General features: G+C 43.0%; 45 protein-coding genes and 4 pseudogenes. 11 read left to right on the top strand and 38 right to left on the bottom strand.

Annotation, left to right across the window (positions count from 1 at the left end):
• Nucleotides 1-126 precede the first annotated feature (126 nt).
• From brxC to MMY95_RS09525, 18 genes are all read right to left on the bottom strand, one after another.
• Nucleotides 127-3777, bottom strand: coding sequence for a BREX system P-loop protein BrxC (gene brxC, locus MMY95_RS09610; RefSeq protein ID WP_097558087.1), 3651 nt, complete (start codon nt 3775-3777; stop codon nt 127-129).
• Nucleotides 3778-3811: 34 nt separating this feature from the next.
• Nucleotides 3812-4393: a DUF1788 domain-containing protein gene (locus MMY95_RS09605; protein WP_021357610.1), complete on the bottom strand. Its 582-nt coding sequence runs from the start codon at nt 4391-4393 to the stop codon at nt 3812-3814.
• Nucleotides 4394-4395: 2 nt separating this feature from the next.
• The gene (locus tag MMY95_RS09600; protein ID WP_027822945.1) at nt 4396-4989 is read right to left on the bottom strand and encodes a DUF1819 family protein; all 594 of its coding nucleotides are present in this window, start codon (nt 4987-4989) and stop codon (nt 4396-4398) included.
• A 202-nt stretch (nt 4990-5191) separates the two neighbouring features.
• Nucleotides 5192-6781, bottom strand: a complete 1590-nt coding sequence (locus MMY95_RS09595; RefSeq protein ID WP_158099649.1) for an alpha-rhamnosidase — start codon at nt 6779-6781, stop codon at nt 5192-5194.
• 105 nt (nt 6782-6886) lie between these two features.
• The gene (locus tag MMY95_RS09590; protein WP_015825253.1) at nt 6887-7219 is read right to left on the bottom strand and encodes a PTS lactose/cellobiose transporter subunit IIA; all 333 of its coding nucleotides are present in this window, start codon (nt 7217-7219) and stop codon (nt 6887-6889) included.
• A 361-nt stretch (nt 7220-7580) separates the two neighbouring features.
• Nucleotides 7581-8591, bottom strand: coding sequence for a DUF4767 domain-containing protein (locus MMY95_RS09585; protein ID WP_053267338.1), 1011 nt, complete (start codon nt 8589-8591; stop codon nt 7581-7583).
• A 131-nt stretch (nt 8592-8722) separates the two neighbouring features.
• Complete coding sequence (locus tag MMY95_RS09580) at nt 8723-9523, bottom strand: fumarylacetoacetate hydrolase family protein (RefSeq protein ID WP_053267339.1); 801 nt, start codon at nt 9521-9523, stop codon at nt 8723-8725.
• A gap of 203 nt (nt 9524-9726) precedes the next feature.
• Nucleotides 9727-10167, bottom strand: a complete 441-nt coding sequence (locus tag MMY95_RS09575; RefSeq protein ID WP_003641176.1) for an Asp23/Gls24 family envelope stress response protein — start codon at nt 10165-10167, stop codon at nt 9727-9729.
• 60 nt (nt 10168-10227) lie between these two features.
• On the bottom strand, nt 10228-10650 hold the full coding sequence (locus tag MMY95_RS09570) for an Asp23/Gls24 family envelope stress response protein (protein ID WP_003644046.1): 423 nt from the start codon (nt 10648-10650) through the stop codon (nt 10228-10230).
• Between the two features lie 14 nt (nt 10651-10664).
• Nucleotides 10665-10847, bottom strand: a complete 183-nt coding sequence (locus MMY95_RS09565) for a hypothetical protein (protein WP_003641174.1) — start codon at nt 10845-10847, stop codon at nt 10665-10667.
• 12 nt (nt 10848-10859) lie between these two features.
• The gene (amaP, locus tag MMY95_RS09560) at nt 10860-11405 is read right to left on the bottom strand and encodes an alkaline shock response membrane anchor protein AmaP (protein WP_003641173.1); all 546 of its coding nucleotides are present in this window, start codon (nt 11403-11405) and stop codon (nt 10860-10862) included.
• 11 nt (nt 11406-11416) lie between these two features.
• Nucleotides 11417-11671, bottom strand: a complete 255-nt coding sequence (locus MMY95_RS09555; protein WP_003641172.1) for a GlsB/YeaQ/YmgE family stress response membrane protein — start codon at nt 11669-11671, stop codon at nt 11417-11419.
• A gap of 240 nt (nt 11672-11911) precedes the next feature.
• Nucleotides 11912-13759, bottom strand: a complete 1848-nt coding sequence (locus tag MMY95_RS09550; protein WP_003641171.1) for an acyltransferase family protein — start codon at nt 13757-13759, stop codon at nt 11912-11914.
• Complete coding sequence (locus MMY95_RS09545; RefSeq protein WP_097558256.1) at nt 13749-14132, bottom strand: hypothetical protein; 384 nt, start codon at nt 14130-14132, stop codon at nt 13749-13751. Before MMY95_RS09545 ends, MMY95_RS09550 begins: the two co-directional genes overlap by 11 nt.
• 594 nt (nt 14133-14726) lie before the next feature.
• Entirely contained in the window at nt 14727-15083 is a 357-nt protein-coding gene (locus tag MMY95_RS09540) for a hypothetical protein (protein ID WP_013355305.1), read from the bottom strand.
• A gap of 66 nt (nt 15084-15149) precedes the next feature.
• Nucleotides 15150-16214: a DUF4767 domain-containing protein gene (locus MMY95_RS09535; protein ID WP_225914147.1), complete on the bottom strand. Its 1065-nt coding sequence runs from the start codon at nt 16212-16214 to the stop codon at nt 15150-15152.
• A gap of 2 nt (nt 16215-16216) precedes the next feature.
• On the bottom strand, nt 16217-16807 hold the full coding sequence (locus tag MMY95_RS09530; protein WP_033098993.1) for a hypothetical protein: 591 nt from the start codon (nt 16805-16807) through the stop codon (nt 16217-16219).
• 34 nt (nt 16808-16841) lie between these two features.
• Nucleotides 16842-19553: an SEC10/PgrA surface exclusion domain-containing protein gene (locus MMY95_RS09525; RefSeq protein ID WP_054519334.1), complete on the bottom strand. Its 2712-nt coding sequence runs from the start codon at nt 19551-19553 to the stop codon at nt 16842-16844.
• Nucleotides 19554-19715: 162 nt separating this feature from the next.
• Between MMY95_RS09525 and MMY95_RS09520 the strand changes: the two genes are divergently transcribed.
• Nucleotides 19716-20030, top strand: a complete 315-nt coding sequence (locus tag MMY95_RS09520; protein ID WP_021355861.1) for a helix-turn-helix transcriptional regulator — start codon at nt 19716-19718, stop codon at nt 20028-20030.
• 131 nt (nt 20031-20161) lie between these two features.
• Here the strand turns inward: MMY95_RS09520 and MMY95_RS09515 are convergent, their stop codons facing one another.
• Nucleotides 20162-22666 carry a CAP domain-containing protein gene (locus MMY95_RS09515; RefSeq protein ID WP_053267342.1) on the bottom strand — a complete coding sequence of 835 codons (2505 nt, stop codon included), beginning with the start codon at nt 22664-22666 and terminating at the stop codon, nt 20162-20164.
• A gap of 496 nt (nt 22667-23162) precedes the next feature.
• Nucleotides 23163-23846, bottom strand: coding sequence for a CPBP family intramembrane glutamic endopeptidase (locus MMY95_RS09510; protein WP_053267343.1), 684 nt, complete (start codon nt 23844-23846; stop codon nt 23163-23165).
• Nucleotides 23847-24393: 547 nt separating this feature from the next.
• On the opposite strand from MMY95_RS09510, the gene MMY95_RS09505 reads away from it, so the two are divergent.
• Both MMY95_RS09505 and MMY95_RS09500 read left to right on the top strand, forming a co-directional pair.
• The gene (locus tag MMY95_RS09505; RefSeq protein ID WP_021357386.1) at nt 24394-24762 is read left to right on the top strand and encodes a helix-turn-helix transcriptional regulator; all 369 of its coding nucleotides are present in this window, start codon (nt 24394-24396) and stop codon (nt 24760-24762) included.
• 232 nt (nt 24763-24994) lie between these two features.
• Complete coding sequence (locus MMY95_RS09500) at nt 24995-25363, top strand: hypothetical protein (protein WP_021730181.1); 369 nt, start codon at nt 24995-24997, stop codon at nt 25361-25363.
• 567 nt (nt 25364-25930) lie between these two features.
• Here MMY95_RS09500 and MMY95_RS09495 read toward each other — a convergent pair.
• The 5 genes and pseudogenes from MMY95_RS09495 to MMY95_RS09475 form a co-directional block, all read right to left on the bottom strand.
• A complete protein-coding gene (locus tag MMY95_RS09495) occupies nt 25931-26200 on the bottom strand; it encodes a helix-turn-helix transcriptional regulator (RefSeq protein WP_054519314.1) in 270 nt (89 codons plus the stop codon).
• 6 nt (nt 26201-26206) lie between these two features.
• Nucleotides 26207-26371, bottom strand: a pseudogene (locus tag MMY95_RS09490) (type II toxin-antitoxin system RelE/ParE family toxin); the annotation flags it as partial.
• 104 nt (nt 26372-26475) lie between these two features.
• Entirely contained in the window at nt 26476-27342 is an 867-nt protein-coding gene (locus MMY95_RS09485) for a nucleotidyl transferase AbiEii/AbiGii toxin family protein (protein ID WP_053267346.1), read from the bottom strand.
• Complete coding sequence (locus tag MMY95_RS09480; protein WP_053267347.1) at nt 27339-27932, bottom strand: type IV toxin-antitoxin system AbiEi family antitoxin domain-containing protein; 594 nt, start codon at nt 27930-27932, stop codon at nt 27339-27341. The genes MMY95_RS09485 and MMY95_RS09480 overlap by 4 nt, the downstream gene beginning before the upstream one ends.
• Nucleotides 27933-28187: 255 nt before the next feature.
• The gene (locus MMY95_RS09475; RefSeq protein ID WP_128485069.1) at nt 28188-30848 is read right to left on the bottom strand and encodes an AAA family ATPase; all 2661 of its coding nucleotides are present in this window, start codon (nt 30846-30848) and stop codon (nt 28188-28190) included.
• A 175-nt stretch (nt 30849-31023) separates the two neighbouring features.
• Between MMY95_RS09475 and MMY95_RS09470 the strand changes: the two are divergent.
• Nucleotides 31024-31886, top strand: a pseudogene (locus MMY95_RS09470) (transposase); the annotation flags it as partial.
• Between the two features lie 107 nt (nt 31887-31993).
• On the opposite strand, the gene MMY95_RS09465 reads toward MMY95_RS09470, so the two are convergent.
• From MMY95_RS09465 to helD, 8 genes and pseudogenes are all read right to left on the bottom strand, one after another.
• Nucleotides 31994-32170, bottom strand: coding sequence for a hypothetical protein (locus MMY95_RS09465; protein WP_154566824.1), 177 nt, complete (start codon nt 32168-32170; stop codon nt 31994-31996).
• A 280-nt stretch (nt 32171-32450) separates the two neighbouring features.
• On the bottom strand, nt 32451-33659 hold the full coding sequence (locus MMY95_RS09460; protein ID WP_053267351.1) for a GIY-YIG nuclease family protein: 1209 nt from the start codon (nt 33657-33659) through the stop codon (nt 32451-32453).
• Entirely contained in the window at nt 33646-35607 is a 1962-nt protein-coding gene (locus MMY95_RS09455; RefSeq protein WP_053267352.1) for a DEAD/DEAH box helicase, read from the bottom strand. The genes MMY95_RS09460 and MMY95_RS09455 overlap by 14 nt, the downstream gene beginning before the upstream one ends.
• Nucleotides 35597-38303: pseudogene (locus MMY95_RS09450) on the bottom strand (DNA methyltransferase). Before MMY95_RS09450 ends, MMY95_RS09455 begins: the two are co-directional and overlap by 11 nt.
• 251 nt (nt 38304-38554) lie before the next feature.
• Nucleotides 38555-40111 carry a glutamine-hydrolyzing GMP synthase gene (guaA, locus tag MMY95_RS09445; protein WP_003645774.1) on the bottom strand — a complete coding sequence of 519 codons (1557 nt, stop codon included), beginning with the start codon at nt 40109-40111 and terminating at the stop codon, nt 38555-38557.
• A gap of 93 nt (nt 40112-40204) precedes the next feature.
• Nucleotides 40205-41134 (bottom strand): type I pantothenate kinase, encoded by a 930-nt coding sequence (coaA, locus tag MMY95_RS09440; protein WP_003641152.1) that lies wholly within the window; start codon nt 41132-41134, stop codon nt 40205-40207.
• 168 nt (nt 41135-41302) lie between these two features.
• Nucleotides 41303-42232: a nitronate monooxygenase gene (locus MMY95_RS09435; RefSeq protein WP_021357168.1), complete on the bottom strand. Its 930-nt coding sequence runs from the start codon at nt 42230-42232 to the stop codon at nt 41303-41305.
• A 294-nt stretch (nt 42233-42526) separates the two neighbouring features.
• On the bottom strand, nt 42527-44833 hold the full coding sequence (gene helD / locus MMY95_RS09430) for an RNA polymerase recycling motor HelD (RefSeq protein ID WP_003641150.1): 2307 nt from the start codon (nt 44831-44833) through the stop codon (nt 42527-42529).
• 204 nt (nt 44834-45037) lie between these two features.
• Here helD and MMY95_RS09425 point away from each other — a divergent pair, with 204 nt between their 5' ends.
• The 5 genes from MMY95_RS09425 to MMY95_RS09405 all read left to right on the top strand — a co-directional run bounded on the left by MMY95_RS09425 (nt 45038) and on the right by MMY95_RS09405 (nt 50095).
• A complete protein-coding gene (locus MMY95_RS09425) occupies nt 45038-45712 on the top strand; it encodes a VTT domain-containing protein (RefSeq protein ID WP_015379927.1) in 675 nt (224 codons plus the stop codon).
• A gap of 132 nt (nt 45713-45844) precedes the next feature.
• Nucleotides 45845-46798, top strand: a complete 954-nt coding sequence (locus MMY95_RS09420; protein ID WP_003645777.1) for a GrpB family protein — start codon at nt 45845-45847, stop codon at nt 46796-46798.
• A gap of 21 nt (nt 46799-46819) precedes the next feature.
• Nucleotides 46820-48676, top strand: a complete 1857-nt coding sequence (locus MMY95_RS09415; RefSeq protein ID WP_054518995.1) for a cation:proton antiporter family protein — start codon at nt 46820-46822, stop codon at nt 48674-48676.
• A 70-nt stretch (nt 48677-48746) separates the two neighbouring features.
• The gene (locus MMY95_RS09410; protein WP_003641146.1) at nt 48747-49403 is read left to right on the top strand and encodes a histidine phosphatase family protein; all 657 of its coding nucleotides are present in this window, start codon (nt 48747-48749) and stop codon (nt 49401-49403) included.
• A 14-nt stretch (nt 49404-49417) separates the two neighbouring features.
• On the top strand, nt 49418-50095 hold the full coding sequence (locus MMY95_RS09405; RefSeq protein ID WP_003644030.1) for a histidine phosphatase family protein: 678 nt from the start codon (nt 49418-49420) through the stop codon (nt 50093-50095).
• A gap of 316 nt (nt 50096-50411) precedes the next feature.
• Here the strand turns inward: MMY95_RS09405 and MMY95_RS09400 are convergent, their stop codons facing one another.
• The 3 genes from MMY95_RS09400 to MMY95_RS09390 all read right to left on the bottom strand — a co-directional run bounded on the left by MMY95_RS09400 (nt 50412) and on the right by MMY95_RS09390 (nt 51811).
• Nucleotides 50412-50612, bottom strand: coding sequence for a hypothetical protein (locus MMY95_RS09400; protein ID WP_003641144.1), 201 nt, complete (start codon nt 50610-50612; stop codon nt 50412-50414).
• Between the two features lie 305 nt (nt 50613-50917).
• Nucleotides 50918-51232, bottom strand: coding sequence for a multidrug efflux SMR transporter (locus MMY95_RS09395; RefSeq protein ID WP_053267353.1), 315 nt, complete (start codon nt 51230-51232; stop codon nt 50918-50920).
• 141 nt (nt 51233-51373) lie between these two features.
• A complete protein-coding gene (locus MMY95_RS09390) occupies nt 51374-51811 on the bottom strand; it encodes an NUDIX domain-containing protein (RefSeq protein ID WP_003644029.1) in 438 nt (145 codons plus the stop codon).
• An 88-nt stretch (nt 51812-51899) separates the two neighbouring features.
• On the opposite strand from MMY95_RS09390, the gene hflX reads away from it, so the two are divergent.
• On the top strand, nt 51900-53195 hold the full coding sequence (hflX, locus tag MMY95_RS09385) for a GTPase HflX (RefSeq protein ID WP_054518994.1): 1296 nt from the start codon (nt 51900-51902) through the stop codon (nt 53193-53195).
• A 111-nt stretch (nt 53196-53306) separates the two neighbouring features.
• On the opposite strand, the gene MMY95_RS09380 is transcribed toward hflX, so the two are convergent.
• A complete protein-coding gene (locus MMY95_RS09380; protein WP_241277619.1) occupies nt 53307-53867 on the bottom strand; it encodes a TetR/AcrR family transcriptional regulator in 561 nt (186 codons plus the stop codon).
• 81 nt (nt 53868-53948) lie between these two features.
• Between MMY95_RS09380 and MMY95_RS09375 the strand changes: the two genes are divergently transcribed.
• Entirely contained in the window at nt 53949-54713 is a 765-nt protein-coding gene (locus MMY95_RS09375; RefSeq protein WP_306236835.1) for a sulfite exporter TauE/SafE family protein, read from the top strand.
• Nucleotides 54714-54832: 119 nt separating this feature from the next.
• Here the strand turns inward: MMY95_RS09375 and MMY95_RS15960 are convergent.
• Nucleotides 54833-54973, bottom strand: a pseudogene (locus MMY95_RS15960) (MFS transporter); the annotation flags it as partial.
• Nucleotides 54974-54991: the final 18 nt, after the last annotated feature.

Below are 54991 nucleotides of genomic sequence, written 5' to 3'. Positions count from 1 at the left end.
GATTCGTTTTTCCTCAGATTATACCTGAATTTTTAGTTTTCAGACAGTCCCTAGTTTCCGTCGCGATTCAATTGCAAAATTTTTAATGGCTGTTTTGTCCATTTGTAATTCCTTTCAACTTGACTATTAAAGATCAATCTTCAATTCATCAACATTATCCAACTGAGCAATTAATACTTTTCGTAATTGTGCCAATTGCTCGTCAACATCTTTGGCACTAGTTACCTGCCATGAACGGTTAACTGGCAAATTTTTAAGACTAACATGCTTCGTTGTCGGTACTAGAGGCGTTACCGTTGTTGAAGTGACCGTTGGAGTTTGATCCTCATTTGTATTTGTTTCATCTTTATCCACTTGTTTCTGTGCACGTTGTAATGCAGCTTGTTTTCTCTCAATTTCAACGATTTCTTCATCAATGCGCGTCTGTAAATTATCCTTCTTAACGGAAGCCTTAGATTTAATTACGACCAATTCATCCAAATTACGAGCTGCTTGTGCTTCTTGAATAAATTGTTCGAAAGCTTGATTGATGGTCGTTTCAAACTGACCAATTAAGCCATTATTCTTTGCGTAATTCAAAGCTGCTTGCCATTCAATATTGACATTCGCTTTAATATCCGCTTCAGTTTTATCAAACTCTTCACTATACGCGCTATTAAATTCTTCATTAAGACTGTTCAATTCATTTAACCGATCAGCCTTGTTTGCATCAATTCGGGCTTTAATTTGCTTATAGATCTTACCAACCTCAGCCCCACTAATAAATGAACTAGACTTCTCATAGATATCAATCTTAGAAAGTGCATCTTTCCAGATCTTCTCTTGAGTCGGATTATTGTAAAAATCGATCAACCCATAGTCATACATATCATCGGACCAATCTAAGAAGTCATCTTGATGCTTAAATAATTTATCGTAAAATTGGTCCGTATCAGTCTGGCTAATTAAGCTATTCATCAGTTGTAAACCATTCTCTAAAACGTTTCTTCCCGGATAACGCGTAGATAGCCGCACGAACTCATTGAGTGCATCTCGCTCTTTAATCATACTTTGACGTAAATTGTTAACTAACGTATCATCTTCATCGTCATCAAAGCTCTGCCGGTTGAAGACGTCCTTAGCCACCGCTTTTAACGCTTGGCGTTTTTCTTCCGAAACGGCGACACGTGGAACAAATTGCATCTTATCAACATACTGTTTCTTCACAAAATAGTTTGCTAGTTCAACTGGCTTAGTGGTATCTTCCATGTTGATTAGTGCATTGTTAACATATACCTTAATCCGATTATCAGCAAAAAGTTTGGCCACCATCCACTTAATGTCGATATCACGGTATCCATATGGCTCTACTCCAAAACGATCCAGAATCGACTTATAAGCCACTTTACCGTGAGAACCGTTATCAGCATCCTGAACAATTCGATTCATGACAGCTTCCACCGCTTGTTTATTTTCATCAGGAGTAATTAACTCTTGATTGAATAGTGCAACAATATCTTTCTCCGACTTAACCGCCGTGATATAGCTTAAGTTACGGTAAATTTCGTCAACTAGATGTTCCTGTGCCGTATTTAAACGTTGTCCAAAACTCTTGCTTCCTGCTTCTAGCAGTTCACCGCCGACATAAATATCAGCATCTTCCAGTGCATCTTCCAAATCCACATGAACTTTTTCAATCAGGCTTACTCGCTCAGCACGCTTAACATCAATAATATTGTTAGATCGAGCATCCTTTGCGTAAGCACCTGGATCCATTACAAATTTTTGAATTTTCAATGCTTGTGATAAATTATGGGTGTAATCATCACGTCTAGGCATATCAATAATAATTTGTGGTTCACTAGGGGATAACGCGATTCGTCTTAATTCAGTTTCATCACGATTAGTATTACTTTCAGGAGTGTTCAGTTTTAGGCTTAACGTATTGTTGGCCAACCCCAATGGCTGATCATCAACGAACTGATTGAAATTAAACGTATACTGCTTGTTTAGCTTGGGATAAGTAAATTTCCGCTCAATTTTTTTCGCACCGAATAGGTAATTCCCGATTTCACGAGAGACTTCTCCTGGCTCCACATCCTGTTTTGAAATTGATCGACTAATCTCCTGCTCAGCGTTAGTTAAAAACTCAAACCCTTTAGTCGTCTCTTCAATGAAGTTTTGATTCGTTAACTCAGTCAAGGCTTCTTTAACCCGTTTTTCCAATTCAACCCGGTCGGTATCAATTGAATCAATCATCAACGTGACAACGTTATTCAGAGTAGCATTAAAATTATCTACATACTTCACCATGAACAGTGTTTCCAAAACCTGCACGGCAAATGGGTGTTCAACACCATCTGGATTAACACGTTCATTCTTAATCGCACGTTGAATCACAATCATGTGCGTGTGGTCCAAGAATTGATCTAGGCCCTGGAAGAAAATACTAAACGGAACTAACGCCCGCACGTCTTCATTTTCAATCCGTTGTGCTGATTCTTGAAAAACTGCTAGCATTGAACGTTCACCGTTTGCTAAGTGCTTACCGTCAGAACCGTTTTCCCGAATGGCAGTCAACGTATCTTGTAATAAATTATACTGATACGGTACAAATGGATAAACATCCGCAAAGTTTTCTGCACTTTGGTAATGGTCTCGCGTAATATCCGACTCAAATGTCATCAAGTTGTTGATGGCATGTTGATCATCTGAATACGTCCGCATCAGGGCCCGTTCACTTTCCGGCGTCTTGACTAATAATCGCTTATTAATTACTTCATCAACGTTCGCTGACGACATTGCGATTCGAGTATTAAAACGACCCTGAATTTTCGAGAAATCTTGTCCATTAATATGGTCCGTTACTTGATCAATTGCTTGTTGACTAGTCACAATTACCCAGGCTTTCCCATGGGTATATGTTCCCAAATCTTCAACAACACTTTGTAAATTCAACATTCGTTGCTGACTGTCACCAATATATTGACCAATCTCATCGACTAAAAACACAAGATGATAATCTGGATCTGCTTGTTTCTCAATATATTCATTAACCCGTTGGGCAAAATCCTCTACACTGAGTGGGTATTCCGTTTTAAGCTGCTCGATAAAGCCATCAGCATTTTCTTCAGTCATTTCGCCGACAGCTACGAGTGCTTCTTTGATTGTATTTTTAAAAAATGCGAACCCATTTCGAGCCTTTTGCCAAGTTCTACCTTTATCATCTAATTCTTGGAACTTAGCTTGAAACGCCTCATACTTGTCATCATTAATCAAATTGCGTTCCATGTCGGCAATCCAAAAGTCAACGCCTATCAAACCAATTTTTTCATTAAAAACTTGCCAGAAAACATTTAAAATGGCATCTTTTTGTGATTTACTACCATTCTTAGCTTTTGAATCAATATTAAATAGTATCGTTTCATTATGTACTGAAGTTGCCAATTGAATCGCATCAACAGTCTCTTGGCTTCTGATCTTATTATCATCTAAAAAATAGTCAATTGCTGGCTTGCCGGCAACATTCCGGTTTTCCAACATATAAGCTAAAATCTTTAAAAAGTGAGATTTCCCTGAACCAAAGAAACCTGAAATCCAGACTCCCATCTCCGAAGTATCATGATTAATACTGGCAACGTATGCTTTAAAAAAATCATGGAAATGCTTTTGTAATTCGTGTGTGACAACATATTCTTCTAGTTCCTGTTTTACATTAGCATCTTGTTCATCACCAATGGTAATAACACCTTTAATATTACGATCAATTGGCTTAGCGAATATATCTTTAATCTTCATTATTTTGCCCCCTCAAGGCCTTGAAAAAGTAATTCTAATTTATTTGAAAAGCACGATAATAGTTATCTTCCTTAGTTTCCCCGAACATACTAAGACTTAAACTATTATATTCACCTGGGTAGAATAAAATAACGGGTACCGATGATATGATTTGGTGCATCGTATTCAGTATTTTATGTGCCCGAATTAATGGAAAAATTTCACCAATTCCGGTTAAAAAAATCACCGAGTTTTGGCTTTCTAAATGTTTTTCCATATACTTAACAAAAAGATTTTCTGAATCTGTCATCTTGAGTACATTATTTAACTGCTCAGTCAGGTACTCAATGCCTTCATTTTCCTCCATGTCAAAAACATTCTGTCTAATACCAATTTCATCCAGTAATTTCCACATAATTTGATATACATTGAACTCAACAATATCAACACCAACTGAGGCTTGATTAAATCTACGTTCCATTTTATCAATAGCCTCCCGAACGATTGGCTTGTCCTGTGGTGCATAGCCTAGAATATAATACGAAACTTCGTTAGACAGTCCCCGACTTTCTTGAAAATCCTGATTCATAATTTTTTTCTGTAAATGCGCTAACTTCGTACTTGTGCTAACGATCATACTCACCTCCCTAAAAGCACGGCTAAATTGCGATGAGCGTGCTTAGCTTGTAACAAATCTTCTAATCTCAAATCTAGCATCGGCCGATTAACTTCGTCATAATCGCCACGATCCTTGAGCAACTCTGCTTCGCGACAAAATGTTTTAAAAATTCCCGCTAATCGTTCCACGGTCTCCTCTGTCCAGTCTGCAATTTGCGCATTTTCAACCCGTTTCCGGTTAAAAAAATCCTCAATCTCATAATCATGTAAACGCGCATCGCCTAATAGCAATTCACCACGATAAACCTCATACATAAATTCGTTAAAAAGGCGATTCATGTTCATAATTGAAATAAGATTAACCAATTTTTGATTACCGATATCTAAACTTGGAAATAAAACAAAATAATCCTGGTCTAAAGTAACCAAACGTTTCTTTAGTACCTTCAAGAGATCTTGAGTTCGCGCAGCCGTCTTCTGTTTAAAATAATTATCTTCTTCTGCTTTAGCTCTAATATCATCTTCACTGTAGCCAGCATTAAGTAATTCAATATATGCTTGAAATTCAGCAAACCAAAAAGAATGTGAAACCATTGTTGCACTATATTTTGGCATTCAATTCCACTCCCAATTATCAACCATTGATTTGTCAACAATATTCCCAACTATATAAAAGTATATCATATGCATAGCTAATAAAAATTAGGAGTTCGACGATTCCCAAAAGGATTCATCAAGCTCCTAATCTTTAATGTAATTGACTTTTATGGTCTAGAGATACTACTCAACTTAAACAACTCGGCTCAAGATATTTCCACTACGTATCTGATAAATATGTTCGTAGCAAGTATGCGGGATAACAGCTCCAGCCAAAACAATAACTATTTAGTAATATCGATCCATATGGTGAATAATTGGCATCAGTTTGATCAAAGACTTCCCAAAAAGTATCCGCACCGTTAGCCACCATTGCACCCCAATACTGCCGAATTATATCAATTGCCACTTTAGTCTGACCATTTTGCAACAACACTTCAGCCAACAACGCTTCCGTACTTGGTGTAACTGCGGTATTGGTGAAGTCAAAATCATGCAATAGCTGTTGCAACGCACGTTGTTGCTCATTCGATGGTAATACATTGGCTAGTAGCAGCTGAATCTGAGCCAGTAAATTTACTTCCTGGTTCGGCCCACTAATAAATACATCTTTATCACTATCATAGAATTCTTTAATTGTCGCAATTTTCAAATCTTCTATCCAAGCTTGTATTTCATTAACGTCCGGGTCCTTCCACTGTAATGCGAGTTTCAAAAAAGCTTTCATCGCCTGGACCAAAATACCTTGAACTGCGGCCTCCTTGTTACAATTGGTTGACCAATCAACAAAAACATCGGCACGTTGTCCCACCGTTAATCCTGTGGTTAATTGCACTTTAATAAATTCGAATGACCGCTTAACTACCGGATATAAATCATTTAATACTACTCGATCCCTGGTAGCGTCAATATATTCTGCTACGGCCATAATGAACTGCAGTTGATAATCAAACCAATACAAGTCATCCGCAACTGGTATTTTAGTTCGTGTTAGGATGTCTGCTGGCAAACGGCCCTCTTGATCTGAGAACGCCCCAAATAAATACAAACATCTTCTTGCCAGGTTCATGTGCTTAAAAGTAACGTAATCAACTTTGGCCTGCATTCGAAAATCTAACAACCACAAACGACGATCTCTTTTTGTGCCATCCTCAAAAACTGTCTGCATAGTATTTCGCAAAGTCTCTAAACAAACCTGGTCAATTTTATACAGTTCCGGCGGGTCATTGCTGAATGGCTGTACAGCTTGTTTCAATACTGCACTAGCCGCTCGAAACTCCGCATCCGCCAACACCGGCTGCCACTTTAGCGACTGACCCACCGGTTCCAACATGATGTAGCGACAGCTATAGCGGCGTTCGAACTGGACCGTGGTCGGCAATAATTCAACGTGGCGCGTGTCGTCTTGAATCCAGGCTGTGGGCAACCAACTGGTCACGCGACTAGCATCGACACTTAACTCTTGCAACTGTTCGGCAAACCTTGTCCGCATCAGTAACGGCGCGTCCATTGGCGAACCGGCCACGTCAATGGCAACTTGAAAATGGCCGACGTATAGCGCTCCCAAATCATAAATCAAACGTTCATGCTTATGTAGCGCAATTGCACCGGTGACTGGTTGCCACGTAGCTGTCGCTAAGGTAGCCTGATTGATCTTGGTGACCACCAAATAACGGCGTGGCTGAATGGTACGGGTAGTTAGTGGTACTGATATACTTGCCTTTGTCAGTAATTTAGGATTGGCAGTAAAACATTGGTCAGTAAGCTTATGAAACTTGTGATCATCTTCATTACTAAAAGTAACTGTCATTTTTTAACCCCATCTCTATCCGTCTAAGTTGCTACCGAATACCATCTTCCAAAATCTAATCATGAACCAGTACGCGACCTTTCACTCGTCAGCTTAACGTTCGTATTAAGCCGCTTCTGGCTCCCAGCGTTCAAAAGCGCCAATCAGATTCTCAGTCATCTGTAACTCGCCCATCACGTTGACTAGTGCCGACTGGGCATTCATAAAGAGTGTCGAGTGCACAAACCGTTGAGCCTTGGCATTCTCGATCAGTCGGCGTACCTGTAACCGCTGGGCCGTTAGCAATTCAGTTTCGGCCTGACGTAATTTTTCACGCGCCGCCTCGTAGCGATAGGCCGCAATCTCGGCTAAGGCAGCCGCAATCATTGACCGGGCGCTGCCGATTTTCAAAATCATCGTCATCGTAAGGTTGAGCGTGTGTTCCATATTTTTCTGCATGTCTACACCTTTTTTCTTTAGATTTCCTACTCTTTGACCAATCGTACACACTTGTGTTGACGGTAATCTTCATCGTCGCGCCATTCCCCCAAATGACAGCAATCATGATCGACAATCAGCTTTAAAATGTCGTGCCGTTCACATGAATGCGCCGGCCGTTAGATGTCTTGACACCGTTAACTTATGTCATAGTATAGCATTATTTTCAGAAAACAATTCCGACTTTTTCAATATATACATAAACTTTACAAAATGAAAACCGGGGCAATTTACGTGCATTTGTCCCGGCTTTTATATTAATATTATATTTTCACAGTGATTAATTTATCCCTGCCCGCACTACCGATCATGACACCCTTAATTAATCTAATGAGTCAGCGGCCGGACTGGTCTTTGATTCATCCCCATATTGCCAGTCACGCATTTGATTTGCCGCGGCTGCTGAAGGATAGGCGTTATTATCGAACCAGGCCCCCGCACCACTAGCATTCATTAAGACTGGAATTTGGCGGCCATCAAAATAATGATAACGCACGTATTCAAAGTTACCGGCCCCAGCAGTCTGCTCGGCCCCCATAATATGAATCCATTTTTGTCCCTCAGCTGCCACATAAGATAGCTTCAACCCGTCGGTATCATTTTGCGTCATCGAATTAATCTTGTGATCGTACTTATTATAGTAATACCAAGTCCCCTGATAACCTTGAGGCCATTGATTAGCCTTCGCATCACGACTCATGTTCACGTTCAGTGAACTATCTGTCAGCGTCGTCGGTCGACTGCCCGTAATGATCTTAGCAAAGCCGGCTTGCAAAGCACTGTTCTGCGTATCATGAATGATCAACTCGTCCCCGTTGGTCGTCTGAGTCACAAAGACGACTGGTCGCCGATGATGGAGGCAAAAGAAGTACGTGTTTGGATATTGTGCTTCCGCCTTACCACCCGTTGCGACCGCCACCACTTGAAATTCACTACGATCTTCGCCGTCTTTGGACCACTTGAGATCCACTGACTGCGAGCCCCACTTGATTCGGCCTGCTAAGCTACCATTAAGCAAAGCATTGGGAAAGCGAAAGCCTAAATGATCCGGGGCCTTGTCATCATACGTCCCGACATAGGTCTGGCCCATCTCGCGTTGCCACGAGGCCATAAATGTCGATAAGGCTGCTTCCTTGCCCGTATTCCACAAGGTTGCCTCAGCCGGTGATGAAGAATCACTGCTAGCGGTATTTTTTTGGCTAGCGGCCTGCTTTGCCGCTACCTTGGTTGACGTTGCTTTTTGACTCGTCTTGGGCGCTGACGACTTGGGCGACGTCGCGCATCCCGCTAATAATAAACTTCCTAATAATAATCCGACCCACACCTTTTTCATGTTGCTCCTCACCGGTCCCGTACCGGTATCCCCCTATTCAATAATTACTTTTGTGGTACCAAAAAAAGTCGGCATTGTGCTGGGCGTTACAATATAAATCTTCACCCATCTCACTTACCGACTATGGCTATTTACTTAATCGTGATATTTAACGTCCCTAAATGTGTAATCTGACCGCACAGTTGATCGCCGGCTTGCAAAAAGACTTGGGGATTGCGACCAACGCCGGTTCCACTAGGCGTCCCGGTAAAAATCAAATCACCTGGTTGTAACTCACAGACCGTCGACAAGTAGTGCACCAAATCCGGTACCTTGAAGATCAGTTGGCTCAACGACGCTTGCTGCATCGTCTGACCATTGACGGTGGTCGTGATCACCTCATCGTCTAAGTTAGCTAATTCATCGACGGTCGTTAACCACGGCCCAACTGGTGCGTAATTTTCAAACGATTTACCCATTGAAAACTGGGGATTATCATTCTCGAACTGAACGGCTCGATCAGATAAGTCTTCACCAACCATCACTCCGGCCACGTGCGCCATTGCATCAGCCGTCGCAATATCGCGCCCACCCTTGCCAATCATCACGACTAGCTCGGTTTCCCAGTCGGTCTCAGGGCCATGCGTCGCCACGGTCACGTTCGCTGGTGCCAGTGAACTACTAAACTTCGTAAAAATACTTGGAACCTTCGGCAGCGTAATGTGGATCTCCGCCGAATGGTCGCGGTAGTTCATCCCCACCGCAAAAATCTGTTGCGGGGCCGTGATTGGTGCCGCTAATTCTTGCGGCGCAAACGTTTCAAGCGAGCCAAGTTTCCGGTCCGCTGCTGGCATATGTAGCGCTTCCAAAACTGTCTTCGCATTTAAAACTATTTGTCCATGCTGTTCATCCGTAATGATAAACGGTCGGTTGGCCCGCATGCCAATTTTCATATTAATCACCTCATTGATATTATTGTACACTCATCTCATGAATCATAACAATAATGATAGTTGCGTGACGGTCATTCCGGACAATCTTCATGAACATTCAAACGCAATTACGAACTTAGCTCAGGATATTTCTTCATGTAACGCTCATCACTAAAAAAGGTACCCGCCTAATTTGCGAGTACCTTTAACCATTACGGCTGCCATTAATGTGGGCCGTCATCCTTTGGTTCTGGGTGTTTCTTTTCTGGTGCTTTTTCTTGCTTGTCATTTTGTTGCCGCCACTCTTCTGTCGTTAACATGTCTTTAACGACTAATTTTAACTTAGTCACTTGATAACCAGTCATTGATTTAACGGCCTTGGCAACCTTATCCGCCACCCGTGCTAGAATCTCCTGACCATTCTTACCATAAGCTAGAATGGCCGTCAATTCAATTCCAACCGTCTGGTCATCGTCATCGGTATCCACTGAAACGCCGGTCTGCGGGCGATCCTTATCCGTAAAGCGATTGGAAATATCATCAATCAGATTTCCCTGTAAGCTCAATACCCCTTCAACTTCTTGGGCCGTGTTACTAGCAATCTTTGCCAATACCGTATCGTCAAAAACAACTTCTGGTTTTAAAGATGTCGCTGTTGCTTCCATCAAAATTCCTCCTTGTTTTGTCAAAAATCGTCTTACCAATGACTACTCTAAACGACCGTGCTATTCAACTTGCCGCTTATCTGTTGATTGATCCGTATTTGGTTTGCCAGTGGCCTGATCTTGCCAATCACGCTTGCTCATGACGTCACTGACATGTACCTTAATTTCAATGACCTTCAAGCCAGTATACCGTTCAACATCTTGCTGAACACGTTGACAAATTTGATTGAAGATTTGTCGCATGTCCTTACCATATTCAACGATCATCGTCATATCTAAAGCAACTTGTTTCTTACCAACTTGGGCGTCAACCCCCTGCGTCGGGTCAGCTTCATCACGAAAGCGGTTCGTTAAATTGCTTAACATGCCGCCTTCTAGGGATAACACGCCGTCAACATTGCGTGAAGCTAGACCGGCGATTTTTTCAATCACACCGTCATCAAACGTCAATTGAGTCTGTAATTGTTGTTCTGGTTGTGCCATTGTAATTCCTCCCATTATTTAGATAAATACTCACTCAACTTCTGACTAACTGCAGCCAAATCGACGTGGACAAACCGTCCAATCGCCCAGCCGATCAGCCCTAAAACTGCGACTAATAAGACTGCCGAAAAACTGGTTAATACCCAGACGATACCTAAAAGCAGTCCAATCAGAAAACCATACTGTGCGTTACTCATCAGGACCCTCCTTTACACCACGGTTAACTTACGCTGGTGATTTGCTGGCTTAACTTGCACTACCGGTTGTTCGACCGTCAATCCCAATTGATTCTTCAAATAGTCCTGTGCCAAGGTTGCCGCCTGTTGGGCCGTGGTTTCTAACGATGCGTCAGTATTAACCATCGCATCAATCTTTACTCGTACCCGGCGACGACGCCGTAATTTCAAGTGAACCTCAGGATCAATTAGATTCAACTGATTAACGAGTCGGTACTGCAAATCACGTTCCAAAGCCCGTTGCGGAATCGTTAACTGGCCAACCTTGCCATCATACGTCAACGTGCTGACTTTAACTGGTCGAAACAAGCCGACAATTACCAATAAGATACCAACGATTCCGGCAATAATGGCAAAGACCATCAATAAGATACTCCAAACCATTGGGTAGTTAATCGTCAGATCAGCTAACCAGGACGTCAACCACGGGATCGGGTACAACTGACCCAGTTCAAAAACCGCTAATAACACCAATACAATTCCGACTAACGTCACCGTAAACTTAGCTAAGCGGCTCATCTAATCACCGCCTAACGTTTCTTACGCATGCCGAAGATTGCAGAAACGATTAATACTAAGATAATAGCACCTAAGATTGAGGGTACCAATGCCATACCAGCTAACGAAGGTCCCCAAGTTCCAAGCAATGCTTGACCAATCCAGGCACCAACTAAACCGGCAATAATATTGCCAATGATCCCCATTGGAACGTCACGGCTGGTAATCGCACCTGCTAACGCACCAATGACACCACCAACAATTAATGACCATAGCCATCCTAACATTCTAATCACTCCTTACAGTTATATTTGAGTACATGCTTATGATAACCATAATTTAATTTTGGGACAATTAATATGCACACTGGTCGAATTGTCACTTAAAATCTGAACAATTACCATCAACGAATCCCGCCGCTTCGCAATTTAACCACAAACATAAAAAAATCAGCCTGCCAATTGTTACATCGCAAGCTGATTATTTCTATTAAATTGACTACTAATAACTGCTCTGACTTAGCTAGATTAGGCTGGTTTAGCCGGAGTCTGTTTGGCTGCCGTCAATGCTTGATTGATTACCTTGGCGTATAAAATATCACCAGCCCGAATGCCACCGAAGTGTACGCCATCCGTCCCTTTGAAAACTTCTGGATGTTGCGCCGCAATCTTGCCCCAGTCGGCAACCGTAATGAACTTATACTTAGCTGGCAGACGCCGTTCCAAAACGGCCAACTTTGATGAATTCCAGTCAGCATCGGCCCGGGCATTATAAGGTGTCATCAGAATCAACTTGTGCCCCGGCTCCAAGTCATGAATGATCTTCATGGTTTGTTCTTCGTAATCATCCAGCGCGTTGGTCCCAATACAAATCACCACGTACTGCCGTAACGTATGGCTTCGCTGCTGGTTCATCATGACTTTATATGCCAGGTTCATCGTCCGATCGCCCTCCGCATCAATATTGCTGTTCGCGACGTGATCGCCCAGGTAGCTCCGCGTCCCCAGCGTGACACTGTCACCAATAATGGAAACGCCTGGTGCCTTTTCTTGGTCACCTTTAGGCGTTGCCTGCTTCTTCTTGGGCGTCACGGCCGCGAGCACAGCTTCATGAGTCGTTCCGATTTTATCAATATCTTGGTAAATCCCGCTCACCCATAAATTCTGTTCCAGTGTCGAAAGTTGCGGCGCATTTTTGACTACGACCCCGGTATTAACTGCCAACAACACTCCTGCGGTGATAACGGGTAACTGCAACTGTCGCCACGTCACTGTATGACCGAAAACGTGGGCGCGTTTGCCCGCAATCACTGGTTCTAACACGTAGTATGACAACGCGGATAGGATAATCGACAGTACCGTCGTGAGCAGCGCCGCCAACCAGTTGACCATCATGTGTGAAAAAATCACGTACAACGGCCAGTGATAGAGATACACGCTATAGCTCACATCCGCTAAGAACGTCATCCACCGCGGTTCCTTGAGGTTCGGCGTGTGGTCATGCAACAACCGGGCGCCATAGATCATGATGCCAGCGAGTACAGTAGCCAGTAACAGCCCACCCTGATACGTTTGTAGCGCATCGAACTTCATCCGGTCGCCTAAAGCAACTAACAATATAAAACTAATAAGCATCACCGCGCCCGCAATGATCGGATTGCAGTGCGCCGTGGTCCAACGATAGATTGGCCCTTGAGCTTTGATGCCGCTCAGGACACCGATAAGCCCGCCGACAAAGAACGGAAAACAGTGGGTCAGACTTGAAAAGTAGACTGGTGAAAAGTCCTTTAAGCCGACCGCGCCAAAGTACATCATGACAAAGCTTTCAATCGCAAAGGCAGTGGTCAACAGCCCTAAGCCCCAACGAAAACGGGTCAATGCGCGCCGACCACTCGCCAACCGCCGACTGATTTTAGCGACCAACCACGCAATCAGGCCCCATAAAATATAAAAGTGCATTTCAACCGCTAATGACCACGTATGGACAAATAAGTGCGGAATAAACTTGTTTTCATAACTGCCACCCGTCGCAATTTCAAAATAATTAGTCGTAAATCCGAGAGCCGCCGCGACCTGCTTACCAATGTCGGTCACAAAATCGTGATCAATCAAGTAAGTTAGCGGTAGCACCAATAACACCGCAATAAATAATGGTGGCACAATTCGATAAAACCGGCGACCATAGAAAGCCATTAGTTTAAAGTTATCCGAACGAGCAAACTCGTCCACCATTAATGACGTAATCAAAAACCCTGAGAAGGTAAAGAAGATGTCCACCCCGATAAAGCCACCAGTAAACTGGGTTTGGAAAAAGTGATACGTCAATACCAGCACGAGTCCCGTTATCCGTACTAAACTAAACCATTTAATCCGCATTTTCTAACTTACCGTCCCTCGTAATTTTTTTGGCATAAGTCTTGTTGCCGACCCGCAGTTTGACCACACCATTCAACGCACCCTTGCTGAAGTTGCCTTGCAAGCGCCACCCGTTCGGTGCAATGAATTCGCCTGCACCTTCAAACCGGCCATTGGTAAAATTACCCACGTAGCGCCCCTGTTTGTTAACCTGCAACGTACCCTGACCGTCAAACTTGTGCTTCAAAACGGCTCCGCTGTAGCTCATCCGTCCGTGATCCAATTGCACACTTTGCTGCTTCGCCGTTGATGGTGTTAGACTGATAACGGCAAAAGTGACAATACCGATAATCGTGATAATTTCAAAGACCATTCTGCTACTGATTTTTCCCATACCTCTATTCCTTTCACAACCTTAATTCCCCTTGTAATCAACACCACAGACTCTCCCATTCGTCTACGGGTTTACACAGACCATCTCAATCATTGCCCAAAAACAATGATTTACAAGTAATAGCACATATAAATTTGTTTAATTAAATAATTAAAACAGTTCTAATAGTTATACTAATTAATATATTACTAAATATTCAGTCTATCGGGTAGATGAAAATTACCACTTATTGATTTTTCACCATCATCTACGTCAACTTTGATAAACTCAACTAAAAATCAATCATAACTACTCTGAGACACGAAAAAGCAGTCAACTCATCGCATTTGACTGCTTTTTTAAGTAATTACTTTCATCGTTACAGCAAATCAGTTCCAGTCACCCAATTTGCCCTGAGCAACATATCAACAAAGAATTGACAATATCTCAAAGTAACCGACTCCGTCTGAGCAGTACTATGCACCCTTGCTGATGGGCAGCGCGCTACACGTATCATAGTTTGAGAATTTCATTGTCTTTTCTTCAATATACACTACATTTAAGCATGTGCTACCGACTGACCATCCAATTAGTGACCGCCTTTTGCTATTATGCTTACTCTTTTTTCATTAGCTGCTGACCATTTTGTATTGATAATACTTTTTTATCTTTAGAAAGTTTAGCAGTCGCTCCATTAGCGGTTTTGCCCTCAAAGGTTACCTCATTATCTTCCACATTAAATGTGCCGCTATATTTGTCCCTGTAAGTTTTTTTATGTCCCAACACGTCAACCGTTTTTACGACTGTTTCTTTATAGTTTTTGCCATCAAAAACGATCGTATCGGTTCCCAATTCTTCACTTGTACTTGTATACGTTCCCTGCAAACCGCGTGGCTTCAGTGCAATTATGGCAATCACAATCACTACAATACCAATAATAACGCCGATGATACTTTTCTTAGAAACTGTCATCTACTTCCTCCGTTGCTGTATATACTTATTTACCTGCATGACGATCATTCAAGCTTTCATTTTTTATTAATTCCTGGCAATTCGAACAAAACCCTCTTTAAGTTTCACATTCTCAGTCTCTCCCAGAGTAGGCGTCCCATCCCGGCTTTGATCAACGAGCACGATTGGGCTGTCATTTCTAAACGCAAAGAAATAGGTAATATGGTTAGGCAGTGGCGGCTCGGTCCCATCGTGGTTGTAAATCGCGACAACGTTGTATTCATGTGTGCCCTTACCACTGGGTGCCCAGGCAATCGAAGCCCGTTGTCCCTTGACGATGACATCCGACAAATCACGCGGATACAATAATCCGGTCGAAATGTCTAACTCATGCACGCCATCATACTTGGCATAATCCTGGTTCATTGTCTGTGACCATTGCGTCATAAATGCGTCTAACTGCTTGTTTTTGCTAGTATTCCACAGCACACCGTCTTTCTGATTAGCTGCTGTTGTTGAACTAGTGCTTGTCATATTTTGTGCAAAGACCTGCGTATAATTATTATTACTAGTCCAAACGGTAATTAAATTCTGACGGTTAGTGCTGCCAGTACCGTCAACTTGATAATCACTAGTCGTACCGGCTGGATAGAACGTCATTGCCCAATTACTACCATCATCGTTTTCAGTTGAGACACTGAATATTTTGCCATTATTACGAAGCTGGGTAACCTCATTTTTACCATCAACCGCAATACTATTTTTCGTGACGGTCAACGTGCCAGTCGTAATCTTATCTTTAGCTATCGATAATTGCCCGTTGACCTGACTAGTATCAAATTCCATACCATTACCTTTATGATAGTTCACTTTGGCACCAATCATCTTCCAGTCACTACCCGTCACACTACGATAATTGCCGGTTTTAATTTCAGCCAGGTTCATACACGTTCCGGTTGCTGTTGTCTTGTTTGTTTGTGAAGATGCCGCGAGACTTTTGCGTGCTGATGAAGTCCGTTTACGCGTTGTCACACTCATTGACGAACTCGATGCGCTAGCCGGACTTTGCGCATTTTTCCCGCCGCATGCCGACAGGGTCACTAACATCACGATACTCGTGGTACTCAGCACGAATTTTTTCAAGCCATTCATCATTATTTCCGTGAATTCAACGCCGAAATCGTTGAAGAAACCGCAGCAATTCCGGAATTGACCGCCGTTGCGTGCGCATTAGCTGCAATATCTGCTTGAAGACTCTTGATTTCTTCCTGTGCTGCCAGCTGATCTTCTTGGAAATGCTGCGTTTCTAAAAGATTGAAGGCTTCTTGTAAATCCCGCGCTCGATTTTCATTCACTAACTTCCAAAGCCGTAACGCATCCCAGTAATTGTAGAATTTCTCTGGGAACCCATTGGCCTCTTGTTGATAAACTGGATTAGCCAGCTCTTGTTGTAAGCTTGCTTGATCTTTTTGAATCACCTCATTAGTTGGTGACAGATAGTGCAGATACTTGAATACGAACAACCCGATGGCAATGGCCGCACTAGTAATGACCAGGCTGGCGCCACTTTGCAACAGTAACGCCGCCACAGCCAAGATACCGAATCCAATAATCGTTTTATGGAACCGTTTCTTATCCTTAGCTAATTTATCCTGATCAGCGGCCAGCGCCTGTTGCGCACTAGCTACCCCCGCCGTAGCGCTTCGCTTATTTTTCAAAAAGTCCAAAAGTTCTTCCCTCGTCATTTGCTACTTTCCCGCTTTCTATTCCAATTTTTTATTAAATTCGCTTACGACGCTTAGTTACACCCAGTAACCCAACTAATCCAATCACCATGAGTCCTAGTACTGAAACAGTACGATCAGCCTTTTCATTCGTTTGTGGTAACGTGCTAGTTGATTTAGTGGTAGCCGCAGCCATTGCGGCTTTCCGTTGTTGCAAGGTTGTGGCCTGCTCAGCACTCAACGCGCGATGTGCCTTCAAGGTCACCGTGTCACCACCCGTTGTAGCGTGTTCAGTACCTAATGCGTACTTCGTATTCAATGTAGTACCGCCACCATTAGTCATATCATGTTCAGTATTTGTCATACTTTCCCCTTGGGCCGACTTAGACTGGCTCGTCTCCTGGTTTGTACGATCAATGGCGTCATTAAGTGCTTTAGTCTGCAATAACTGGTCTAGTTTAGCTTGCGCCGCGACCAATACTTGCTTAGCCACATCAGCAACTTGTTGTAATTGTTGGTACGTCACTGCATCACTGTCCTCAGTTGTTTGAGCAACCTTAAGCGCTTGAACCGCCTGGTCATAGGCCGCTTGCGCATCAACAACGGCTTGCTTAGCGGCTGCCAAATTAGCATCCGCATGCGTCAGTGAATCCAAATACACTTTCTTATTAGCTAACGCTTGTTGCCCAGCCTTTAGCGCAGCCTCCGCATTCGCCAACTTGACCTTAGCTTGGGCAAGTGCTTGATTAGCGGTTGCAAGTTTAACCTTAGCCGCAGTTAAGATCGCCTGCTTTTGGGACTGAACCGCTTGCGCAGCTTTTAGCGCCGCTTTGGCATCACTCAATGCTTGCTGCTTAGTGGCATCACTTGCACTAGTTTCATCAACAGCTTTTTGAGCAGCGGCAACCGCAGCCGTTGCCGTTTTAACAGCAGCTTGAGCGTTGGTTAAGGTAGTTTGGGCATTAGCTTGTTGCTGCTTAGCGGTTGCTAAAGTAGTTTTAGCTGCAGTTAACGTATTCTGGGCCTTGGTCGTATTGGTATTTGCCGTTGCTAAAGCAGTCTTGGCGGTATTCGTAGCCGTCTTCTTAGTGGCAAGGTCGCTTTCTAATTGCTTGATTTCATTAGCGCTGACTGTTTCATTTTTAATAGCCGTCTTATCAAATTTACTTTCGTCGACCCAGTACGAAGAATCCTGAGGAACAAACGCGAAGTGAGAATCAAAATTAAGTGTTTTCCCCGGAGCACCTAGGACATTCTCACCAATACTGTCGCTAAAGGACACACCAAAATACTGGTCTTTACCATGAGCTGCAGCGCCCAAAATGCTATTAGCATGGCTCCATTCTTCGTCATTAGCCATAAATGATTGTAACGAAGTAAAAATCATTTGCTTAAAATCATCTAAGGTTAAATGCCATTCACCGAGATTAGATGTCGCTTTTGCAAGGGCAGCATCTTCATACATGTTAGCGGTTGCCTTTGAAAACAGTCCATTCTTAGCGGCAGCTCGATTAATTGCTGGAACGTCATGGGCATTTTCAACCGCTAATATCCACTGATCATCAGTGACTTCATCAGCAATATCACCAGCAAACTTGACACTACCATTTGTAACAATGACATGTGGCGCCCCAAATTCATCCCGCATCGAATTAATTAGTTGGGCGGCGTACGTTGATAATTGGCTTAATACTTCGGGAGTCAAATCTTGGCGACCATTGATTTTGATATTCTTATCGACCGCGTTCGACTGAAATTTAAGCATCTGACTCATTGCGTCAGATGCCTTGATTAGGCGCTGAACAACGGGATAACTACTATTTAGATTGTAGCCTTCCGCGTCATTGTATGCTTTCAAAGCATTAACATACTCAGTACCTAAAGTAAAAGTTTGGGTGCTCCCCTGATGTTGGCTAGCGTCATCCAACGCCTTTTGCGCCGCAGCTTGTGCTTGTGTCGCCGTATTAATATTTTGTTGGGCAGCACTTTGGGCTTGATTAGCCTGATCAACACTCGTTTGCGCACTCGTTACTTTGGTCTGTGCATCACTAACTGCCTGACTAGCCTGCTTCGTTGCATCATTAGCCTGCTTAACATTGGTTTGTGCTTGACTTAGATCTTGTTGCGCTGTTGCCAAGTTTTGTTGGGCCGTCGCGCTGTCTTTGCCGTCCACAACGTCTTGGGCATGGTTGACTTGTGTTTGCGCGTTAGCAACCGTTTGATTAGCTTGCGTCGCATCAGTATTCGTTTGGTCGACTACAGTTTGGGCGCTATTCACACTGTCACCAGCCTTGTCAACGTCCGTTTTAGCCGTATCAACCGTTTGCATTAATTGCTGATTTTGATTTTGTTGGTTAGTCACCGCGTCTTGTGCTTGGTTAATCGCATCATCAGTCGCACTATCTGCAACTTGTTGTGCCTCGGCTTCGGCGGTCTTGGCCGTACTCAAATCAGTTTGCGCTTTAGTCGTTGTTGCTTGCGCAGTCGACGCTTGGCTTTTTGACTGTACCGCGGCCCCTTTAGCTGCATCAGCTGCCGTTTGCGCCTGCCCCGTCTTATCCTTGGCATCATTTACAGCAGTTTGCGCATCCTTAATGTTTGCATCAAGTTCTGATTGACTCGTCTTGGCCGTTTGCGTCTGCCCCGTTGTCGTATTATTAGTCGTTGGATTGGTCGTATCGGCTTGTGCAGTCGTTGCAGTTCCAATCGCCGTTGCGCCTGCAGCAACTAAAGCCGTTGACATCAAAGCAATTCGCGATTTTTTCATAATAATTTCCTCCAATAGTCTTACATCAACAAAACACACTATAAAAAAGAGTATTAATAATCCTTTTCTAGCATTTATAATATCATAAAGAACGCTATTTTAGTATATCTAATACTACTGTTGTATTTTAAATACGACTGTTTTCTATAAAATGAAGTTATTATGACAATGGAATATTTTGGTGACAAATTAAAATCATTAAGAAAAGCAAAGAAGCTAACTCAAGTTGAGCTAGCGCAACAGCTCGACATTTCCAAATGGGCTATTACTTCTTATGAACAAGGAAAGACGTACCCTAGTATTGAAGTTTTAATCAAAATTTGTTCGGTTCTCGACACATCATCTGATTATTTACTTGGAATTTCTGACAAATTACCGGTTAAGATGAGTACACTCGGTTTTACAGATGAGGAGGTCCGATTGTTACTACAGTTCTTAAATCTATTTCAGCAAAACAGAACACCCATTGATAAATAATCATATCGATTGTTAATGCTTTCACTCATTTATCCATAAAAATAACCTGAGTTCCAAATATCATTGGTTTGATATTTGGAACTCAGGTTATTTTATCTGTTTATTGTTGAATAAGAATTCAACGCTATAAATTACGCATGCTTGCGTGGCTTAACTAAACCAAATAGTGCCAAACTGGCGGCAAATAATCCCACTGCCATCAAACTCGATGACTGTTTTTCATCCGTTTGTGGTAAAGCCGTGGCCTGTGCGGCAACTGGCTGTTGTTTAGCTCCCGCAACCAGCTTAGTTGTTGCATCGCCATCTGAAACATCTACGCTAGTACTCGTGGCATTAATGGTACCATTGCTATTCGCTACGGTTTTAGTAGCTGTCGCATGTGGTGCGGTAACACCAGTCGATTGGTCAACATTTGTTGTTTCAGCAATTCCATCAGCCGCCGCAGCCGTCGTCGTTGTAAATTTGTTAGCTTCGACGCGTGCCAAGAAGGCTTTAGTAGCCGTTAAATCACCTTGTGCAACGGCGAGATCAACTCTGGCAGCGCCGAGCACCTGCTTAAGTTGTGCTAAATCGGTCTTTTTACGATCCAGTTGCGCTTTTCCAGCAGCGAGTTGCTCGTTTGCTGTATCGACTTGAGCCTGCCCTTTTGCGAGTACGGCCTTGGCAGCAGCGAGTTGTTGTTCAGCCGTAGCAATTTGGGCCTTCATGCTTGCAATCCGTGCGGGCAAGGCCACGATTTCGGCCGCCAATCGGGCGTTTTCAGCGGTCAAATCGGCTACCAATGTCTTGGCACTGGCTAAGTTTTTAGCGGCTTGCGTGGCAGTTACTTGTGCCGTAGCCGTCTTCGCGATTGCTGTCTTCAAATTATGAACGGGCGATAGTTGTTGCTGTTGCGCCGTTGCTAATCGCCCTTGAGCTTGCGTCAAAGCAGCATTAGCCACCGTCAAACTAGTTGCAGCGACTTGAACTTGGGCCTGTTTAGTCGTAACAGTCGCTTGTAAGCCACTTGTCTGGTTTTGTAAAGCCTGTAAACTGGCATTTTGGTTAGCCAGCGTGGTTGCTAATGTCTTCCCGGTATTTTGTAAACCATTCAAACTAGCCGTTGCAGCAATCAACGTTGCGTTAGCCGCCGCAATCTTCTTCGGATCAGCGGGGGCCGTCTGGACGTAATTGAACGTGACAGCTGGTAAGGCCTTAGTCCCAGTAGCGGCATTCGTATGGGCATTGTCGAACAAATCAACATACTTGTCTTGCTGTGCTTCCGTCATCCCGGCATTATTGACTTCAAATGCCGCCACGTGTTTGGCCAAGTTGATGGCTACTCCGGCATCACCAGTCGAGTATATTAGGTTGACGCGGTGACCAAAGGAACCGGACTCAATGTTATTGGATTCATCATACCAACCCATCACAGCATTATAGGCCGTTTCTTGATCGCTCATGAACCATTGCGGATAAACTTGTGTTAAATTTTCTGCATAACTTGAGCCAGTATGATCCAAGCCACCGTCGACTTGGGCAGCTGCTCGCGCAATCGCATTATTTTGCAGCGTCGCCGTCTGTTTCAATGCTGGTTGACCATTCAGCGCCCGTAGCTGATTGATATATTCAAACATATACTGATTGATTTTATCCGCATTAGGCACATACTTGCCATTACTTGGATAGGCGACGCTGACTGTTTCGGCCCCAGTCAATTGAGATTGTGGGAATTCGGCAGCGTCATACTTATTTTGCGATTCTGTCGTGGTCGTTGGCCGTTCTGCTGCCGCTAAAGCTGCTTGAGCTGCGGTCATCTTGGCTTGCGCTGTGGAAACAGCTTGATTATTCGCATTAATTTGACTGGTCGTGTTTTGAATCGCCGTCTTGGCAGAACTGATTGCCTGGGTATTTTTATTAACCGCATCTTGCGCTGATGCTACGGCCACTTTAGCTTGATTTGCTTGGGTGGCCGCTTTTTGCTGGGCGGCAGATGCTTGATCGACCGTCGCCTGTTTAGCTGCAGTGACGGCACTGGCTGCATCGGCATCAGATTGGGCCGTGGCCTGTTCAGTTTTAGCTTGCGTCAAGGCCGTGTCAGCCGCGTCCTTAGCCGTTTGTGCTTTCTTCTCGGTAGCTGGCTGGTTGGCGATAGCGACTTTGTTGGCCGCAACTTGCTGTTGGTCAGCTGGAATTTGTGTTTCAGCTGCTGCCATTTGCAACTTAGCAGCGTCGACTTTATTTTCAGCCTCAGCGAGGACCTGATTGTTAGCATCCAGTGTTTGTTGTGCACGGTCAACTTGGGCCTTACCAGCATCATACTGGGACTGCCCGATCGCAACTAGTTGACTTTGATTAGTCACTTGCCCCTGCGCAGTCGCCACTTTAGCTTGTACCGTGTTAACTTGGTTTTGAGCCGTGGCTACGTTCCCCTTGGCAGTCTGCACGTTGGCTTGATACTGTTGCTGACTAGTCGGTTTGACCGTTGCTAACTTTTCGTTAGTTGCCGTCTGAGCGCTCCCCTGCGTGGCACTCGTCTGATTCGTCGTATCGCTGTTATCAGTTGCCGTGTCGGCCTGCGCATTGTTAACACCCAATTGGGTCCCCACGAATAATGCCGCAGTGGTAATACTGGTATATAATAATTTCTTATTCATAAACTCACTCCAATAAGTTAATATAAATATCATTATAAACCAATGATGTCATAATGCTAGGTGGTGTTTACACCCTTATGTCCTGATTGAACATTGGAAAGCCTTATTTAATCAGGACTATTATGAATTTTAGTCGTTGAATAAGTCGCAAATCAGGAAATACCATTGTTCCAATTTTACAGTATAAAGTTATTTTGATAATCAACAACTGCTAATCAAACATTACCTAGTTATCATTAATAGCCACTGTTTTCAAAAACAAACGAAACTGGTGTGGTATATTTCTATCCGATTAACGACAGTCTTTCAACAATTCGTATCAGATTGTTAGATAAACATTATTAATGACGTTACCATAACCAATCCCTATCTATTATTAACTCAGCCCTACCAAAACAGGCAGCGCCCAAAATTTGGACGTTGCCTGTTTTTAATCATTACACATCACGCGACTAATACGCGAATGTCAACCGCTATGTCGGTAGGATAACCTGTGTTAACGCGAAAGCAAGGTCAACATGCCAACCATGGCTAATGAATTATTGATAATGTGCAAGGCGATACTATAGCGAATATCGTTGAACCACACGTACGTAAAAGTCAACACGACGGCGATCGGTAAGTAGGCTAGTAGCGCAGGGCTAAACGATAACGTATGGGCGAATGCAAATAACAAACTCGCAAAGACTAATGCCACAGCGAAAGTCACCCGATTCGTGACTCGTGGGAATAGCCAACGATACATTAGCCCGCGAAAAATCAGCTCTTCGACAATCGGTGCCAGTACTGCCATCAGGACAACATTAATGACTGGGCTAGTAGTAAATACCTTGTCCAAAATCACTTGGTTTTCAGGAGTCTGTTTCACAATAAGTCCCGCCAACACGTTGCCTAACTCAACCAGGATAAATAGGCCCACTATTGTTAACGCCGGACGTGCCGGTCGTGATAAATTGGTCACGATTGGCGCTTGGCGACGATAAATCGTTACCAGCCACCAAATAAGTAATCCGAGCAAGACTAAACTTGCCACTCCGGCAATTAGTGTTGCCGTGGCCGAGAACCCGTGTCGAATTGCTGGCATCATCGTGGGAATCATGGCGAGTTGGTATAGTGCGAATAGACCAATTAGTTTAACGATATTGAGGAGCCAGGTGACAATAGAACGATTCGATTTCAAAATTTTCCAACCTCCTTATATGTTTGCATCAGCTTTTCAGCTCGTTTTGGATTAGTCCGCCAAGCTGACTAAACATCCACTAGTGTCCTTGCCATAATACCATAATGAAGACCATTTGATTGTGAACAATCACCTCTTCAGAGTGAAATTATGATTGCACTATTTGACCAGTCTATCTTAAAAAATCACAATCATCAGAAAACAGTGATCGTTTTAAGTCTAACCACCTATTTTTAATTATTTATCTGTTTGGAGAACTCTGCCGATATTTCAAATCATTATCTCCGTATATATTAAAGGGCGAAAAGTCGTATCCAAATCTAGTAGCATCCTAGGAATAGAACCATCATCTAGATAACACTTGATACTAATCTATTTTGTTCCAACAACCTGAATGCATTATAATTAACAAGCAATTAATTTATATCAATAAACCACGTTTTATATTAAATAGTTTATTTAAATAAGTTATTTCTTAAATTTTTTATTTAAAAATATAAATTTTACGTTTAAATATTATACAATACGTTCATTGGGAGACTATAACATGCCAGCAAAAACACAAAACAACTTCATTCGAAGACTAATTAATCTTCGTGACAGTCGGAACTGGTCAAAAACTGAGGTGGCCAGGAAATTAGGGCTGAGCAGTATGCAGCGATATGCCAACTATGAATATGGCACGAATGAGCCAGACTTGAACATGCTTAAACAGATTGCAGAGCTATATGATGTGACGACCGACTACCTGCTGGGTGAAGATAGCGCACCTAAATGGATTGCCAGAAAAGATACCATTGACTTGAAAGAATTGCTCGCAACTCATGTGGATTCGATGACATACGGGGGCGAAAAACTTACGGAAGAAGAGCGCCAACAAGTACGAGTAGCAATGGCCGTCATCTTCTGGGAATAAGGCTAACCGCGACTGTCGCCCCTTACGATGAGGTATCTTAATGTTCGAATCAAGTTACTTGGGCACGCTTATGAGAATTTTACTTATCGGCAAGAATACTGGTCACCTTTGTTTATTTATAAGAAAAACTAACCTATCAATACGGGGATTAATGGTTTGGGTAGGCTTCAACAACTTATGTCCAATAAACTGATCGACATGAAAAGCTGTTAATAAAGGGAGGAGCTTCAACATGAAGACAAAAAATTTAGCACTTACTAACGGGATTGTAGGGCTAGTTGGCGGTATTATCTTATTATTCGGGGGCTGGTTTATTGCTGGTGGCGTTCTAAACGACGCTGCCACTGGATCGGTATCAAGTACATCTGGTACGGCCGCTTTCCTAAACATCTTAAAAATTGCTATTTTAGCACTAGGAATTATTGCATTAATTTATTATAAAGGTGATAAGCGTGTCGGTACTGCAGCAGGCGTTTTACTCATTGTCGGTGGTGCAATCGCGCTTATTCCATTCTTAGGTTGGATTGGTGGCATTCTCGCAATTATTGGTGGATCTTTATACTTAGCTTCATTAAAGCATTTTAGCCAACCACAAGCATAGTCCAATCTGCAATCAGTTAGTAATATCAGCCCTTAACGGGGCTTTTATTCAGACCTAAAAAGAACGTGCGTTCTAATTACGCAGTCCAATTATAAAAGACCGTTCAATTAACGAATCCTAACAAACCTTTTGAAATTGGAAAACAATACAAATATACTCGCACTAAGCACGCATTCCTTACTGCTGATATGCGATTACTTATGGTTAACAAAGTTATCAAACACTTCCAAATTCATGGCATCTACTATCACCGAATTTAGAACAAATAAGAAGATCTGATGTTGATACTGCACTTAAAAACACCCATGAAACGTTAACTGATGAATGTAGAATAACAATCTTTCCCGGATTCCAAATACTATTTAATTGTGTTCCATCTACTCTGTTTTATTTATAGAATTATTCTATATCCCCAAAATCTAAAAATGAGACTCAAATGAGCTTATTAACCCACTTGAGTCTCATCTTTTGCACCTAGAGCCATAAAACATTCAAGCAACACCAGTATCAGTATTTATTAACATATGCGGAATATTTCACTGAATTATTTTTCATACCGAATTATACCTACACGGATTCTCCAGATCTGAGTCTCATTTCAATCTCTAACCCAAGTCCATGCGCATACCGATTCAACGTTTTTAGCGATGGTATCGAGTCAAGCCGCTCAATCTTTGCCAATTGTGGTTGCTTCATTTCAATTCGTTCTGCAAACGTTTTTTGTGAAATACCACGCTTAATTCTTTCTGACTGTAGCTTACTGAGTGTGTCAATAATCGACATTTCGTCCTCATCAATACTTGTAATGGATTGCTTATAATCTTTCCAAGTTGTCATCGTCCATTACCCCTTTCTACTTATCCAATCTTCTAGCAACCTAATTGCCCGGTCAACTTCCCGCGAATCAGTCCTATTTTGTTTCTTCGTATAATGACTTAGCAAAACAAAGTGATCTCGTTTCCACGCTGCGTAGAAAAATCGTTCTGGCATTGGTCGTAATTCCATCAGTTGGGTAAAGATACCCTAGCTTGAAGGTCATTAAGCCAGTAACCTAAAATCTCTAGCATACTTAGTTGATGGGTAAACTTTTTCGTAGCTTTTTAAAATCAAAGTCATATCTGTTGCTCAAGTCCAGACTTCTTAATAAGGTCAATCGCCGCATCACACGTTATACCAAAATCAATTCCACGCGCATATTCATTGGACTTTTGATAAGCAATCCATAATCTTTGAAGACTTGGACTGGCTTTAAGAGCTGTTAATACTGAAATATAGGCACCTAATTGATCAGCTGTTTCTCGTTTTTCAGAAGTCGCTTGTATCGCCTTTTTCAATATATTAAACTTTATTTCAGCCTTACTCTGACGATTGAGCAAATACAAATCATAAAAATCCTTCAACCGTGTATTAGCATCTGCCCGGCTAACAATCGTCTCCAACTTCTCAGCAATGATGGTTTCAACTGTGTACGCCATAATTTGGATAGTCCGATCCTCAAGTATCATTTTATGTCCATATTGCATAGCGCGCTCAGTAATCACATCTCCAGTTGATATATCAATCTTAACATCAACTCGTGTAGTATAGATTTGTGCACGGATATGAATCCGGTAACCAGAATACTCATCATCTTCCCTAATTTCATCGATTTTAACAATTGATAATTTGATGATATCGTCAGGCAATTCAATGTCACAAATTTCTCGAAAAACACTTTTCATTTTATCTTCTGTGACTGGTAAACCAACAATTGAGGTATCAATATCACGTGTTGAGCGAGTGTCAGTACCAATTAGTGATGCAAGCAAGAAACCTCCTTTTAGTACAAGATTATTTTGGTAAGGTGAATTAGAGATTCTATCAATCAAATCATCTAAAATAATCTCCTGCAACATAATCTGTGGTGTGATTTTTCTTTCCTTTGCCAATTTTCTGATTCTAGCCAGAAACTGCTTCTGGTCAGTAAATTCAAGTTTCACAGTAGGACCTCCATATACGCTCTAATCTCTTCTTCTACTTTAAATATTCTTGCGTACGTCATTAATTGGCGGAGATTTTTTCCTTTCCGATGGGTATAACTATTCATTGCTTGTTTAATTGTCTCAGCATCAGACCTATCTCGCGTTCGCAGGATATCACACAAGGTACGCTCAACATCGTAAACCTTAACTAGATGTCCACCAGGAGTTTTAGTTGTTGTTATACCAATTTCATAAAGCTCCTTTTTTTGCCGATAAATCTTGATTGGTGCATCGTTTTTAGTACTATACGCGTATGGCAACGGAAAGTTCATTTCGTAGGTACTTGGCGTTCGATCAATCATTCCATAAAGGAAAAGTGCTGTGTCTTTGAAAAAGATACCTTTCGAAAGGCTATACTGTAGTGCAGCAATATCGTCGCCAAACTCAAGTGGATCAATATAAACACCCGGTGCTAATCTTTCTAGCTGTCCATGAGCATACATGTTGCGTAACACCCTAGGTGAGATACCCATTAAATTAGCAGTTTTAGACGTAATTTGACCACCATTCTTATTCAAGTACACAATGATCTCTTCTCGTTGGCTCATTGGTTTCACCTCAATCTAAAAGTCCGTTTTATACTCAAATCATAACATATAGTGAGTAAAAAACGGATAAATTGATTTAGGACTTTGGGAATTTCCCGTTAGTCATAATTTTTTCATCAAATGAGTACTTTCTATTTGAGCGTATACAAAAATCCCTTAGACACACAAATTTTTTTGTTTAATCTATGTACCTAAAGGGTAGTATATCCCTTTTTAAACAGCAACCTCTAAAACTGCTCTACATTTTTAAATAACTCAATCCACACTTTTTTGTCGTTTTGTAAAATCATCATACCAATCCAACATTTCTGAGAGATCATCATTGATTACTTCATCACTTGGTAAGTTTACAGGTGCTTCACTGGGTTGTGAATGATCTTGAAAAGAATAAGTAGTCATCCATTTCTTAAAAAGTGTAATATCATCATCGGAAATTACAGCGATATACCTCAATCTTTTTGTTTGAACTTCCCGATTAAATCGTCTAACCACCCCGTTTAATAATGTTGTTTCAACACTATTTTCTACCAGAGTTCTAATCTTCTTAACTAGTCCTTCCACAATGGCATCGTGTTCTTCTGGCTTATTTTCACTCATTCTTTTTTTGGCAGTCTTCAGTTCTTGCAGATACTTGCGCACAGCCTTGTCCATCCGTTGCGCTTGATAAGGCAAACTCTCGGTGGAACAATAACCAACCGGTTCTTGTCTCATTCCTGTTATTTCAAAACCGGTCATGTCTTTTGCTTTCATTTGGAGTTCATATGCTAAAGACAAACGATGCGTAAAAATAATTACCTGTCTTTTCCGAGATAACTCTGTTAAAACGTACGCCACTTTTAATTCAAACTCCTGATCCAATGAGGTAACTGGATCATCAAATATTGCGGGGTAGTTCCAATCTGATATCTCAAGTTCTGCCAAAAAAGCAGCCAGTGCAACGATTGCCTGTTGACCGTCGCTTAAGATCTGATTAATTTTTGCGCTCTGTGAAGTATCATTTAAAACAACACGAAATTTAGTCCTCCCCTTACTCCCCCTCGTTTTAATTGCAACACTCAAGTTTTCCGCCCCTAATTCATGAAGATAATCATTAAATGTTTGAATATAGCGCTTCGTCAATAGAATATCCGATAAACTGTGTTGCAAATCTGAAAACACCTTGGTATTTGTAGCAGTACGAATGGTACTATTAATACTCAGTTCACTTATAATCGATTGAATATATTCCGGATGTTCCACAACCCATTTTTTGGCCTCAAGATTTCTAAGTTTTATCTGCACTGCATTCATATTTTCTCTAGTTTCTTTGAGAGATTTTATATTTAGAAAAATTGTATTTCCAGCTTGTCTAATCGCTTGCTCTACTGAAGTAAGCTCAGTCACATCAAATTTCTTCCAACACTCAAGGTTTTCAATAGAATGTTGAATATTACTATATGGTTCAAAAACATCTAGATTCACTGTGGGGCCTGTATAATTTAAGAACGGTTTTACTTGTTCAAAAAGAGTAACAAGATCATCAAATCGCAACTGCTTAAGTTCTTTTGAATCAAAAAGTAATTTCTGTGTCGATTCATCGACCTTGCTTTCCAGCTCACACGAAACAAACTCTTCAAAAGATATTAACCGGGACTGTGCCTCGTCAGAAAGCGGTTGTTGACACAGCAAACATCGGTTAAAACGAGAAGACACAGGGAAAGTCCCACCTTCATATGCTTTCTCAGCATATTTACGCGCAGCCTCCCACATTAATCGCCAACTTTGACCGCCTACATCTTTCAACTTTTGATTTGAAAAATCCTTATTTGCCAATTGTTCAACAGAACGTTTACTAGCTACTAAATTATCAATATCCATTTTAATCTGGTCTAAGTTTTGAGTTGAGAATGTATCTAAAATTTGATCAATTTTAGATACAAAAGTTTTAACCGTCTTTAATTGATTTTGTTTATTTTGAATCTCTTGAACAACATTTTTTGTATTAACAGCCTGATTATATGCTTGTAACTGCTCAGTATCAGATTCAAGCCATTGCATACTATCTGCGATCTTTTTTAAATCATCTATAGAGTTCTCTGAATTAGCCTCCTTGATAGAAGATACTACAGATGTGTCATCTAAATCTACGGGAATACTCGGTCGATTTGTAACAATATCATCCTTTTCGACTGATAGAACTTCACGAATTTGATCAGCAATTTGTGAAATTTGCGAAAAGATTTTTAAAAGTGATGGTTGAAATTCAAATTCAGAATCAGTGTCAGCGTATTCGGAGACTGAGAATTCATCAAAAATATTAACTCTTGGAATGTTATATTTCAATTTTTCATCGTTCCATTGTGAGCTATACTCTTTATTATTAATTAAATATGTTACCTTTGCAGATTTTTTTTGACTTCCCTGTGGTAGAAATACATTTGTTAATACAGGACGAGAATTTTCAGAATTCAAAAATGATTTTAATAAATTTACATACGTAGATTTTCCAGAACCATTTTGCCCGTATATGACCATTTCTCTAGCAATTTCGTTGTTTTTTTGCGTGAACATTAATTTTGAATCATCAGAGATGGCTCCAATATTTGAAATCTCACTAATTGACTTTAAACACATCGTCCCCCCTTTAATCGTTGGTGACACCAATGTTGGAAGTTCAGGCCATTCCGCGGGAAAACCTTCATTTTTTCTCACCATGTCTACACAATTTTTAGCAACTTCATTGAAATTGCCATTTGCGTGCAAGGATAAAAAAGCATACCGAGCCCATTCAAAACTATTGTTATACCAATAATTAACTATTTCTTGTACTGTTGACTTTACCAATTTTTCCACCTTGAATTTTTGTCGCAAAAGACAGTTTTTTAGATTTTTATTACGAGTATATAATATATTATGTTCTTCTTTATTATAATTCACAAATCAATATTATCCCAAAGCACTGTGCGATATAAAAGATACAATTCAGATTAATAAGTGATAACTAACCATTGAACCCTCTACTATTTCTAACAGGAAAAGAAAATAACAATAGGCGCCCAAAAACATCTCTAGACATACCGTCTTGTGCTACTACCAAAACCGATTGAAAATGATGCCTCAAGACCATTTGACCCGAGTATTACTACAAATTAAAGGCCAAAACATTGCCCATCTAATTGAGTATGCTCCCGATAACGATGTCCTAAGAATTAGTAGTCAGCTCTCATATGCCGCATCGGCTTGCCCACGTTGTGACTAAAAAACAATGCTTAAGAATGGCTTTAAAAAAGTTAATGTTCGCCTACCATGAGTCAGTGAACTGACCACCATTCTAACAACGTTTTCTCTGTAAAGCATGCGGGAAAGCCGTATTAGCAACAACTCCACTGATCAAACGACAGCATCAGATTTCTGAAAACAGTCTGCACGCTATCGATCTCTTGCTAACTGAAGTTCCAATGATGAGCAGTATTGCGGCCCAGTACAATGTTTCAACCAACACCATTATTCGGTGGTTCTTTCCCCATACCAAACTCGTAGCCGATAATTTTCATCTCGTTCAAATGACCTTGTGCTCACTCAATCAGATCCGAGTCCAATTGATGAGGCAATTCAAGGACCGTACCCGTGAATAAAGCCACTCAAGCATTATTGGCGCTTATATTTAATGGACGATCTTACCTTAAAAAGATTAATCCACAATGGTTTAGCCACCTTAAAGACTGTTTGACCCAAGAAGGCTTGAATTTGAATGAGCAATTTGCGCAGACCTACCTCACGGCTCACGAACTAGTCAAAGCCTTTCAAGCCCTTGACTACCGTGCTTTTATCGCCGATCTTAGCCGAGTCGAGAATGTCAGCTCTCAACTTATGATCAACATCAAAACCTCTATTCATAACAAACAGTTGATTAAAAACATGACCGCTGGACAGCTCTCAAACGAGCCAATTGAAGGTGTTAACCGGAAGCTCAAAAAAAGGAATCCAATTCGTAAATGAATTGAATCCCTGAAATAGTTCTCATCAACACCGGTTGACAGAGACCCAAAATATAGTCGGTGGCAGACCACGTGATCACTGCGTCATCCTCCACTGCCAGCAAGGGGGCTTTCAAGAAACGACTGGCTTTCGCTTGATTCAACCTTACCTTGGCTCTGCGATTTCTCTAATACTTGCACCAATGAGGCGCGATCTAATTCTTGTAATCCGCCAGCATACTCCTGAATTTCTTCAAGCAGAACCAACCACATCACTTTCACCAATATTAAGCTGCACATTACCCCTGCCGCCAATTTGTGCGTGGCTAATATCTCCCGTGATATGAACATTGTTGTACACGCTTTGAACGGTTACACCCGATTTAGGGAACTCAGACCCCACTGGAAATTCAATCGGACTTCATGCAGTATTCCAATTGACGTCCTTCACGATTTTATCTATTTCTTTAAATCACGACCCAATCTTCTAATCTGGCCGTTAAGACTTTTTTTCAACTTCACACTCTTGCTTTCATCTCTTGATTAGACAATCAACAACGTCTCAATCTTGCATTCTCAGTTTTGAGATTATATTTGCGGCAATTTCCTCAATAGTGGTTAAGTCAACAACAAACCATTCACGCGGATGGATTAAGCGTCCGTTAGCAGCCGTGATATCAATATCTAACTGATACTCAGCCATTGCATGATGCAGCGCTGTCTCAAGTGCCTCCGCATTCAAGTTGACGACTTTCATTTCTTCAACCAACTCAACCGGTGCATATAAATAGGTTGATTCGTTCTCAGCATTCGCAATACGCTTCTGTATTGATCCAACCGTAAACCCAACTTTGTACAGTGGATGCTCGTCTTGGATTCGCACAACCTGTTCATTGGTGCTCAAGGATTTGAGCACGTAAATAAAGCCGGTAATTTGGTCATCAATTTCAAGCGCAAAGTTTTCATCTGGTTCGGATACAACCCGACCTTGACGACCGTACAACGAAGCGGCTAGGCCATTACGTAGCGGATGATTGTCGGTGCCATTATCGTAAACCACATGCAGCCTTGCGTCTGTCTTCCGATTACTGTTGTCGTTAAGCTCAATTTCCGCCCCAACTTCGTCAACGTAGAGCAACTGACCTTTCAACACATAGAAGTGGTGGCGAAGAATTTCGTAGTTCTTGAATGGCCTCAGCTGACGCTTACCCGATGCGATTTCAGCTTGAACTTTCTTAAACATTGGTTCAAATTCGCCAAAATTCGCCATCGCCTTTCGTTGCGATACTACCTCTGGTCTGTTTTCTTGTTCACGCTGAATATCCTTGTAAATTTTAGTATCAAACAACTTGCTATCTAATTCTTTCGGTTGCGTACCCGCAAATAAGACCGAATCATCATCTAAAATATCATCCAGTGAGGAAAAATCAGTCTTTTCCTGCTTGATCACGTCTTCCAACTTTTCTGTCTCCGATCCATCACGTAATAAACCAAACGTATCGTACGGAGCAAGATGGTCACGACGTTCAGTACTATCGCGAATACCTTTCAATCGACTAGCAAGCTTACGCTGCTTCATCTGGGACGGATCACGAAGCTTCTGGGGTTCCTGACCATCATGGTCACTCACCCAGTCATTGATTTCTTGAAATCCTGTCACCTCAAGATCATACGTCACTGACTTGTGCTTAACCGGAGCTTGCAACATATCATCAACGTCAGGATCGTTAAAAATATCGTCCAGTGATCTGATTAAGTTATTGTCCGCCATTCTGTGCCCTCCTTGCCTTTAGGTCTTGTAGCTGGGCTAAGGCATAGGCCATCTTAACTTCCAGTTCGTCTTTTGAGTTTTTGTCTGGTTTGCGCCCATTTTCGGCAACAAATTGCTTAGATTCGTTATACAAGTACACCAACTCAGCCTGATCAAAATTAAATTTTTTCGCATCGATCGAGCGCTGAATAACACGCAACACGTCGCTATCAATGTTACGAGACAGCACATCGTAGGCTCTCTGAAATGGATTGATTGAGTCAATCAGATTAATGTCCAAGTCATTCACGTTGATGAACTTATCCGCCATACGCAAGAATTCGTTCGTATTCCCCCTACTATCCGTCGTGGTGTCAACCACAGCATGTCGAAGCACAGTATCGGCCACGGCATATTGACGTACTTCTTCGACTTCATCATTATTCAAGTTTGGATACCGCTGCATAATCACCTTGGGAATGAGAACCTTATTCATGGTCTCAGGATCAACGTTTGCCGCAATACCATTCTTGACCGTATCATCTTGCAAAATTGCGGCCTTCAAATCAGGCATGTCATTCTCAATGATGCTCTTAACGTGCTTAGTTGACGGATCTTTCAGGCCACGGACAAATATGTCCCCGCCATTACTCGACGACTTGTCTTTCTTATGCTTACGCGCTTTAAGATGAATCTCCGGAGCCAAGACTTGTTCCATCAACAACGAGGCAGTAATTGCTTTCAGGATTGAATTGACCGCATATTGAACCTCACCATCTTTAGCATCGGGTTGTTCAATCATATTGGTAAATTGTGCATGCGTCTTATTTGAACTATCACGCGTAACCCGGCCAATAATCTGCACGATCTCCGTCAGAGACCGACGATAACCAATGGTCAACGCTTGCTCTGCCCACGGCCAATCAAAGCCTTCTTTAGCCATTCCAAGAGCAATCAAAATATCTAGGTCATCCACGCTATTGACCTGCTCACGCAGATAATCCTGAATCCGGTCGCGCCCTTCTTCAGTCACCAAGTCAGCAACTTTGAGCATTCGGTCGTCAGCCTTACTCTTGATTGAGTAAATTCCTGTAACATTATCCTGATCAACAACTTCACCAATTGCATCAAAAATTGCGTCTACTTCGTTAAGCTTATCTTTGGTTGATTCACTAGAGTTCACACTGGGAATATGAATAATCGTCTTCTTAGTCACATCAAGTGCTTGATCCAGTGCGGACAAATACGCCCCTTGATAAAACTTGTAGTCAATACCGAACGACTTTAGATACTTGTAGCCATCCAGTTGCTCGTAGTAGGTATAATTGACCTTATCGAACTGCTGCTCATCTTCCGGCGATAAAATTGGCGCGGAATCTCCACGGAAATAAGACCCCGTCATCGCCAGTATATGTGCGGTAGAATTATGCGTGATATTTTTCAAAGCCGTTCCAAGCACTGAGCTGTCATCAGACGAGACATGATGGAATTCATCAATTGCCAACATCACGTCATCAAATTTATGATCATCATCAATCTTGTCGTAAGCAAAGCGCAACGTCGCGTGTGTACAAATCAAAATCTTTCCGGTCGGCGAATTGATAAAGTCCACAAACTTCTGCACCTTGCTATCGTTGCCACCGGGTAACGTCAGATCATACTGAGAGTCAATCCGCCAGTCCTCGTAAAAGCCGTACTTCGCCAGTTCAGTATTCTGAAATGACTTCCCAATTGAACGTTCGGGAACGGCCACAACAACCTTATTGACACCCTGATTAGCCAACTTATCCAACGCGACAAACATCAATGCGCGGGACTTGCCAGATGCGGGCGGTGCTTTAACGAGCAGATACTGCGAATTGCGATGCTCATAGACGCGCGCCTGCATTTCCCGCATGCCCAAATCATTTGTATTGGTACTCTGACCCGTTCGATGGTATTTCACATCAACAACATTCTTATTCTCCAAGTGACTGCACCTTCTCTTCGTACATTTTAAGTAACCACGACAAGCGTTGTGAATCATCTTTGAAACCGTCCGGCTTATATGCACGATCAATCACTTCATCAAGCTCCCGATGAGCTGCAAGTAAGTGTGCATTCATGGGCTTGGGATTCTTTTCTGCGAGAGGTGATCCATAAAGCTCGGCTATATTCCCCGGTTCCTCTTCTCGAATATCTAAAATATCAAAAACAATTGTTTCAATCTCGTTCTTTCGCCGTTTCGAAAGGGGGAAACTGGAAATGTATTGTACGATAGACCGGCCGAATAGCGGTAATCGTTCTTAAGTCGGCCACTCACTGCTCGCATCCAATCCATATGCATTCTGGATTCAAGCAATCCTAATAACCATAAAGGTGCGTTGTAAACAAACATTGCATTGTCAGAGATAATGGTTTGCTCATCAACAATTCCCATAGGTATATACAGTCTGTTTTGAGAAGTGACCCTTGGAACCAATAGAGAACTCTTTATATCATGATTATTAACAAAATAAGAAGAAATATGTTGGAACTTGTATGGAGTTTTGCCAAGGCATTCACGGTCTTATTCTTGCTCTTAAGACGAGTCTTGATTACAGTATTGATTCTCTCTTTAATAATGGGAATGTTGCCAATTAATTCAAATTGTGTCTTATCAACCCAGAGTACAAATCTTGGTTGACCACTCATATATTCTTTTGAACCAATAAACGGCTTGATATAGTGAGAGAGTTCCGGAAACTCAGATACTGCCTCTTCACGTTCATCACGTGTGAAAATAAGCCCACCACCATCCGTAGGTTGACTACCCTTCACCATCTCTGGAAGCCCATTAATAGAACTAGCCTGTTTCGTAACAAATAAATCAGATCCCTCAATCAGATATGGACTGATGTTTCGGACTACCTGAGCAAAACCACTTGAATCTATAATATGCTTGTCGGCACGGCTCAAAGAAGCACTTTTTTTTGAAATCAAACCGATAATTGCGACTATCACTCCTGCATTTTTCTTAGCGTTATTTTTCCAAGGAAATGATTGATATGCAAAACTAATCGTTACCCTAGACAATAAGTATCCCCATAAAGGTGCTACTTGTTCACCCTGACTAATTGAGTTAGTGGTAACAAATGCAAAAGCGCTACGACTATCTACGATATAATTTGCAGCAAGAAAGAACCAACCTGAAATGTAATCCAAACTAGAGTACGACGGAATTGTATCCTTTAACAATTCAGTAAGGTCGTTCTTCTGACTGTTATTTTGCATTGACGATCCGAGGTAAGGAGGATTCCCGAACAAATATGATTCATCACCCTCGCTGTGAGGCATGATATCATTCCAGTCTAAATGCAACGCATTACCATTTATGATTGCCCCTGCATGTTGAAGAGGCAACGTTGGACGAACGGCATCACTAACCTCGTCATGAAGTTTGACATTCATTTGATGTTCAGCAATCCATAAGGAGAGACGCGTTACATCGCACGCAAAGTCTTCAATTTCAATCCCGTAAAACTGATTTAAAGTCACAGACGGTACGTACATTGTGGCAACGCCAAGGTTGTTTAACTCTTTCAAAATATCAATTTCAAGCTGTCGCAATTCTTTGTACGTGATAATCAAGAAATTACCTGACCCACAAGCCGGATCCATAAATTTGATATTACCAATGCGGTTATACAGCTTCTGAAGCTTATCCTCATTACCTTTGGCTGCTTCAAAATCATCGCGAAGTCCATCCAGAAAAAGCGGTTTAATCACCTTCATGATGTTCGGAACTGACGTATAGTGCATACCGAGGTGACTGCGGCTGTCTTCACTGGCAACAGCCTGAATCATGGATCCGAGGATGTCCGGATTCACTTGATTCCAATTCAGCAATTCACCAGCATCAATGATTAATTTTCGAGACTTAGAACTAAACTCCAAGGATTCGTGAGGATTTTTAAATAGGTCACCATCAACATATGGAAAATCATTAAGCCACGATGGTGTGTCGGCCGGACGTTGCGATTTTTCAAAATCAAGCACACCAAATAACTGACTAACAAACGCATCAAAGTCACTCCCATCTTCTTGGGTCATCTGCTTAACTCGATTAGTAAATAAATTGTCCACAAAAATGTTAGTATCTTCCGCAAACAAGCAGAACAGCACACGAATTAAGAACAGGTTTAGTCCTTTACGCGACGCATCCGGATTATCCTTAACTACAACGTCGTAGAGCTTAGCAAAACGTTTGGCAGCACGAACATCAGCAGGATTTTCTTTGTCAAAATCAGCCTTCTCAATTCCGTTCCACGCCAAGAAGAACTCAAACTTTTGAGGTAATTTTGAAAACTCGATATCCAAGGTGTCGTCGGTCTTTGTATCTTTAGCCAGTAGCTGCTTGTAATCAGTGACGATGACGAATCGCGGTTTTGTTCCCAACTCATTTACGCGGGCCTGAACATCCACATACGCCTGCATTAAATTTGAATCAGTCTGCTTGAAGTAAAGCTTATTCTTTAAATAAACTTCACCCGGTTCCTTTGATAGGTTATTCAAGCCCTTTCTCAACTTAGTAATCGTTGCCTTGGGGATTTTTTCATACACACTTAAAAAATCATAGACGAACTCTTCGTGATTTGGTTCGTTAATGATTGATTGGATTTGATCTTCATATTCGGTAATTGCCATGTCGGTTCCTCCACCCTGTACTTGATACACTTTCCCTTATTACATTATCCGCAACATTCTGTGAATGCACAAGGAACGAATTCTAAAAAAAAATCGTGGAGATCCTCAATCACTTCCAAGTGACTGAAGACTTCCACGATTCTTAGTGAGACTGTTGATAGGAAATCTTTCAGATTCGCCACCAATTCATCCATTTTATAAGCTCACAAATACTGTTAAATCAATATTACGATTTCATTTTATATAATTTTCTATTCCCATTCAATTGTCGAAGGTGGCTTACTCGTAACATCGTACACGATGCGGTTAACGTGATCGACTTCATTGACGATCCGCACTGAGATCTTTTGTAAGACATCCCATGGAATACGTGCAAAGTCGGCGGTCATACCGTCGATTGATGTTACGGCCCGAATACCAACGGTGTAATCGTAGGTCCGGCCGTCACCCATGACACCGACTGACTTGATGCCTGGTAATACGGTGAAGTATTGCCAGATTTCACGGTCCAAGCCGGCTTTTTTGATTTCATCACGTAAGATAAAGTCACTATCGCGCACGATTTCTAACTTATCTTCCGTAATCTCACCAATAACCCGAATTCCGAGACCAGGGCCTGGGAATGGTTGACGCCAAACAAGGTCAGACGGCATCCCTAACTTTTCACCGAGTTCCCGTGCTTCGTCCTTAAATAACGTCCGTAGCGGTTCAATCAACTTGAACTGCATGTCTTCTGGCAAACCACCAACATTATGATGTGACTTGATTGTTTGGGCCGTTGAAGTCCCACTTTCAATCACATCGGTGTAGAGAGTCCCCTGTGCGAGGAATTCCATCCCGTTTAACTTCGTGGCTTCTTCATCAAACACTTGGATAAATTCGTTACCAATGATCTTACGTTTCCGTTCAGGATCACTGACACCAGCCAGCTTGCTTAAGAATCGATCCTTAGCATCAACTTTAATGATGTTCAAGCCGAACTTACCTTCCAGGCTCGCCATGACTTGATCGGCTTCGCCCTTCCGCAACAAACCGTGGTCAACGAAAATACTTGTTAATTGCGTTCCAATGGCCTTGTGCAATAACACACCGACGACACTGGAATCAACCCCACCGGAAAGTCCCAGTAAGACCTTTTTGTCGCCAACTTCAGCGCGGATCTTTTCAATCTGCATATCAATGAAGTCATCCATTGACCAGTTAGCTTCAGCTTGGCAAACGTCAAAAGCAAAGTGCCGTAAAATATCATTACCGTAGTCCGTATTCCGAACTTCAGCATGGAATTGAATCCCATATAACTTCCGGTCAACATCTTGAATTGCCGCAATCGGGCAGTTCTTAGAAGTGGCCACCACGTCAAAACCATCAGGTGCCTGAGTAACCAAGTCACCATGACTCATCCACACTGACTGCTCAGCTGGCGTGTTCTTAAATAGGGTCGCCGAGTCACTCGTCACGTCAATGTTCGCCTTGCCGTATTCACGGTTATCAGCTGATTCGACCTTCCCGCCCGCAAGCGTGTAGGTCATCAGTTGCATGCCGTAACAAATCCCCAAGATTGGTAAGCCCAACTTGAAAATCTCCGGGTCAACCCGAAAGGCGCCATCATCGTAAACACTGTTGGGGCCACCAGAAAAGATAATACCTTTCGGGTGACGGGCCTTGATTTCTTCAGCGGTGATCGTGTTCGGAAGTAGTTCCGAATAAACGCCGAAATCACGAATGCGCCGGGTAATCAATTGATTATACTGACTACCGAAATCCAATACCAAAATGGAATCGAAAGACGCGGTATCCGTTTTTGCCAAGTTGTTCACTCCTTTGGATTAATTAATGCTCAATAGGTCTATCATACTGATTTCTAAACGTTCGGTCAACCAGTATGAGAAATTTCTTAGGTGCTAATATTTGCGGAAATACACGGCATCAATCACATGATGCGCAACTTTGTGCAAAATTAAATCCGCACGATTACGGGTTGGCAAGATATAATCATTCAAGTTTTTCAAGTTAACCTCTTCCCAAACACGCTCGGCCATCGCCATCGCGTCCTTCGGATCACCGATCGCCCAAGGATAGAAATAATTCGTCGGATCCTGGAAAGCCGTTTTCATCAGGGCCTTGAAGCGTTCTAAGTACCAATCTTCAATTAAATCGGCATCCGCATCCACATACACTGAGAAGTCCGTAAAATCACTAATGTAGATCGCCTGATTGCTTGGCAATTGCAACACGTTAATCCCTTCAATAATCAAAATGTCAGGATGCGTGATCACGTCAAAGCGGTTTGGCACAATATCATAAGTCTGATGAGAGTATACCGGGGCCTTCGCTAACGGCTTTCCGCTCTTCACATCGTTCAAGAATTGGATCAGCCGCGTCATATCATAGCTTTCCGGAAACCCTTTACGTTCCATCAATTGCATCTTTTTGAGCTCGGCATTCGGGTATAAGAAACCATCCGTCGTAATCAATTGCGTCCGCCGGTCTGGATATAAATATTTAAATAGAATCTCTAATAACCGTGCTGTGGTGGTCTTGCCAACTGCCACACTTCCAGACACTCCAATAATAAAGGGTGATTGGCGGTTCTGGCGGTGTAAAAAAACGGACTCCGTTTCCCGCCATGACAAGTAGTGTTCATACTTGGCCTGCAACAAATGCGCAAACGGCATATAAATATCACGGACATCGTCGAGACTAATCCGGTCATTAAACGCCTCAATTTCGTGCAAATTGGCTGCGGTCAATGGTACTTGATGCTGATTGTTACGATAAAATTGCTTCCACTGTTCACGTGAGAAGCGATAATAGTTCATCTGATCTTCCATGATTTCTGTCTGCCACCATTACTAAATTAATGGGTTGATTATAACATGAAACCCTTATCAAACGCTGATTAAAATTCAAATTAACCGGATTCCTAATTGATAGCCAATAACCATTAATAGCTCGATACTAGTTAACGCTGACCTAGTACCGAGCTATGCTACTGTATCTTATTCGATTTTCAGTTGTGCCGCGACCTCACGAGCCTGACCAAATAACGTCGTAATAATTTCCTTGACTGGCCGAATTGTCGTCATCATCCCCGCCACTTCGCCAGCCATGGGCGTACCATGTTCCATATCGCCATCTTCAACGGCTTTCGCAAATGAACCGTCCGCTAACGCGTGTAATTCTGCTACCGGCGCGTTAGTTTGCTCCAATTGCAAGTATTGCGCCAACATCGGGTTAACTAGCGCCCGTACCGGATCGCGCTGGCTGCGGCCAGTCACGATTGTATCCGTGTCACTGGCAGCCAATACCCGTTGCTTATAACTAGCTGGAACCGGGCACTCCTCAGCTGTCAAAAAGATCGTGCCACACTGCACACCCTGGGCGCCCAGCGCAAACATCGCCGCAATCGAGCGACCATCACCGACACCACCAGCACCAATCACCGGAATATCAACAGCGTCCACGACTTGAGGTAATAATGCCATCGTTGACGTTTGACCGATATGTCCGCCTGATTCTTGACCTTCAGCAACCAACGCATCTGCACCGGCCGCCACCATCTTATGGGCATGGTGGACCGAAGCAATCACTGGGATCACTTTAATACCGGCCGCGTGTAACGGCGGAATATATGAAGTCGGGTTACCCGCACCAGTCGTCACGACCTTGACCCCCTCATCAATGATGACTTGGGCCAGTTCTGGACAGTTCTTCATCTGTAACATTAAATTGACACCAAACGGCTTATCCGTCAGCTTGCGGGTCTCTTGGATCTCTGCTCGCAACTGTTCGGCAGATAACCCCGCTGAACCTAAAACACCGAGTCCCCCAGCTTCCGAAACCGCCCCGACTAATTCATGGGTCGCAATTCGCATCATGGCACCAGAAAAAATGGGATATTGAATACCTAACATTTCAGTGATTGACATCGTCGTTTCCTCCTCAGGTCACTAACAACCGTTCTAACTAGTTGTTAGTATTTTCACGATATTGTGTGCCTAGTCAGCATTAAGGCCATTGTCTCTCACCGACTACTGCACTTGATGAGTTAATTTTAACGCTTATTCCATCGTTATGATAGCGTTTTCTTAGTTATTCCGACACAAGTCCCCAACTGTTCCACTACTGATCATCCTGACGCACCTTAAGATTTCCTTCACAAGTAAAACTAAAAAAAGTACCACTCCAGGTGAATGGAGCGGTACTCACTGTCTTAAACTGACTTAAACTTTTGCTTCATTTAATGTATACAAGGCGTGGTTCACCCGCGCTAGTAACGGTGACAAGCTACCCACCGCGACTAGCGTTAGCTCGTGCATGGCCCGTGAACAGATTGTATATAATAGTTGCCGTTCATCTTCACGTTGGTAATTTTCCTGATTAGCGTTCCACACGATGACCGCGTCAAACTCCAACCCTTTTGCTAAGAAAGACGGGACTACAATGACACCAGGAGCCAAGCGTTGATTTTCAGTTTGAATCAACGTGACCTGCTCACCACGAGCTTTCAGGGCCTTCGTGAGCGCCTCGCATTCTGCTAAGGATTTCCCGATAATTGCCGTCGTATCACGTTCAGAATCGTTCATCGCTAGCTGATCAACGACTTGATCAACCCCTGCTTCAAAGTTAGGCGTCACAACGACATTTGGCAAGTCGCCCTGACGATCAAAAGCCGTGACGGCTTCACCATTGACTAAAATTTCCTTGGTGAAATCAGTAATCTGTTGCGTTGACCGGTACGATTTAGTCAATTGCACGACCCGCGTCTTTTCAGGGTCAAATAATGTGGCCAATTCATTGATCAGCGAATGGCTGTTTTCCTTGGTAAAAATCGCCTGGTTCAAGTCACCGAGCATTGTGAAGCGGGCTTGAGGGAAGCTAAACTTCAGGAACGCTAGCTGAAAGGCGTTGTAATCTTGAATCTCATCCAAGAAGACAAACCGGATGTCACGCTGCCCGTGCTTTCCGGTCATTAAGTCATGCAGGTACATGTAAGCTGAGACCGTTGTTAACGAGATATGACGTTCCTTAATCTCGGCTAGTTTCCGTTCAACCGTAGCATCCCAGTCAGCAGCTGAGATACCGTGATCAGCCAACTTGATGATCTTCGGTACTTCGCGTAAGAAATGCGCGTACTGCATGTTGATGCTCAAGAAACGGTTACGCACGATTTGCGTCCGGGCTTTTCCTAAGCGTTGCATCACAATTTTACGTGCTAAGAATTTAAACTCTTTATCGCCATTCTTAAATTCCCGCGGCTGATTGCCATATAATTGATTGATCTCTTCGCGTGATAAGTCTTGAACCGCTTCTTCGACCCACTTGGAACGCATCTCCGATTCAACCTTGCGATTCAAAATCTTGATTAATTCTTCCTTAGTTGCTGATAACCGGTTCGCTAAGTGGTAGTTTTCGTTGAAAGAGTAGTAAATCGATTTAATCTTTTCCCGGGAAATAATCACTTCATCGTTCAACGTAATGTTACGGAAACGCATGTCCGCTTGTTCCAAATGTCGGCCATACGTTGTAACCGCGTTGAAAAATGCGAGGCTACCTTCCAACTTCGTAATCTTTGCCATCTGCGGTGTATTTTCAGTTTCAAACCGCTGCTGTAAAGTTTCAACTTGCATGTGTGGTAACCGGTACGATGCGTATTGGAAATAAGTCATCTGAACCATGTTTTGTTCACCCAGTTCGGGCAATACTTGGTTAATATAATCATTAAAGAGTTGATTTGGTGAGAACAAGATGACTTGTCCGGCCGTCAAATTACCCCGGTAACGATACAACAAGTATGCGACCCGTTGTAAAACGGACGAGGTCTTCCCGGAACCGGCCGCCCCCTGCACAAACAGGAGGTCAGAACTCGTATCCCGAATAATGGTATTTTGTTCCTTTTGAATCGTCGTCACGATACTCTTCATCTTCACATCGGACTTTTCATCCAACACTTCTAGTAACATCGAGTCACCAACGGCTTCATCAGTATCGTAGACTGTCACGATCTGGCCATTCTCAACCATCAACTGCCGCTTCAACTTCACATTAACGGTCTGTTCACCATCCGGAGTCTGGTACGTCACGTGCCCTAACCCACCGTCATAATAAATACTGGAAATAGGCGCTCGCCAGTCGTAGATCAAAAAGTGATCCGGCGTGTCAGAAAATGAACTGAGTCCGATATAAATCGTCTCAGGCTTAGGCTCACCAGTCTCATGAAAATCGATCCGCGCAAAATAAGCATTCTTTTCCAACTTTTTTAACGTCGATAATTGCTTAGTCGCGTGCTTCCAACTATTCTGCCGCTCATCCATCATCTGTTGTTGCTGCCGCACGGATAATCCGGTCTCCATCATGCCTTCGTAACTATCCGTTTTTATATTGATGTTATTCAGCAAGTCACGTTTAATATCGGCCTGATCTTTTTCCGAGCGCGTAATGGTTTGGCTTTGTTGCTCTTCAGCCACCTTAATTTTCGCAACCACATGATCTAAGTGTTCCTGTTCTGCAGCTTTAATTGACTTAGCCATTGAACGCCCTCCATTCCTAAATATCGAACAATAATTTTATCACTATCGGCGGCCCGACTCAATTAATAACCCATGGCAGCCGCCAGTTTTTGATTTTTTATGTAAATTTGTTTGAACATTGGTCTATCAAAGTTACGATTGTGTTAAACTGGAAGAAATGTAATCGGTTACATCTGTTTTTCAACCCGCAGACGCTTATAATAAATGCAACTTAAATTGGAGGTGGCGCCGTTGGTCAATTTAATAGCCATTTTAACCCATTTAGAACAAAGTATCGTCCCACTATTAACTACGCTTGGTAGTTGGTCTTACATCTTATTATTCGCCGTTATCTTTCTTGAAACGGGCATGGTCGTTTTCCCATTTCTTCCCGGCGAATCATTGATCTTTCTCACCAGCACGATGGCTGCAACTCACAGCGACGCCCTCAGTATTCAGATTCTGGTGCCAGTATTCTTTGTGGCTGCTGTAATTGGCGACACTGTCAATTTCGAAATTGGCCGCCATCTGATTCGCTTACCGTGGTTGCAATGCCACCTCCCCCAATCCAAGCAACAACGCGCACAACAATTTTTTGCTAAGTATGGCGCGAAAGCTGTCATGTTTGGCCGCTTTGTTCCACTCGTGCGGACCTTTGTCCCGCTGAGTGCCGGGGCCGCTAAAATGCCGCAACCGACCTTCGCTATCTGGAACTTAGTTGGCGTTGGTATCTGGGTCAGTGTCGGCTGTTCACTCGGTTACTTCTTTGGCTCGATCAGCTTCGTACAAAACCACCTCTCGCTCTGTTTTCTAGGAATTATGGCCGCCGCGCTCATTCCAGCCACAGTGGTTGCGCTGATTAAGACCTGGCGACAACGGACAACACTCAATCTCAAATAAGCGCCACACACAACACGGTTGATCTGCAATCGTGTTTTTTTATTGCTTCTCGCTTTGAAAGGCATATCTTTCCTTTTCAAAACCACTCAAAAAGTGTATCCTTTCAATGACTTATTCGAGTGGAGGGATTCTATGCAACCAATTCAATTAACTGCCTATCAATCTGACTGGCAAAAGCAAGCAACCGAGTATCAAACCTTGTTACGCCAGCAATTACAGGCGAATCTATTAAAAAGTAGTCACGTGGGTAGTACGGCCATGCCCCAATTATTAGCGCGTCCAACAATTGACTTGGCGTTGCTTGTTAAAGATCAGGCGGCTGCCGTAGCTACGTTACACGCACGACCGGTCGCTGGAACGACGCATACTTACGCGACGCAATTAGCTGCTAACGACATCCACGTGATCATTACAACTGATGAACAGCATTATCAGCAATTGCTCACTTTCCGGGATTATCTCAATGCGCACCGGACAGACGGCCGCAAGTATACTGCCATTCGCGAAAAAGGTGTGCGCAATGGACAAGCCGATCTCGCAGCCTACCTACAAATGAAAGCAGCATTCATGGCAAGCATCAATGACAAGGCCCAAGACTGGTTAGCCACTAAGGATCAGCATGAACACCACGACCGGACCGTCCGTGCAGAACTCGTCAACATGTGCCTTATCACCAATCCAGCGACCGGCGATGTCCTGGTTGAAAATAAGATTGACGCACAGTGGTCGGGGTTAACTTTTCCTGGCGGCCATGTTGATCGCGGTGAATCACAAGTAACCGCGATGAAGCGTGAAGTATTAGAAGAAACCGGCTTGCACGTCGATCAATTAAAATTAGTTGGCACCGTAACGTGGGTCGAAAATGCGGACGGCGACGTGTCGCTTGGTACCTTATACACCACTAGTCACTATCACGGTGATTTGCTAGCCGGCTCATACGAGGGGGCCATTAGTTGGCAACCATTGAGCCAACTGACGCCTGACAAATTAGCCCCTGGTGTCGACCAAATCCTGAAAGTTTTCACCGATGCACATGCTAGCGAAGCTTTCTGGGGCTTTGATGATGATCAGCTCCGTGTGTACTAAAACGAATCGAGGTATTTATTCATGGATCAAGTTTCCTTAGTCATTATTTTATTAGCCGCATTATTAATTCCGCTTATCATGGCTAAATTCAAAATCAACAGTTTGCCAACGGCCGTCATGGAAATCATTGTCGGTATCGTAATTGGCCCCAGCGTGTTTAACTTTGTGAACACCTCTGACCTTATCTCACAACTCTCAACGATTGGCGTCATCGTCCTGCTGTTCTTAAGTGGACTTGAAATTGACTTTAGCCTATTTAAGAAGCGGCTCACGGCGTTAACACCTTTAGAACAAAAAAACGCGGTCAACACACCGAAATATTCGCCAGTTCGACTTTCGGTGTACGCCTACAGCACAATTATTGTTCTATCGCTGTTACTCGCCGCTGCTTTTAAAGTCAGCGGCCTCTTCAGTGATTTCTGGCTTGCCGCGATTTTATTTGGCACGATTTCACTTGGTATTGTAATTGCAGCTTTAAAAGAACAGGAATTGCTTAGTAAGGCTTTCGGACAAACGATTCTGCTCATCTCGGTCTTTGGTGAACTTGTACCGATGATGGGACTGACGCTCTATGCATCCGTCTACGGCAGTAACTCACAAAGTCTCTGGTTACTATTACTCATTTTAGCCGTTGCCGCACTATTACTCTTACGGTTCAAACCATTCTTCCGCTTCTATCAAAATATTAACAAATCGACGACACAACTAGATATTCGGTTAGCCTTCTTCTTGATTGTAACGATGGTCACGGTGGCCGAATCCGTCGGTGCTGAAAACATCCTGGGCGCTTTTGTGGCCGGAATCGTCTTGAAACTCTTGAACCCTAGTGAAACGACCCGCGAACGCTTGGATGCTATTGGTTACGGCTTCTTCATCCCGATTTTCTTCATTACGACTGGCGTCGATTTGAACTTACGGACCTTATTAACAAGTGGCAAAACCTTACTATTAATTCCACTATTTTTCTTAGCATACATGGTTGCCAAGATTGGCGGCTACTGGGTCCTAAAGTTACGGTTCAAGCAAGCCAATGCTTTAGCCGGTACCGCGCTGACTGCAACGACAATGACAATGGTATTAGCCGTTCTTCGAGTTGCCAAGTCAATGAAGACAATTACTAGTGACCAGTCCGGCGCTTTCTTACTCGCAGCGCTACTCACTTGTGTCATCTCACCCCTGATTTTTAACAAGTTTTATTCAGCTGAAAAAGAAGACCTGGTCAAAACAGCGGTCCACTTTATCGGCGCTAACTTAAGCACCGTACCCGTTGCACAACAGCTACGAAAAGGCTGGTACGACGTGTCAATGTACACGAATCATCCTGAGAATTATCAAACCTACCACGCGCAAGTGCCAGTGACCTTAATGGAAAACTTCACAGCCCAGGACTTACAGGATCACGGCGTCTTTGACACGGATATTTTGGTACTCGGCCATATTGATGCCGAACGTAACTACGAGCTTGCTAAAGCCGCCAAAGCATACGGTGTACGGCGGATCATCGTTCGGTTTGAAGACCGCAATGTGCTCAACGAACATGAAGATGAACTCCGAGAGCTAGGCGTCGAAGTCTACAATACACCAGAGGCCAACATTACTTTACTGCGCGCCTTAATTGAATCACCGTCAACCTTGCTATTGCTCAATGATACTGAAAACAGCATCTACGAAGTCCGGGTCCTCAACCATCTCTATACTGATGTTCAAATTAAGAACTTACAGTTTGCTCAGGATATTACCATTAGTCAAGTCATACGTAATCGGAAACTGATCGCGCCCAATGGAAATACGACGATTATGTACGGTGACCGCTTAATCTTTACCGGGAATAAGCAAACGGCCGCTCAGATTCGACAAGCCTTAGCAACTGCTAATTAATCGCAGTGCATTTTATGGTAAACTAAACACATTATGGCTTAGTTTTGAACACCAAGTAGAGGAGTAAATAATGGCAACTTTTTCCGTTTACATGATTCGTCATGGTCAAACTTACTTTAACAAGTACCGCCGAATGCAGGGCTGGTGTGATTCCCCCCTCACAGCTGTCGGCGAACAGGACGCTCGCAATGCAGGTAAAATGCTCAACGGTATTGATTTCGATGCCGTTTACGCCAGTGACATGACGCGGGCAATGCGCACCGCAGAATTAATTCTTCCTGCCAGTGGCAATACCGATTTGACGGTTCAACCAATGGCTGCCTTCCGTGAAGCCTTTTATGGCTATTTTGAAGGTGATGATACGTCGCAGACCTGGTTCATGGTTGGTGCGCCCCATCAAGCACCTAGTTTGTCCGCAATTATTGAACAATACGGCATCGAAAAAGCCAAAGATTTCTGTAAAGAAGCTGACCCGTTCCATCGCGCCGAAAATAACGCCGAATTCTGGCAACGGGTCAATGGCGGTCTCGATACGTTACGTGCTCACCATCACGACGGGGACAAAGTTTTGGTCGTCAGCCACGGCAATACGATTTACAGTATTGCTGCTCGTTTTGCCGCACTGACCTCACCAGCACGGCCCCAAAATGGGAGCGTCACGAAATTCACAATTAGCGACAACGATGTGACGTTAGACTACTTTGGCCGCAAAGACCATCTCGACTAAATAAGGAGAAACACATGGCTCAATTTTCAATTTACTTTGTTCGACACGGACAGACTTTTTTCAACTTATATAATCGCATGCAAGGCTGGTCTGACTCGCCGTTAACTGAATACGGACAAGCCACCGCAACCAAGGTCGGTCAAGCACTAGCGAACACGGCTTTTGACTACTACTACAGCAGTGATTCTAAGCGGGCAATCGACACCGCTCAGCTCATTCGACAAGCGGCGGGTGCCACCGCCCAGCCCTTTAAAACACTGATGAACTTTCGTGAAGTTTTCTATGGTTATTTCGAAGGTGACGATTCAAGTCGGACCTGGTCACTAGTTGGCCGCCAATACGGGGTCACCAGCATGCACGAACTTCTTGAACACGTGCCTATCGATCAGACTCGCGACCTGATGCGTGAAATCGACCCTTGGCATGAAGCTGAAGACAACTCGATGTACTGGGAACGGATCAACCAGGGCTTTGACTACTTGAAAGCTCACCACGATCACCATCAAAAAGTCCTCGTGGTTACCCACGGCACGACAATCCGCAGTATGGTCGCACATTTTGCTCCTGAAATCGACATCACGAACGGCCCCAAAAACGGGAGCGTCACTCGCATCGACATCAATGGCGATCAAATTCGCGTCGTCGATTATGCGCAAGACTTAGCTGACGTGAAAGTCAATCAACACTTATAATTTTGCTCATCAAACAAAACGCTCGCAACCACTGACTGGTCGCGAGTGTTTTTATATTGGCTCTGAAATAACTGTTGTTGGTAATTAACTAAATACGTGATTACTGGCGACAGATATCTTTATTTGTATTTTAATCATGGGCTATTGAACAATTCGAATTGAAAAAGGTGCTCGCCATTGTTTGACTAAGCACCCGTAGCACTATTCGCAACATCAATTGACAGAGAACCAACTCGGCTATCTTATCAATGATGTCCTTAAACTTTGCTGGTTAAAGACGTGTTTGAAGAATTCAGGTATGCTACCCCAATTCAAACTATTTTTTCAAAAAAGCAAGCACGTTCTTCTTAGACGGTTTCATGCTTCCTGCTAAGAACGCAATTACGACTGCCACAACAGCAAACAAAAGTTCCCAGACTGACCAATTAAAAACTACCGTTAAAGCTAACATAATAGCAGCTGCAATTATCAAGACGCCATCTCTGGGGCCTAAATTCAGATACGGATACATCATCATCAGACGTCACTTCTTTCACTATTTGTTGTACTCAACCAAGACTATACACAGAATTACTGACGAAATTAAGAAACCCCTCCGAGAGGTAGTGCGTTGACCGGGTGTAACAAGAAAATTTTGTAAAGTCTTGGCAACAGTGCGTCTATCTCAGGTCGGAAGAAGTCTAAGAATAACCCAAATATTCATTTAACTTCTAAAGTTATTATAACACCGCTTTCATGCTTGTGGTCATTCTTTTATAAAAATATTGAAAAGCTGTTGGGGCTTCACTGATGAATCACAAACCCACTAACACCCCCCCAATCCTAACTCGTGACTTTGATACCAATAATGCCAATGACCAGCATTGCAATGAAGATCCACGTGATGGGTGCAATTGTATCTTTGAAGAAAACCAGGCCAACAATTATCGCACCGACCGCACCGATACCGGTCCAAATTGGATATGCAATACTCAACGGTAAGTGTTTGATTGCTAATGCTAAGAAGCCAAAACTCAAGACCATGCCAACTACTATGGCCGCAGCATAGCCAAAGTGACTGAACCCATTACTTAATTTCATCATCGTAGCCCATACCACTTCAAATAATCCAGCAATAATTAAATAAATCCACGTCATTATCAATTCCTCCTCAAAATAAAAAGGACAACGTCCACCCAACTTCCACAATGACCTAAGGAAGTTGGGTTAACGTTGTCCGGTGACAATTCATCTTAATATTTCAGTCCGCTATAGCAAACCTCATAGGCATGGTCAAGCTTACTCACCGCAAAGCATCCACTTTGTCAGTGGGGTCAACGGTGTCGGCAAAGCATCTAAAGCAAAGAAAGCCGCAGTACTCGTCTCATCGGTGGCTTGAATCAATTCACCACCCGTTGTATTGGCGCGATATAACGTGGTGACACTGTCAATAATGTCCCCGTTAGGATACTGATAGTGCATCTTGGGCCCACTATAGACATCGATCAGCGTTAACTCACCCACCGTCAGCCCAGTCTCTTCTTTCAATTCCCGTCGCGCCGTTTGCTGGACCGTCTCTCCCGGTTCAGTCGATCCAGCTGGCAAGCCCCAACAGTGGTTATCGGTTCGATAAATCAAGACAATTTTGCCAATCGAATTTTGGGCCATTAAAGCCGCACCGGCCACTACTAGCGGTTGGTGACCAACTCGCCGCCGCAAATCAAGCACGTAACCCATTTTTGATTCCTCCCTAATACCCGAAGTCGTAATATTTTGATTAGACATGTTATACTTAATGCAATCATAACACGTTAGGAGTGAGTGTATGTCTGAAACCAACGCTCAAAAAGTACAAGAAGTCATCATTGCCGGCATGTCTAAAACGGTCGCCAATTACGACTACGCCATGTCCGAGCTAGAAGCGCTCGTTGCAGCCAATAATATGCACGCGGCCCTGCGAATTGACCAAGGATTGGAAAAACCCAACCCGGCCACCTTCTTCGGCAAAGGTAAAGTTGTCGAAATCAAAGAAGTCGCAGCCGCCAACGATTTGCACATTATGGTCATCAACGCGGATCTGACCCCTAGTCAGGTGCGTAACTTAGAGGAACAAACGGACATTCAGATCATCGACCGTACTGGTCTGATCTTAGAAATTTTTGGTAACCGTGCGCGGAGCAAGGAAGCCAAATTGCAAGTTAAGATTGCCCAATTACAATACCAACTTCCCCGATTACGAACGAGTATCTCCAATCGCCTTGACCAACAGGCTGGGGCCGCTGCTGGTGGTGGCGGGGGCTTTACCAACCGTGGTGCTGGTGAAACGCAACTGGAATTAAATCGCCGGACAATTCAAGACCGGATCAGTCACGCGAAGCACGAACTTAAGGAACTCAATAAAGACGAAGTAGTGCGACGTTCACAACGCGATAAAGCTGGGCTCCCCAACGTCGCTTTAGTCGGTTATACCAACGCTGGTAAATCAACGACTATGAATGGTTTAGTGAAACTGTTCGGTAAGGGTGAAGATAAGCAAGTCTTCGAAAAAGACATGCTTTTCGCAACGTTAGATACAAGTATTCGTCAGTTAACCTTCCCTGACAATAAGCAGTTACTGCTCAGTGATACAGTCGGGTTTGTCAGCGACTTGCCGCATAACTTGATCAACGCCTTCCGTTCAACGCTAGCCGAAGCTGCCAATGCTGACTTACTCATTCAAGTCATCGACTACGCCGATCCCCATTACAAGGAAATGATGGCGACCACTGAAAAGACGCTCAAAGAAATCGGTGTGCACGATGTTCCTATGATTTATGCCTTCAATAAAGTTGATTTAACCGAAGCCGACTACCCGAACCAGCAAGATGATCAACTCATCTATACGGCGCGTGATGAGGCCTCACTACAAGCTTTGACCAGTATGATCAAAGCCAAAGTCTTTAAGAATTACGTGACAACAACGTTATTAATCCCGTTCAATGATGGTGAAGTAGTGGCTTACTTGAATGACCACGCCAACATTCTCAAAACGGATTACTTAGCTGATGGCACCCAATTAACAGTCGAACTCAACACTGTCGATGCCCAACGTTATGAAAAATACGTGGTGACACCTGCTTAAACGACTCATTCAAAAAGATGGCTCTAGGATTAACCGCCTAGAACCATCTTTTTTGATTTAACAATCAACCCACTCTGTTAATCGCCAAACCACTAGTGCCAATAGTGAACATCATTCAGTCACCATTAACGCGTGCAATTGCGCCAATAGTTCGGACTGCGACCGTCCTCGCCATTGACGTTGAAAAGCATAACTAGTCCCCTTCAGCATGGCAATTAACATATCAGCTTGAAACTCACATGCCGGTTTCGAAAGCGTTGGCTTCAAATCACGAACCAGTTGCGTTAATAGGTCACATAATTGTTGATAAAGTTCGCTCTGATAAAATTGACGGCGACCAGGTTCACCGGCCTCGACATTCATTAATAACGCCATGTTGTGCTCACGAATCGCTAAATATTCCCCAATAACATGATCAAAACGTGCCGCTTCACCTACCGAGGTCGTGGTCAAGTAGACTTGATTGGTTTTAATAAAAGTTGCGACTCGGTCCGTTACCAATGCCAAACATAGTGTACTTTTATGGGCATAGTGACGATACAACGTTCCGGGACCGATACCAGCGGCCGTCGCAATATCTTTCATACTAACGGTTTCGATTGAACGCGCGGCAAAGAGTTGTCGCGCAGCAGTCAAAATTTTCTGTTGGTTAATTTGTGCATCCTTTCGCATTCGACACACCCTCCTATTTACTTAAGTTCACCATACACTTTTACGCATCACTTGACAAACGGAGTGTACTCCGTTTAAGGTATAATTATACAATTTAAGGGGGAATTCACTACGTTTGTCTTTTTATCCGGATTACTAATCGGCATCTTCGTTAGTCTGATTGGTGGCGGAGGTGCTGCCCTATACCTAGGTGTCTTAACCAGTCAAGTAGGCCTTGCAACCGCGGTAGCCGTACCAACCTCCCTAATCGTCGCCTTACCAGCCTTATTCTTTGGTTTTCTAACACAGTTGAAAATCAAAAATGTCAATTTCAAGATTGGCAATCAAATGATCATTGCGGCCGTTCCCGGTATCATCGTCGGGACATTCAGCGCACAATTTATTCCCCAACAACTGTATAACTGGATTGTCGGGACAATTTTTTTGATTATGGGTGCGATGGTACTAATCAAGTATGTTCACCATTCTAAACAAACTACAGCCGGTCACCAACCTTGGCAAGCTGCCTTCTTTGGCCTTTTAAGTGGATTGATGGTCGGCATTGGCGGCTTAAGCGGTGGTGCGACCACGGCTGCCGGGTTAGCAATTCTTGGGCTAACGGCCGTTGAAGCCGCTGGTACTGCCACCTATGTGTTAACTGTTATGTCCACAATCAGTTTAATCGGCCATCTCTTTACTAGTACTTTTGCTTGGCAATCAGGATTGGTCCTCATGATTGGCGCAATTATCGGCGCAATCATTACACCACTCGTGATTCGCCATTTAAATTTAGATAAGGTCAACCGCGTATTAACGCCATTTCTTGGTCTTATTATTATTTATTTTGGCATCAAAATGTTTATATAAAGGCAGATAAAAAGTCACTTCAGGCAGTCGTAAACTTGAAGTGACTTTTTGATATCCCCTACTGAAAAAATTCATAATCATGTGTATACCAAGAACAACCTTCTCCAGCATGTTGGTGGCTAAGCTAACTGCCGACGACTGACTAGGTAAACAACGATGATCAATGGCAGCGTCACCATCATCACGGGATAAAACCACGCCATTGGTAATTGACTGCTAATCAGCCCGCCAATGATGGGGCCAAGTGACATTCCGAGATCTGTCTCTTATACACATCT

This window comes from Lactiplantibacillus sp. ME-2 (assembly GCF_022549155.1).
Taxonomy (GTDB): domain Bacteria; phylum Bacillota; class Bacilli; order Lactobacillales; family Lactobacillaceae; genus Lactiplantibacillus; species Lactiplantibacillus plantarum.
This window is presented reverse-complemented; position numbering and strand designations above follow the sequence as displayed.

What these genes read in the sequence shown, in the direction of transcription:
- MMY95_RS09540 (WP_013355305.1), bottom strand. Translation starts at nt 15,083, where the DNA reads ATGACAGTTTCTAAGAAAAGTATCATCGGCGTTATTATTGGTATTGTA.
- MMY95_RS09505 (WP_021357386.1), top strand. Translation starts at nt 24,394, where the DNA reads ATGCCAGCAAAAACACAAAACAACTTCATTCGAAGACTAATTAATCTT.
- MMY95_RS09590 (WP_015825253.1), bottom strand. Translation starts at nt 7,219, where the DNA reads ATGCAGAAAAATATGGAACACACGCTCAACCTTACGATGACGATGATT.
- MMY95_RS09525 (WP_054519334.1), bottom strand. Translation starts at nt 19,553, where the DNA reads ATGAAAAAATCGCGAATTGCTTTGATGTCAACGGCTTTAGTTGCTGCA.
- MMY95_RS09425 (WP_015379927.1), top strand. Translation starts at nt 45,038, where the DNA reads ATGCAACTTAAATTGGAGGTGGCGCCGTTGGTCAATTTAATAGCCATT.
- MMY95_RS09545 (WP_097558256.1), bottom strand. Translation starts at nt 14,132, where the DNA reads ATGGGAAAAATCAGTAGCAGAATGGTCTTTGAAATTATCACGATTATC.
- hflX (WP_054518994.1), top strand. Translation starts at nt 51,900, where the DNA reads ATGTCTGAAACCAACGCTCAAAAAGTACAAGAAGTCATCATTGCCGGC.
- MMY95_RS09500 (WP_021730181.1), top strand. Translation starts at nt 24,995, where the DNA reads ATGAAGACAAAAAATTTAGCACTTACTAACGGGATTGTAGGGCTAGTT.
- MMY95_RS09405 (WP_003644030.1), top strand. Translation starts at nt 49,418, where the DNA reads ATGGCTCAATTTTCAATTTACTTTGTTCGACACGGACAGACTTTTTTC.
- helD (WP_003641150.1), bottom strand. Translation starts at nt 44,833, where the DNA reads ATGGCTAAGTCAATTAAAGCTGCAGAACAGGAACACTTAGATCATGTG.
- MMY95_RS09555 (WP_003641172.1), bottom strand. Translation starts at nt 11,671, where the DNA reads ATGTTAGGATGGCTATGGTCATTAATTGTTGGTGGTGTCATTGGTGCG.
- MMY95_RS09605 (WP_021357610.1), bottom strand. Translation starts at nt 4,393, where the DNA reads ATGATCGTTAGCACAAGTACGAAGTTAGCGCATTTACAGAAAAAAATT.
- MMY95_RS09595 (WP_158099649.1), bottom strand. Translation starts at nt 6,781, where the DNA reads ATGACAGTTACTTTTAGTAATGAAGATGATCACAAGTTTCATAAGCTT.
- MMY95_RS09570 (WP_003644046.1), bottom strand. Translation starts at nt 10,650, where the DNA reads ATGGCACAACCAGAACAACAATTACAGACTCAATTGACGTTTGATGAC.
- MMY95_RS09580 (WP_053267339.1), bottom strand. Translation starts at nt 9,523, where the DNA reads ATGAAAATTGGCATGCGGGCCAACCGACCGTTTATCATTACGGATGAA.
- MMY95_RS09480 (WP_053267347.1), bottom strand. Translation starts at nt 27,932, where the DNA reads ATGAGCCAACGAGAAGAGATCATTGTGTACTTGAATAAGAATGGTGGT.
- MMY95_RS09535 (WP_225914147.1), bottom strand. Translation starts at nt 16,214, where the DNA reads ATGAATGGCTTGAAAAAATTCGTGCTGAGTACCACGAGTATCGTGATG.
- brxC (WP_097558087.1), bottom strand. Translation starts at nt 3,777, where the DNA reads ATGAAGATTAAAGATATATTCGCTAAGCCAATTGATCGTAATATTAAA.
- MMY95_RS09550 (WP_003641171.1), bottom strand. Translation starts at nt 13,759, where the DNA reads ATGCGGATTAAATGGTTTAGTTTAGTACGGATAACGGGACTCGTGCTG.
- MMY95_RS09575 (WP_003641176.1), bottom strand. Translation starts at nt 10,167, where the DNA reads ATGGAAGCAACAGCGACATCTTTAAAACCAGAAGTTGTTTTTGACGAT.
- MMY95_RS09435 (WP_021357168.1), bottom strand. Translation starts at nt 42,232, where the DNA reads ATGTCAATCACTGAAATGTTAGGTATTCAATATCCCATTTTTTCTGGT.
- MMY95_RS09390 (WP_003644029.1), bottom strand. Translation starts at nt 51,811, where the DNA reads ATGGGTTACGTGCTTGATTTGCGGCGGCGAGTTGGTCACCAACCGCTA.
- MMY95_RS09460 (WP_053267351.1), bottom strand. Translation starts at nt 33,659, where the DNA reads ATGGCGGACAATAACTTAATCAGATCACTGGACGATATTTTTAACGAT.
- MMY95_RS09585 (WP_053267338.1), bottom strand. Translation starts at nt 8,591, where the DNA reads ATGAAAAAGGTGTGGGTCGGATTATTATTAGGAAGTTTATTATTAGCG.
- MMY95_RS09565 (WP_003641174.1), bottom strand. Translation starts at nt 10,847, where the DNA reads ATGAGTAACGCACAGTATGGTTTTCTGATTGGACTGCTTTTAGGTATC.
- MMY95_RS09400 (WP_003641144.1), bottom strand. Translation starts at nt 50,612, where the DNA reads ATGATGATGTATCCGTATCTGAATTTAGGCCCCAGAGATGGCGTCTTG.
- MMY95_RS09410 (WP_003641146.1), top strand. Translation starts at nt 48,747, where the DNA reads ATGGCAACTTTTTCCGTTTACATGATTCGTCATGGTCAAACTTACTTT.
- amaP (WP_003641173.1), bottom strand. Translation starts at nt 11,405, where the DNA reads ATGAGCCGCTTAGCTAAGTTTACGGTGACGTTAGTCGGAATTGTATTG.
- MMY95_RS09380 (WP_241277619.1), bottom strand. Translation starts at nt 53,867, where the DNA reads ATGCGAAAGGATGCACAAATTAACCAACAGAAAATTTTGACTGCTGCG.
- MMY95_RS09520 (WP_021355861.1), top strand. Translation starts at nt 19,716, where the DNA reads ATGACAATGGAATATTTTGGTGACAAATTAAAATCATTAAGAAAAGCA.
- MMY95_RS09420 (WP_003645777.1), top strand. Translation starts at nt 45,845, where the DNA reads ATGCAACCAATTCAATTAACTGCCTATCAATCTGACTGGCAAAAGCAA.
- MMY95_RS09395 (WP_053267353.1), bottom strand. Translation starts at nt 51,232, where the DNA reads ATGACGTGGATTTATTTAATTATTGCTGGATTATTTGAAGTGGTATGG.
- MMY95_RS09495 (WP_054519314.1), bottom strand. Translation starts at nt 26,200, where the DNA reads ATGACAACTTGGAAAGATTATAAGCAATCCATTACAAGTATTGATGAG.
- MMY95_RS09530 (WP_033098993.1), bottom strand. Translation starts at nt 16,807, where the DNA reads ATGACGAGGGAAGAACTTTTGGACTTTTTGAAAAATAAGCGAAGCGCT.
- coaA (WP_003641152.1), bottom strand. Translation starts at nt 41,134, where the DNA reads ATGGAAGATCAGATGAACTATTATCGCTTCTCACGTGAACAGTGGAAG.
- MMY95_RS09600 (WP_027822945.1), bottom strand. Translation starts at nt 4,989, where the DNA reads ATGCCAAAATATAGTGCAACAATGGTTTCACATTCTTTTTGGTTTGCT.
- MMY95_RS09415 (WP_054518995.1), top strand. Translation starts at nt 46,820, where the DNA reads ATGGATCAAGTTTCCTTAGTCATTATTTTATTAGCCGCATTATTAATT.
- MMY95_RS09515 (WP_053267342.1), bottom strand. Translation starts at nt 22,666, where the DNA reads ATGAATAAGAAATTATTATATACCAGTATTACCACTGCGGCATTATTC.